Annotated in this window: 49 protein-coding genes (2 of these 49 only partly in view); 22 read left to right on the top strand and 27 right to left on the bottom strand. The window is 64.0% G+C overall.

Annotated elements, in window-relative coordinates:
* A protein-coding gene (locus ACOVRJ_RS22275) for a LysR family transcriptional regulator (protein WP_422046009.1) crosses the window boundary here: on the top strand, window positions 1–678 show its 3' portion. The gene continues 246 nt to the left of window position 1, outside the view; only the last 678 of its 924 coding nucleotides appear in the window; its start codon lies off the left edge, out of view; it ends in the stop codon at window positions 676–678.
* Between the two features lie 21 nt (window positions 679–699).
* Here the strand turns inward: ACOVRJ_RS22275 and ACOVRJ_RS22280 are convergent, their stop codons facing one another.
* The 4 genes from ACOVRJ_RS22280 to ACOVRJ_RS22295 all read right to left on the bottom strand — a co-directional run bounded on the left by ACOVRJ_RS22280 (window position 700) and on the right by ACOVRJ_RS22295 (window position 8139).
* Complete coding sequence (locus ACOVRJ_RS22280; protein ID WP_422046010.1) at window positions 700–2997, bottom strand: putative bifunctional diguanylate cyclase/phosphodiesterase; 2298 nt, start codon at window positions 2995–2997, stop codon at window positions 700–702.
* 12 nt (window positions 2998–3009) lie between these two features.
* The gene (locus ACOVRJ_RS22285; RefSeq protein WP_422046011.1) at window positions 3010–6129 is read right to left on the bottom strand and encodes a chemotaxis protein CheB; all 3120 of its coding nucleotides are present in this window, start codon (window positions 6127–6129) and stop codon (window positions 3010–3012) included.
* A 162-nt stretch (window positions 6130–6291) separates the two neighbouring features.
* Window positions 6292–6675: a hypothetical protein gene (locus tag ACOVRJ_RS22290; protein WP_422046012.1), complete on the bottom strand. Its 384-nt coding sequence runs from the start codon at window positions 6673–6675 to the stop codon at window positions 6292–6294.
* Window positions 6676–6777: 102 nt separating this feature from the next.
* Window positions 6778–8139, bottom strand: coding sequence for a protein kinase domain-containing protein (locus ACOVRJ_RS22295; RefSeq protein ID WP_422046013.1), 1362 nt, complete (start codon window positions 8137–8139; stop codon window positions 6778–6780).
* 50 nt (window positions 8140–8189) lie between these two features.
* Here ACOVRJ_RS22295 and argS point away from each other — a divergent pair, with 50 nt between their 5' ends.
* From argS to ACOVRJ_RS22340, 9 genes are all read left to right on the top strand, one after another.
* A complete protein-coding gene (gene argS, locus ACOVRJ_RS22300; RefSeq protein ID WP_422046014.1) occupies window positions 8190–9908 on the top strand; it encodes an arginine--tRNA ligase in 1719 nt (572 codons plus the stop codon).
* Window positions 9905–10645, top strand: a complete 741-nt coding sequence (locus ACOVRJ_RS22305; protein WP_422046015.1) for an SPOR domain-containing protein — start codon at window positions 9905–9907, stop codon at window positions 10643–10645. Before argS ends, ACOVRJ_RS22305 begins: the two co-directional genes overlap by 4 nt.
* Before the next feature lie 84 nt (window positions 10646–10729).
* The gene (locus ACOVRJ_RS22310; protein ID WP_422046016.1) at window positions 10730–11416 is read left to right on the top strand and encodes a thiol:disulfide interchange protein DsbA/DsbL; all 687 of its coding nucleotides are present in this window, start codon (window positions 10730–10732) and stop codon (window positions 11414–11416) included.
* Window positions 11417–11453: 37 nt separating this feature from the next.
* Window positions 11454–12113 (top strand): thiol:disulfide interchange protein DsbA/DsbL, encoded by a 660-nt coding sequence (locus ACOVRJ_RS22315; protein ID WP_422046017.1) that lies wholly within the window; start codon window positions 11454–11456, stop codon window positions 12111–12113.
* 77 nt (window positions 12114–12190) lie between these two features.
* On the top strand, window positions 12191–12832 hold the full coding sequence (lptA, locus tag ACOVRJ_RS22320; RefSeq protein WP_422046018.1) for a lipopolysaccharide transport periplasmic protein LptA: 642 nt from the start codon (window positions 12191–12193) through the stop codon (window positions 12830–12832).
* Window positions 12829–13620: an LPS export ABC transporter ATP-binding protein gene (gene lptB, locus ACOVRJ_RS22325; protein WP_422046019.1), complete on the top strand. Its 792-nt coding sequence runs from the start codon at window positions 12829–12831 to the stop codon at window positions 13618–13620. The genes lptA and lptB overlap by 4 nt, the downstream gene beginning before the upstream one ends.
* Before the next feature lie 170 nt (window positions 13621–13790).
* On the top strand, window positions 13791–15305 hold the full coding sequence (locus ACOVRJ_RS22330; protein WP_422046020.1) for an RNA polymerase factor sigma-54: 1515 nt from the start codon (window positions 13791–13793) through the stop codon (window positions 15303–15305).
* A 62-nt stretch (window positions 15306–15367) separates the two neighbouring features.
* Complete coding sequence (locus tag ACOVRJ_RS22335) at window positions 15368–15874, top strand: hypothetical protein (protein WP_422046021.1); 507 nt, start codon at window positions 15368–15370, stop codon at window positions 15872–15874.
* A gap of 42 nt (window positions 15875–15916) precedes the next feature.
* On the top strand, window positions 15917–17215 hold the full coding sequence (locus ACOVRJ_RS22340) for a THUMP domain-containing class I SAM-dependent RNA methyltransferase (protein WP_422046022.1): 1299 nt from the start codon (window positions 15917–15919) through the stop codon (window positions 17213–17215).
* Between the two features lie 18 nt (window positions 17216–17233).
* On the opposite strand, the gene ACOVRJ_RS22345 is transcribed toward ACOVRJ_RS22340, so the two are convergent.
* The 5 genes from ACOVRJ_RS22345 to ACOVRJ_RS22365 all read right to left on the bottom strand — a co-directional run bounded on the left by ACOVRJ_RS22345 (window position 17234) and on the right by ACOVRJ_RS22365 (window position 22907).
* Window positions 17234–17983, bottom strand: a complete 750-nt coding sequence (locus ACOVRJ_RS22345; protein ID WP_422046023.1) for a 16S rRNA (uracil(1498)-N(3))-methyltransferase — start codon at window positions 17981–17983, stop codon at window positions 17234–17236.
* A gap of 246 nt (window positions 17984–18229) precedes the next feature.
* Window positions 18230–19903: a long-chain-fatty-acid--CoA ligase gene (locus ACOVRJ_RS22350; protein WP_422046024.1), complete on the bottom strand. Its 1674-nt coding sequence runs from the start codon at window positions 19901–19903 to the stop codon at window positions 18230–18232.
* A gap of 139 nt (window positions 19904–20042) precedes the next feature.
* On the bottom strand, window positions 20043–21470 hold the full coding sequence (locus ACOVRJ_RS22355) for an NAD(P)(+) transhydrogenase (Re/Si-specific) subunit beta (protein ID WP_422046025.1): 1428 nt from the start codon (window positions 21468–21470) through the stop codon (window positions 20043–20045).
* On the bottom strand, window positions 21467–21784 hold the full coding sequence (locus ACOVRJ_RS22360) for an NAD(P) transhydrogenase subunit alpha (protein WP_422046026.1): 318 nt from the start codon (window positions 21782–21784) through the stop codon (window positions 21467–21469). The genes ACOVRJ_RS22355 and ACOVRJ_RS22360 overlap by 4 nt, the downstream gene beginning before the upstream one ends.
* A 4-nt stretch (window positions 21785–21788) precedes the next feature.
* Entirely contained in the window at window positions 21789–22907 is a 1119-nt protein-coding gene (locus ACOVRJ_RS22365) for a Re/Si-specific NAD(P)(+) transhydrogenase subunit alpha (protein ID WP_422046027.1), read from the bottom strand.
* A 150-nt stretch (window positions 22908–23057) separates the two neighbouring features.
* On the opposite strand from ACOVRJ_RS22365, the gene ACOVRJ_RS22370 reads away from it, so the two are divergent.
* Window positions 23058–23561: an NUDIX hydrolase gene (locus tag ACOVRJ_RS22370; RefSeq protein WP_422046028.1), complete on the top strand. Its 504-nt coding sequence runs from the start codon at window positions 23058–23060 to the stop codon at window positions 23559–23561.
* Here the strand turns inward: ACOVRJ_RS22370 and ACOVRJ_RS22375 are convergent.
* Window positions 23548–24468 (bottom strand): DUF535 family protein, encoded by a 921-nt coding sequence (locus ACOVRJ_RS22375; protein WP_422046029.1) that lies wholly within the window; start codon window positions 24466–24468, stop codon window positions 23548–23550. The genes ACOVRJ_RS22370 and ACOVRJ_RS22375 overlap by 14 nt on opposite strands.
* 110 nt (window positions 24469–24578) lie before the next feature.
* Here ACOVRJ_RS22375 and mnmA point away from each other — a divergent pair, with 110 nt between their 5' ends.
* The 3 genes from mnmA (at window position 24579) to ACOVRJ_RS22390 (ending at window position 27719) form a co-directional block, all read left to right on the top strand.
* On the top strand, window positions 24579–25721 hold the full coding sequence (gene mnmA / locus ACOVRJ_RS22380) for a tRNA 2-thiouridine(34) synthase MnmA (protein ID WP_422046030.1): 1143 nt from the start codon (window positions 24579–24581) through the stop codon (window positions 25719–25721).
* A gap of 76 nt (window positions 25722–25797) precedes the next feature.
* Window positions 25798–27057, top strand: a complete 1260-nt coding sequence (locus ACOVRJ_RS22385; protein ID WP_422046031.1) for a sensor histidine kinase — start codon at window positions 25798–25800, stop codon at window positions 27055–27057.
* Window positions 27054–27719: a response regulator gene (locus ACOVRJ_RS22390; RefSeq protein ID WP_422046032.1), complete on the top strand. Its 666-nt coding sequence runs from the start codon at window positions 27054–27056 to the stop codon at window positions 27717–27719. The genes ACOVRJ_RS22385 and ACOVRJ_RS22390 overlap by 4 nt, the downstream gene beginning before the upstream one ends.
* An 83-nt stretch (window positions 27720–27802) precedes the next feature.
* On the opposite strand, the gene ACOVRJ_RS22395 is transcribed toward ACOVRJ_RS22390, so the two are convergent.
* Window positions 27803–28375 carry a CAP domain-containing protein gene (locus ACOVRJ_RS22395; protein WP_422046033.1) on the bottom strand — a complete coding sequence of 191 codons (573 nt, stop codon included), beginning with the start codon at window positions 28373–28375 and terminating at the stop codon, window positions 27803–27805.
* Between the two features lie 120 nt (window positions 28376–28495).
* On the opposite strand from ACOVRJ_RS22395, the gene ACOVRJ_RS22400 reads away from it, so the two are divergent.
* From ACOVRJ_RS22400 to ACOVRJ_RS22420, 5 genes are read left to right on the top strand one after another with little or no spacing between them, the layout of a single operon-like run.
* Complete coding sequence (locus ACOVRJ_RS22400) at window positions 28496–29761, top strand: efflux RND transporter periplasmic adaptor subunit (RefSeq protein WP_422046034.1); 1266 nt, start codon at window positions 28496–28498, stop codon at window positions 29759–29761.
* Between the two features lie 4 nt (window positions 29762–29765).
* The gene (locus ACOVRJ_RS22405) at window positions 29766–30467 is read left to right on the top strand and encodes an ABC transporter ATP-binding protein (RefSeq protein ID WP_422046035.1); all 702 of its coding nucleotides are present in this window, start codon (window positions 29766–29768) and stop codon (window positions 30465–30467) included.
* A gap of 25 nt (window positions 30468–30492) precedes the next feature.
* Window positions 30493–31650, top strand: coding sequence for an ABC transporter permease (locus ACOVRJ_RS22410; RefSeq protein WP_422046036.1), 1158 nt, complete (start codon window positions 30493–30495; stop codon window positions 31648–31650).
* Window positions 31647–32816, top strand: a complete 1170-nt coding sequence (locus ACOVRJ_RS22415; protein WP_422046037.1) for an ABC transporter permease — start codon at window positions 31647–31649, stop codon at window positions 32814–32816. Before ACOVRJ_RS22410 ends, ACOVRJ_RS22415 begins: the two co-directional genes overlap by 4 nt.
* 8 nt (window positions 32817–32824) lie before the next feature.
* The gene (locus ACOVRJ_RS22420; RefSeq protein WP_422046038.1) at window positions 32825–33361 is read left to right on the top strand and encodes a hypothetical protein; all 537 of its coding nucleotides are present in this window, start codon (window positions 32825–32827) and stop codon (window positions 33359–33361) included.
* Window positions 33362–33477: 116 nt separating this feature from the next.
* Here the strand turns inward: ACOVRJ_RS22420 and ACOVRJ_RS22425 are convergent, their stop codons facing one another.
* From ACOVRJ_RS22425 to gspG, 12 genes are all read right to left on the bottom strand, one after another.
* Window positions 33478–36654, bottom strand: a complete 3177-nt coding sequence (locus ACOVRJ_RS22425; RefSeq protein WP_422046039.1) for a S8 family serine peptidase — start codon at window positions 36652–36654, stop codon at window positions 33478–33480.
* Between the two features lie 66 nt (window positions 36655–36720).
* A complete protein-coding gene (locus ACOVRJ_RS22430) occupies window positions 36721–37383 on the bottom strand; it encodes an NF038120 family PEP-CTERM protein (protein WP_422046040.1) in 663 nt (220 codons plus the stop codon).
* 455 nt (window positions 37384–37838) lie between these two features.
* A complete protein-coding gene (locus ACOVRJ_RS22435) occupies window positions 37839–38411 on the bottom strand; it encodes a type II secretion system protein (RefSeq protein ID WP_422046041.1) in 573 nt (190 codons plus the stop codon).
* Window positions 38412–38416: 5 nt separating this feature from the next.
* Complete coding sequence (locus ACOVRJ_RS22440) at window positions 38417–38902, bottom strand: type II secretion system protein (RefSeq protein ID WP_422046042.1); 486 nt, start codon at window positions 38900–38902, stop codon at window positions 38417–38419.
* Window positions 38844–39338 carry a type II secretion system protein gene (locus ACOVRJ_RS22445; RefSeq protein WP_422046043.1) on the bottom strand — a complete coding sequence of 165 codons (495 nt, stop codon included), beginning with the start codon at window positions 39336–39338 and terminating at the stop codon, window positions 38844–38846. Before ACOVRJ_RS22445 ends, ACOVRJ_RS22440 begins: the two co-directional genes overlap by 59 nt.
* 14 nt (window positions 39339–39352) lie before the next feature.
* Window positions 39353–41608: a secretin N-terminal domain-containing protein gene (locus ACOVRJ_RS22450; RefSeq protein WP_422046044.1), complete on the bottom strand. Its 2256-nt coding sequence runs from the start codon at window positions 41606–41608 to the stop codon at window positions 39353–39355.
* Window positions 41605–42183: a hypothetical protein gene (locus ACOVRJ_RS22455; RefSeq protein WP_422046045.1), complete on the bottom strand. Its 579-nt coding sequence runs from the start codon at window positions 42181–42183 to the stop codon at window positions 41605–41607. The genes ACOVRJ_RS22450 and ACOVRJ_RS22455 overlap by 4 nt, the downstream gene beginning before the upstream one ends.
* Window positions 42180–42749: a GspMb/PilO family protein gene (locus ACOVRJ_RS22460; RefSeq protein WP_422046046.1), complete on the bottom strand. Its 570-nt coding sequence runs from the start codon at window positions 42747–42749 to the stop codon at window positions 42180–42182. Before ACOVRJ_RS22460 ends, ACOVRJ_RS22455 begins: the two co-directional genes overlap by 4 nt.
* Window positions 42746–44170, bottom strand: a complete 1425-nt coding sequence (locus tag ACOVRJ_RS22465) for a hypothetical protein (protein ID WP_422046047.1) — start codon at window positions 44168–44170, stop codon at window positions 42746–42748. Before ACOVRJ_RS22465 ends, ACOVRJ_RS22460 begins: the two co-directional genes overlap by 4 nt.
* Before the next feature lie 10 nt (window positions 44171–44180).
* Complete coding sequence (locus ACOVRJ_RS22470; RefSeq protein WP_422046048.1) at window positions 44181–45716, bottom strand: GspE/PulE family protein; 1536 nt, start codon at window positions 45714–45716, stop codon at window positions 44181–44183.
* Between the two features lie 2 nt (window positions 45717–45718).
* Window positions 45719–46966: a type II secretion system F family protein gene (locus ACOVRJ_RS22475; protein ID WP_422046049.1), complete on the bottom strand. Its 1248-nt coding sequence runs from the start codon at window positions 46964–46966 to the stop codon at window positions 45719–45721.
* Window positions 46967–47011: 45 nt separating this feature from the next.
* Window positions 47012–47461, bottom strand: a complete 450-nt coding sequence (gspG, locus tag ACOVRJ_RS22480) for a type II secretion system major pseudopilin GspG (RefSeq protein ID WP_422046060.1) — start codon at window positions 47459–47461, stop codon at window positions 47012–47014.
* Window positions 47462–47858: 397 nt separating this feature from the next.
* On the opposite strand from gspG, the gene ACOVRJ_RS22485 reads away from it, so the two are divergent.
* Window positions 47859–48167: a 2TM domain-containing protein gene (locus ACOVRJ_RS22485; RefSeq protein ID WP_422046050.1), complete on the top strand. Its 309-nt coding sequence runs from the start codon at window positions 47859–47861 to the stop codon at window positions 48165–48167.
* A gap of 47 nt (window positions 48168–48214) precedes the next feature.
* Here the strand turns inward: ACOVRJ_RS22485 and ACOVRJ_RS22490 are convergent, their stop codons facing one another.
* A complete protein-coding gene (locus ACOVRJ_RS22490) occupies window positions 48215–49915 on the bottom strand; it encodes an AMP-binding protein (RefSeq protein WP_422046051.1) in 1701 nt (566 codons plus the stop codon).
* A 122-nt stretch (window positions 49916–50037) separates the two neighbouring features.
* Entirely contained in the window at window positions 50038–51357 is a 1320-nt protein-coding gene (locus tag ACOVRJ_RS22495; protein ID WP_422046052.1) for a tryptophan--tRNA ligase, read from the bottom strand.
* Window positions 51358–51507: 150 nt separating this feature from the next.
* On the opposite strand from ACOVRJ_RS22495, the gene ACOVRJ_RS22500 reads away from it, so the two are divergent.
* Window positions 51508–53835: a putative bifunctional diguanylate cyclase/phosphodiesterase gene (locus tag ACOVRJ_RS22500; RefSeq protein WP_422046053.1), complete on the top strand. Its 2328-nt coding sequence runs from the start codon at window positions 51508–51510 to the stop codon at window positions 53833–53835.
* 26 nt (window positions 53836–53861) lie between these two features.
* Here the strand turns inward: ACOVRJ_RS22500 and asd are convergent, their stop codons facing one another.
* Together asd and ACOVRJ_RS22510 are read right to left on the bottom strand one after the other, a co-directional pair.
* Window positions 53862–54722 (bottom strand): archaetidylserine decarboxylase, encoded by an 861-nt coding sequence (gene asd / locus ACOVRJ_RS22505; RefSeq protein WP_422046054.1) that lies wholly within the window; start codon window positions 54720–54722, stop codon window positions 53862–53864.
* A gap of 77 nt (window positions 54723–54799) precedes the next feature.
* Window positions 54800–55432 (bottom strand): DUF2087 domain-containing protein, encoded by a 633-nt coding sequence (locus ACOVRJ_RS22510; RefSeq protein ID WP_422046055.1) that lies wholly within the window; start codon window positions 55430–55432, stop codon window positions 54800–54802.
* Between the two features lie 312 nt (window positions 55433–55744).
* Here ACOVRJ_RS22510 and ACOVRJ_RS22515 point away from each other — a divergent pair, with 312 nt between their 5' ends.
* Window positions 55745–56587: the 5' end (the start) of an aminotransferase class V-fold PLP-dependent enzyme gene (locus tag ACOVRJ_RS22515; protein WP_422046056.1), read on the top strand. 1203 nt of this gene lie beyond the right edge of the window; only the first 843 of its 2046 coding nucleotides appear in the window; the start codon lies at window positions 55745–55747; its stop codon lies beyond the right edge, outside the window.

Below are 56587 nucleotides of genomic sequence, written 5' to 3' on the forward strand. Positions count from 1 at the left end.
GTCAGCGCTGGCGGCATCAAGGCCAGCGGTCATCTGCGCATCACCGCACCGGCCGGCTTTGGCCGCCGCCATGTGGCGCCGCTGCTGCCGGAGTTTTTGGCCTTGCACCCGGAGGTCAGCGTGTCGCTGAATCTGAGCGACCGGGTGGTGGACATTGCCGGCGAAGGCTTTGACTGCGCGGTGCGGGTGGGCGACCTGCCCGACTCCAGCCTGGTCAGCATGCGCCTGGCCGACAACCGCCGCCTGTGCGTGGGCGCGCCCAGCTACCTGAAGCGCGCCGGCCTGCCGCAGCACCCCAGCGACTTGGCCCGGCATTCCTGCCTAACGCTGAGCTCCGACGCCAGCCAAACGCGCGGCTGGGCCTTCTTGATCGATGAGCAAGTGGTGTTCTCGCGCCCGACCGGCCGACTCGACTGCAGCGACGGCCAGGTGCTGCACGACTGGTGCCTGGCCGGCCTGGGCCTGGCTTGGCGCAGCACTTGGGAGGTCGAGGGTGACATCCAGGCCGGCCGCCTACAAACCGTGCTGGACGCTTTTGCCGCGCCGCCCAACGGCATCTACGCCCTGGTGCCGCAACGCAAGCATCTGCCGCTGCGGGTGCGGCTGTGGATCGACTTTCTCAAGCACCATTACGCCCGGCCCGATTACTGGATCAGCGCCGCCCGGCCGCCGGCTTGAAGCAGGCGTGCGGCCAGGGCCTCAGCAGGGCGGCGAGCCCACCCAAGCCGATTGCGGCCGCCACTGACGCACCCAAGCGGGCAACAGCGACGCCGGCATCGGCCGCGCAATGCCATAGCCCTGCGCCAGCCTGCAACCCAGGCTGAGCAGCAAGGCGCCATGCTCGGTCGTCTCCACACCCTCGGCGACCACCTCGCAACCAAAGGCCTGCGCCATGCCGATGACGCTCTTGAGAATGGCGATATCGACCGGGTTGTCCAACATATCGCGCACAAAGCTTTGGTCGATCTTCAGCTGCGTGACCGGTAACCGCTTCAGATAGGTCAGCGAGGAGTAGCCGGTGCCAAAGTCATCCAGCGCAAAGTAGACGCCGAAGGCCTTGCACTCATTGACCACTTGCACCACATGAGCCATGTCCTCCAGCGCGGTGGTTTCCAGCACCTCCAGCGCCAGCCCGGCCGGGTTCACCTCCGGGTGCGCGGCCAGCAAAAACCGCAGCCGCTCGACAAAATTGCTCTGCTGCAACTGCCGCGCGCCCACATTGACGCTGACCGACAGCTCCAAGCCCTGGGCCTGCCACAACGCCATCTGCTGTAGCGCCGTATCGATCACCCATTCGCCCACCGACACGGCCAGCGGGTGATCCTCGATCGCCGGCAAGAATTCGGCCGGCGCCAGCAGCCCGCGCTGCGGATGCTGCCAGCGGATCAAGGCCTCGACGCCCACCACCCGACCGGCCCGCATATCGACCTTGGGTTGGTAGTACAGGACAAATTCTTTGTCTTCGAGCGCCTGTCGGATGCGGTGCAGGCTCTCATGATGGCCGCGCACACTGCGGTCCTGCTCGGCGTCGAAGACGTGATAACGGTTCTTGCCCGCCAGCTTGGCTTGATACATGGCCTGGTCGGCCTGACGCAGCAACTGGTCGGCATCAATGTCGACGCCCTGGGGATAAAAGGTGACGCCCAGGCTGCCGGACACCTGCAGAGTCTTGCCCGCCACTTGCAAGGGCTGGGCCGCCGCGGCCAGCAGCCGGGTCAGCATCGGCAGGCTGGCCGCCACATCGGCCAGATCCACCAACACCGCCACAAACTCGTCGCCCCCCAGACGCGCCAGCGTATCGCCCTCGCGCAGCGTCTTTTTCATGTGCTCGGCCAAGGCCACCAACAACTGATCGCCAACCTCATGGCCATGGGCGTCATTGATGCCCTTGAAGCCATCCAAATCCAAAAACGCCACCGCCAGCTGATCGCCGTGGCGCTGCGCCTGCATCATGGCCTGCTGCAGCCGGTCGGCCAGCAGCAAGCGATTCGGCAGATGAGTCAGCGGATCAAAATGCGCCAGATGACGCAGCTTGTTCTCCTGCTCGCGCTGCAGCGTCACATCGGAAAACAGCGACACATAGTTGAGGGTAGCTCCCTCCGCATCGCGCACCGCAATGATGGTCTGCATCGAGGCAAACAACTCCCCGCTCTTGCGCCGGTTCCAGATGTCGACCTGCACATGGCCCAGGCTCCGCAGCTCGGCAAACATGCCGCGGTAAAAAGCCGTGTTCTGCCGCCCGCTGGCAAGCACGCGTGGGTTGCGCCCAATGATCTCGCTCGGTGCATAGCCGGTGATGCGGCTGAAGGCCTCGTTGACCGTCAGGATGGTGCCGTCGGGCGCGGTGATCATCATGCCCTCGCGGGCATGGGTGAAGACCTTGGCCGCCAAGGCATTGGCCTGCTCGGCCCGCTTGCGCGCCTCCACGTCCATGACCGCCAGATGCATCAAGGTCTCGCTGCCCTCGCCCTGCGCGATCGAGGCTTGGATCTGCACCCAACGCATCCCGCCATTGGGGTCGCGCAATCGCAGCTCAAAAGACTGCGGCTCCGCGCTGCGCCGCAGCAGCAGGCGGTGGCGGTAAAAAATGTCTTGGTCGTCCGGGCAGATATGGGTCGAGAAGCGGTGGCGCAGCAGTTGGCTGCGCGGCAGCCCGAGCATCGTACCCAAGGCCAGATTGATACGCTCGATCATGCCCGCCTCGCTCAGGCTGCAATAGCCGACCGGGGCCAGGTCATAGAGATCAAAGTAGCGCGAGCGCGAGGCCTCCAGCGCCAGCTGCGCATCGCGCAACTCCTGGTTCTGCATCTCCAACTCGATCTGGTGCACCTGCAACTCATGCAGCACCGATTGCGGCACCTGCACCAGCGCCGCGCCCAGCGCATCCATGGGTGACCCGAGTTTCAGCGGGTCGAGAACCCGCGCTTCGGCGCGCTCACGCAGGCTCGGCAGCGCAGCGGTCGAAGCGGTCGAAGCGGAAGCATCATCAACACTCATCGGTGTGGCAACTCAGCTTTGGGCGGTCAGTGCCCGTTCGGTGGTCGACACAGCATAGGGCCGACCCGCGCTGTCGCACAAGGGTGAAGACACCACCAGCACTGCCAGCGTCCGGCCGTCCTTGCTGAGGCGCAGGGTCTGCAGCGGCTGCAGCAGATCGGCCGAGGCCAACTCATCCAGCGCCTGCTCGCGCAAGTCGGCCGGCACCCGGTCGCGCACATTCATGGCCAACGCCTCGGCCTCGCTCCAGCCATACAAGCGCGTGGCGGCGGGGTTCCAGGCCAAAGTGCGGCCGCTCAGGTCTTGCACAGTGATCGCGTCGGAGGCATCGCGCACCACCACGGCCAGGCGCAGCAACTCGTTGGCATCGTGCAGCTGCTGGCGCGCCCGCACCATATCGGTGATGTCCACAAAGGAGATGACCGCACCCTCGATCACGTTGTCGAGCGTGCGATAGGGCTGGATGCGCATCGTGCACCACTTGCCCTCGCTGGTCTCGACCTCAATGGACTTGGACACCAGGCTGTCAAGCACCGCCTGCACATCGGGCACCAGGCGGTCATAGCCGACCAGCTTGGACACCAGATGACCGACCGGCCGGCCGGTGTCGCTCTGGATCAGGTTGATGAACTGGGTGGCCGCCGGCGTGAAGCGCAGGATGCGCAGCTGATGATCGACAAACACGGTGCCGATGCCGGTGCCGGCCAGCAGATTGTTCATGTCGTTGTTGGCACGCGAGAGGTCCACCACCTTGGTGCTCAGCTCGGTGTTGACGGTGGCCAACTCCTCGTTGACCGACTGCAACTCCTCCTTGGAGGTTTCCAGCTCCTCATTGGCCGACTGCAACTCCTCGTTGACCGACTGCATTTCCTCGTTGGCCGATTTCAGTTCCTCGTTGGCGCTCTCCAGCTCCTCCTGGGTGCTCTGCAGATATTCGTCCTTGGCGCGCAGCTCGCGTTCCAGTTGCTCGACCCGCAAGCGCAACAGGGCCAAGTCGGCCGCTGCGGCGGCCACGGCGCTGGCCGCCGACCCCTCGCCCAAGCCCTCGGTAGCGGCGATGGCCGACTCCGCCTCACCGGCCAGGCCCGGGGTGAGCGCTGCCGGGGCCAGGTCGGCCGCCCCCAACTCTTCCAAGATGACCAGGAACAGCGGCACCTGCCCCGCTGGCAGCGCGCCCGGCTGCACCGGCCGCACCGTCAGGTCGACCCGGCTGAAATGGCCATTCGTGCGCACCCGCAAACCGGCCACTTGCACCGTGTCCTTCAACACAGCCGCCTTGTGCAAGGCCATGCTCAGCTCATGCTGCAAGCCTTCGCGCGCCATCTTCAGGATGTTGTTGACGCCGGCCTCGCCCGGCGCCAGCTCCAGGAACATGCCGGTGCGCCCGTGCAGATACAGGATGTCGCCCTGCCCATTGACCAGGGCTCCGGCCGGCACCACTTGCAAGAGCAAGGCTTGCTCGGTAATTTCTCGCAATGAGGATGACTTCATGAGACTCGCTGACTGAGGGCCGCCACGCAGCGGCCCGGCACTGAAACTTGCCCCCTGCGCCCCGGGCACTGCCGGACGCTGCGCCGACAACTGCGGCAAGGAGGCCTGGATGCGGCCGCTGCCGGCGCGCGGCTGGCCCGGCACATCGGGCCGGCGCCGGTACAGCTTGGCCTTGCGGTCGACCGCGCCAAACAAGAGGTCAAACTCGCCGACGCCCTCGCTGGAGCCCAAAAACAGGCTACCGCCCGGCTTCAGCGCATAGTGAAACAAAGGGATCACCTGCTTTTGCAACTCGGCGCCGAGGTAGATCAGCAGATTGCGGCAGCTGATCAGGTCAAGCTTGGAAAACGGAGGGTCTTTGATCAGATTGTGCTCGGAGAACACCAGATGATCGCGCAGGCTTTTGCGCACGCGGTAGGCCGTGCCATCGGCCTCGGCGACGAAGAAGCGCGCCAAGCGCTCGGCCGACACATCGGTCGCGATGCTGCTGGGGTAGCGGCCCTCGCGTGCGACGGCGATCGCCCGGCTGTCGATGTCGGAGGCAAACACCTGCAGGCGGTAGCCGCTGGGCAAGCTGTCCATATGCTCGAGCAAGAGCATTGCGATCGAATAAGCCTCTTCACCGGTGCTGCAGCCGGCCACCCAGACGCGGATGGTCGCATCGGCCGGCTTGCCCTCAAACAAGCTCGGGATGCCCTGCTGCGCCAGCACATGAAAGGCCTCCGGATCCCGGAAGAAATTGGTCACGCCGATCAGCAGGTCGCGGAACAGCGCTTCCACCTCGGCCGGCGACTGCTGCAGATAGCGCGCATAGGCATCGACCGCGTCGATCTGATGCACCGCCATGCGCCTGTCGATGCGGCGGCAAATGGTGGTCGGTTTGTAATTGGAAAAGTCATGGCCGGTCTGCGCCCGCAGCTGTGCGTAGATCTTGCGCAGCTGCGAGTCGCTTTTATTGTTCCCTTCGGCCGGCTGCATGGTGGTGGCGCCGCGTCCGGCATAGATCAGCAGCTTGGCGCCCATCTCAGCCGCGTCCAACTCAAAGTCGACCAGGCCGGTGGCAAGGGCGGCGCGCGGCATGCCGTCGAACTCGGCCGACTCGGGTGCCTGCACCAGGATCAGGCCGCCATGCGCCTTGATATCCCGCAGACCCTGGCTGCCGTCGCTGCCGGTGCCCGACAGCAGCACCGCCACCGCCCGCTCGCCCTGATCCTCGGCCAAGGAGCGGAAGAACAGATCGATCGGCAAGCGATGGCCGCGCTTGGCGCTCGGCTCCAGCAACTGCAGCAGGCCGTTCAGACAGGCCATGTCGCGATTCGGCGGCAGCACATAGACATGGTTGGCACGCAGCGGCATGCCGTCTTCGGCCTCCTGCACCGGCAGCGTGGTGTAGCGCTGCACCAGATCGCCGAGGATGCTGTTGTAGTCGGGGGACAGGTGTTGCAGCAGCACAAAGGCCATGCCGGGTTCGACATCGCTCGGCAAGCCGGCAAAAAAAGCTTCAAAAGCCGCCAAGCCGCCGGCCGAGGCCCCGATCGCCACGATAGGGAAGGCGCGCAGCTCCGGCGCGCTTGGGTCTGATGCCGCGGGGGGCGGCGAGTTCACCGGCACTGGGGCCGCGGGCGCGATACCGTCGTTCATGCATTCCTTTATTGGACGGACATCTTGGCCTTGTCACGGCCTCAAGCGTTGTAACCCGAATTTGACGATAAAAACCAAGCTCAAGTACGCAGCATCACAAGCCAAAACACCGAAGCCCTCTGAGCGAGGGCTTCGGTGCCTTCACTTCTGAACTGTGGACGCTTACTTGGCCGCGTCAGCCACGCATTTCTTCTCGAAGGCGGTCTTGGCAGCGCCATGCAGCTTCTTCTCTGCCGACTTGGCTGCGCAACTGGTCGCTGCATCATTGGCCGGTGCAGAGGCTGCGCTGGGGCCGCCATCGGCCACGCACTTCTTGACGAAGCTGGTCTTGGCCGCGCCATGCAACTTCTTCTCGGCGGCTTGGGCTTCGCAGGCGGGGTTGCCGGCGGCCGGATGATCGGCATTGCACTTCTTCAAAAAGCTGGTCTTGGCGGCACCGGCCAGCTTTTTCTCGGCCGCCTGGGCATCACAAGTCGCCTCAGCCGCATGGGCGGCACCGCCGAAAGCAAGAGCGAGCACGGTCACAAAACCAAACAGCTTTTTCATAAATGAATCCTTTGGATTGAAGGGAAAGAGTAGCCGCGCAGGGAGTTCGGATTGAACGTTAGCGACATTCAAGCATGACAACGCGACAGACTCAAGACGGGTTTACATGATTCTGCGCGGATGCGCCAAAGCCTCGTGCGCGGCATGCAGGCGCCGCACCAGCACCTGAATGAAGCCACGGTCAAAACGGTGCTGGCATTCGGGGCTCAACTGGCCCAGCGATTCGGGCGTGAAGGAGATCGTGGTGCAAATTTCACTGACCCGCACATCGGTGCTGTGCCGGCGCAAATCGGGGTTAGGCGCCAGATAGGCCATTTCGCCAACCGAGGTACCCTGCCCCAGCGTGGCCACCTTGTTGCCGTCGCGGAAGACCTCCACCGCGCCTTGGGCAATGATGTGAAAGGTGTTGCCCTCCTGCCCTTTTTTATAGAGCGCATGGTCCAAGGGAAAGCGCCGCCAGCGCGCCCGGTGCACCACCTCCCAGAGCTCCACATCGCCAAAGTCGGCAAAAAACTCCAGCTCGCGCAACATATTGAAGCGCTCGGAATCCTTCACCTCATAGAGCCGAGCCAGCGGCACCAGTTGCTTGGCGACGAGTTCCGACAGCGCCCGAGCAAAAGACTCCCAATCGGGGTAACGCTCCTGAGGATGCTTGGACAAGGCCTTCAGAATCACCGCATCCAGTTCGGCCGTGACACCGCCCCGCAGCCCCACCAGCGTCGGCGCCGCCTGGTGGTAGATCTGGTGCATCAAGGCCATCTGGCTGGGCGCATCAAAAGGCGGCCGGCCGGCGATCAGGTGATAAAGCACGGCGCCCAGCGCATAGATGTCGGCGCGGCAGTCGACATCGCCGCCCTCGATCTGCTCCGGCGGCATGTAGGCGAGGGAACCGACACGGTGCACCTGGGTCGAATCGGAATGCAAATTCAAGGCGCTGCCGAAGTCGCTGACCTTGACATCGGTGACCTGTCCCTGCGCATCCAGCACGGCCAGCAAATTGGCCGGCTTCACATCACGGTGGATCAAACCCTGCCTGAAGACATAGGACAAGGCCATGGCGCACTTGAAACCCAGCTCGACGATTTGATCCAGCGGCAAGAGCCGATCGCTGCGGCAAAAATGCTTCAGCGTGACCCCGGGGACAAACTCCATCACCAAGAAGGGCGCATCTTGATCCGGCACCGCATCCAGAATCTGCACCACATTGGGATGCTGCAAACGGCCCGCCAAAGCCGCCTCGGCGGCATAAAAGCGCGAGCCAAAGTCACTTTGCTGGCCGCTGCGGCTGTGCGTGGCCCAAGACCGCATGCGTTTGATCGCCACCTCGGTCTGGCGAAACGCATCCGCCGCCAAGAACACATCGCTGGTCGCGCCCTCACCCAGGCGCCGCAGGACCTTGTACTTGCCGATATAGGCGGGCAAGTCGGGGCTGGCTTCGAGGGGGAGGTCGAGGTCCGAGGACATGCCGAACATCATACGCAAGCGGCAGCGGTAGGCACCCGTAGAATTGCTGCATGATCCAAGCCAAGCACGACCTGCTCGCCGCCCTGGGCGAAGCCATCCAGGAAAACAGCCCCGGCGCCACGCTGGCGGCCGCCTTTGAATCGCCCAAGCAGGCCAGCCACGGCGACTTCGCCTGCACGGCCGCCATGCAGCTGGCGAAACCGCTGAAAAAGAACCCCCGAGAGCTGGCTCAGGCGCTGATTGATGCGCTGAATGCCAAGCCCGCCTTCCAAACCTGGGTGGCGGCGCTGGAAATTGCCGGCCCCGGCTTTATCAATATCCGTCTGAAGGACGCCGCCAAGCAGGCCGTGGTCAGCGAAGTGTTGGGCGCCGCCGAGGCCTTCGGCCAGCAGCCGGCCAATGATCGCCATGTGATGGTGGAATTTGTCTCCGCCAACCCGACCGGGCCGCTGCATGTGGGCCACGCCCGCCAAGCCGCGCTGGGCGATGCGCTGTGCAGCTTGTTCAAGACCCAGGGCTCGGACGTCACCCGCGAGTTCTATTACAACGACGCCGGCGTGCAGATCGCCACCCTGGCCAATTCCACCCAGTGCCGCCTGAAGGGCATCAAGCCCGGCGACGCCGGATGGCCCGAGAGCGCCTACAACGGCGACTACATCCAGGACATCGCCGACGCCTTCCTGGCCAAGAAGACGGTGGTGGCCGATGACCGCCAGTTCACCGCCTCCGGCGATATCGAAGACCTGGACAGCATCCGCCAGTTCGCCGTGGCCTATCTGCGCCACGAGCAAGACCTGGACCTGCAGGCCTTCGGCCTCAAGTTCGATAGCTATTTCCTGGAAAGCGGCCTCTACAGCAGCGGCCGGGTCGAAGACACCGTCGCCAAGCTGATCGCCAATGGCAAGACCTATGAAGAAGGCGGCGCGCTGTGGCTGCGCACCACCGACTACGGCGATGACAAAGACCGCGTGATGCGTAAAAGCGAGGGCGGCTACACCTACTTTGTGCCCGATGTGGCCTATCACATCGACAAGTTCCAGCGCGGCTACAGCAAGTGCATCAATGTGCAGGGCAGCGACCACCACGGCACGATTGCCCGGGTGCGCGGCGGCTTGCAGGCGGCCGAGGTGGGCATCCCGCAAGGCTTCCCCGACTACATCTTGCACAAGATGGTCACGGTGATGAAGGGCGGCGAGGAGGTCAAGATCTCCAAGCGCGCCGGCTCTTACGTGACGCTGCGCGACCTGATCGACTGGACCAGCCGCGATGCGGTGCGTTTCTTCCTGATCGGGCGCAAGGCCGACACCGAGTTCATCTTCGACGTCGACCTGGCGCTGAAGCAAAACGACGAGAACCCGGTGTTCTATGTGCAGTATGCGCACGCCCGCATCTGCTCGGTGATCCGCAACTGGGTGGCACGCGGCGGCGATGAGTCGACGCTGAAGAGCGCCGACCTGAGCCTGCTGAGCGCGCCGACCGAGGCCGCGCTGATGCTGAAGCTGGCCGACTACCCGCGCATGCTCAGCAGCGCCGCCGAGTCGCTGGCCCCGCACGATGTGGCCTTTTACCTGCGCGACCTGGCCGGCTGCTATCACAGCTACTATGCGGCCGAGCGCGTGCTGGACCAGGCGCCCGAGCTGAGCCAGGCCCGGGTCGCCCTGCTGGCCGCCACCCGCCAGGTGCTGCGCAATGCACTGACGGTGTTGGGCGTTAGCGCGCCCGAGGTGATGTCGCGCGAAGTCGCCAACGAGTCCACGGAGAACGCATGAGTCAACAGGGCGCAAAGCCACAACAAAAGACCGCAGCCAAAGGTCAGGCCAAGAGTCAACGCGGGGGTTTTGTTCTGGGCATGATCGTCGGCCTGCTGCTGGGTCTGGCCGTTGCCCTGGGCGTGGCGCTCTACATCACCAAGGTGCCGGTGCCCTTCATCAACAAGGTGCCGCAACGTACCGCCGAGAACGACGCCGAAGAAGCCGCCCGCAACAAGAACTGGGACCCCAACGCGCCCTTGGCCGGCAAGGCCGGCGCCAAGATCTCCAGCGGCGTGGTCGGTGGCGTGGCCCCGGCCCCCAATGGCGCCGCTTCGGCTGCCGTGATGCCGGCAGCGACAACAGCCACAACGGCGGCCACACCGGCAGCCTCCAGCGCAGCAGCGACGGCCAGCGCAAAGCCGGCCGAAAAGCCGGTCGAGAAACCCATCGACAAGGCCGCCGAGAAGCCCGCAGAGAAGAAGACCGATGCCAAGACGGCAGCCGCCGCTGCGGCCGACCCCTTCATCTACTTTGTGCAAGCCGGGGCTTTCGTGAAAGCGGAAGACGCCGAGCAGCAACGCGCCAAGCTGGCCATGCTGGGCTTCAGCGCCAAGGTGATGGAGCGCGAACAATCGGGCCGCACCGTGCTACGGGTGCGCTTGGGCCCGATGGATGTGCGCGATGAGGCCGAAGAATTGCAAAAGAAGGTCGAGGCCGCTGGCATCGAAGCCAATCTGGTCCGCGTGCAGCGTTGAAGCCCGGCGGCGCTCCTTGCAGGCGCCCTGAGTACCCCCCCTGATTTCACAGCTGAATTCCACTGTCCGCCCTAGGATTTGAAGATGATCAAGCGACGCGATTTTTCCGCCACACTGGGCTCATTGGGTCTAGGGACCCTGGCCATCGCTGCGGCCCTGCCCGGCGTGGCGCAGGCCCAAGGCGGCCCGGTCGAAGGCAAGCAGTTCCTTCGCCTGGCCAAGCCCCTGCCGCTGGCACAACCGGGCAAGGTCGAGGTGATCGAGTTCTTCTGGTACGGTTGCCCGCATTGCTTCGCCTTTGATCCCACACTCAATGCCTGGGTCAAGCAGTTGCCGGCGGACGTGAGCTTCCGCCGCGTCCACGTCTCCTGGAACGCCTACAACAAGCTGCATCAGCGCCTGTTTTTCGCCCTGGAAGCCCTGGGCAAAGAGGCCGAGTTGCATGAGCGGGTGTTCCACGCCTTCCAAGTCGAGCGCCTGCCGCTGGACAGCGAAAAGTCCATCACCGAACTGGCCGTCAAGCTGGGTTTGGACGGCGCCAAGTTCTCGGCCGCCTTCAACAACTTCGGCATGAACGCCAAGTGCGAGCAAGCCAACAAGCTGTCCGAGGCTTACCAGATCGATGGTGTGCCGGCCCTGGGTATCGGCGGCATGTTCCTGACCTCGCCATCGAAAGCCGGCGTTCGCGGACAGTCCGAACAATTGCAAGGCAAGCAAGCGATTGCCGTTGCTGACCACCTGATCAATCTGGCGCGCCAGCGCAAGGGCTAAAACCGCCCGGCTCGCAACTCACAAGGAAACACAGTCGATGATGAAGATTCCACGCCGCCGTTTCAACGCCAGCCTGCTCGGCTCCGCCGCGCTGACCGCCGCTGGGCTGCCCCAGCTGAGTTGGGCCCAAGGCGGCACGCCGATCGAAGGCACGCACTACCAACGCCTGGCCCAAGCATTGCCAGCCAGCGCAAGCAACAAGATCGAGGTGTTCGAGTTCTTTCTCTACACCTGCCCGCACTGCTATGCCCTGGACCCGCTGCTGAGCACCTGGAGCAAGCAATTGCCAGCGGATGTGGTGGTCCGCCGCATCCATGTGGGCGTTGGCGCCATGCACAAACTGCACCAGCGCATGTTCTACACGCTGGAAGCGATGGGCCGCTTGGGCGATCTGCATGAAGCGGTGTTCAAGGCCATCCACGTGGGGCAAGAAAGCTTGAGCGATGAAAAGGCCATCACCGCCTTGATGGCCAGGCTGGGTGTCGATACCGCCAAATTCAGCGCCACCTTCAACTCTTTTGGCGCCCAAACCCGAATCGGCCAAATGGCCAAGCTGGCCAACGACTACAAGGTTGAAGGCGTGCCCGCGATGGGCGTGGGCGGCCGTTTCCTGACGGCGCCCAGCATGGCCAAGGGCAATGCACAGGCCTTGGCCGTGACCGATCACCTGATCAAGCTGGTACGCGGCAAGGCTTGAGTCATTCGGACAGCGGCGCTCGGGCTAGAATGAACTGCAAGAATTGTGCCGCCATGCAAAACCCTGAGCTCCGCCCCATGAACCCCGCCACCGAACGCCTGAGCCAACAGGCCTTGGGCTTGGTTGTGGCCGCCTTGCTGAGCCTGGGAACAGGGACGGCGTCGGCCGAAAAAGCGGACCGCCTCAAGCCGCTGAACATCGCCTCCGAAAGAGGCGGCCGCATTGATGTCGCCAATCAGCGCACCGAATTCCTCGGCGATGTGGTGATGAGCAAGGGCAGCATCTTGCTGCGCGCCGAACGCGTCGACTTGCGCGAAACCGGCGATGGCTATTACCAAGCCTATGCCAGCGGACAGACCGGCAAGCAGGTCAGCTTCCGCCAGGCTCGCGATGTGCCGGGCGAGGCCATCGAAGGCTTTGCCGACCAGATCGAATACGACACCCGCAGCGACGCCGTGCGCTTCATCGGCAATGCGGTCGTGCGGCGCACCGTCGGGACGGCGGTCGGAGACGAAGTCACCGGCGCGGTGATCGTGTACGACAACCGGACCGAGGTGTTCACCGTCGAAGGGGGCCAAAGTTCGCCCCACCCCACTGGACGAGTACGCGTGGTGATGATGCCTCGCGGTGCCGCAGCCACTGGGGGCGCGGAGGCCAGTGCGCCTGCCTTGCCGCTGAAACCCAGCACCGAGTTGCAGCCGCCCCGCAAGCCCTCATGAACAGCGCCGCCGTCTCGCATCCGCCGGCCGCCTTGGAATCCGGCCCGCGCAGCCGCCTTGAAGCCGAAGGCCTGGCCAAAAGCTATGGCGTGCGCCGCGTGGTCAAGAATGTGCATCTGAGCGTCGGCAGCGGCGAAGTGATCGGGCTCCTGGGCCCCAACGGCGCCGGCAAGACCACCAGTTTTTACATGATCGTCGGCCTGGTGCGCGCCGATGCTGGCCAGATCCGCATTGACGGCCAGGCCGTCGAACATCTGCCCATCCACCAACGCGCCCGTTTGGGCCTGAGCTATCTGCCTCAGGAAGCCTCGATTTTTCGCAAGCTGACGACCGAGCAAAACATCCGCGCGGTGCTGGAGTTGCAAGTCGGGCCGGATGGCCGCTCGCTGCCGCCCAAGCGCATCAATGAATTGCTGGAAGGCCTGCTGCACGACCTCAGCATCGAATCGCTGCGCGACAGCCCGGCGCCCGCCTTGTCGGGCGGAGAACGCCGGCGGGTTGAGATCGCCCGCGCTCTAGCTACCCAGCCGCGCTTCATCCTCTTGGACGAGCCCTTTGCCGGGGTGGACCCGATCGCGGTGCTGGAGATCCAGCGCATCATCGGCTTCCTGAAGGCGCGCGGCATCGGCGTGCTGATCACCGACCACAATGTGCGCGAGACGCTGGGCATCTGCGACCGCGCCTACATCATCAGCGAGGGTTCGGTGCTGGCCGAAGGCACACCGGACGAGATTGTCGACAACGCCGACGTGCGCAAGGTCTACCTCGGCGAAAACTTCCGCATGTGAATGATGGAGCCCCCACACTCACTCCGTTCATTGCCAAGCGGCATGCAGGCCGCATGGCGCTCGCCAGCCAAGGACAAGCGCGCAGGCGCTTGTCCTGCGCGGGCTCTCCCCCCCGAGGGGGCGCAGGCCTGCCTTGGGGCGGCCCGGCGCCAGGCCTGACGGGCTGACAAATGAAGCCCTCACTACAGGTTCGGCTGAGCCAGCATCTTTCATTGACGCCGCAATTGCAGCAGTCAATTCGGCTCTTGCAGCTATCGACCCTGGAGCTGAACCAAGAAGTCGACCAGATGCTGGCGCAAAACCCGCTGCTGGAGACCGAAGAGGACTACAGCGTGGCCGCGCCCGAGTTGGCCGAAATGCGCGGCAGCATCAGTGAAGCCACCGCCGCCGAAGACAGCGGCGCCGATCTGGAAGTGGGCGGTGGCAGCGAAGGCCCGGCCGAGATTCAGGCCGAAGACTTTGGCAGCACCGAGCGCGAAGACTGGGAGAACGGCACCGAGCGTGACGACTTCGACGGCATCCGCGAACAACCCGCCAACAGCAGCGGCAGCGGCGGCGATGAAGACGGCGAGCGCCAAGACCAATCGAGCGGCGAGATCAGCTTGCAAGAACATCTGGTGCAGCAAATGGCGGGCATGGGCTTGTCGGATGCCGACCGCATGGCCTTGCATGTCTTGATCGAATCGCTCAACGACGACGGCTATCTGGAAGACGGCCTGGACGAGATCGCCGCCTCACTCAGCGAAGACGCTGAGGAACGCGAGGATCTGCTCGACCATCTGCGCATTGCGCTGAAATGGCTGCAACACATGACGCCCAGCGGCGTTGGCGCCAAGGACTTGTCCGAGTGCCTGGAGTTGCAACTGCGCGCCCTGCCGCGCAGCCAAGCGCAGATGATTGCCATCATCATCTGCAAGCGCCATCTGGAACTGCTGGCCCGGCGCGACCACAAAAAGCTGATGGCGCTGACCGGCGCCGATGACGCCTTGCTGCGCGAAGCGCAGGCCTTGATCGTCTCGCTGGAGCCCAAGCCGGGCCGGGCCTTTGCACGCAGCACGGCGGCGGCGGTGATCCCCGATGTGATCGTGCGCAAGGTGGGACGCGAACTGCGCGTCATCATCAACCCCGAGGTGGCACCCAAGCTGCGCATCAACGAGATGTACGCCAATGCCCTGCGCCAAACGCGCGGCGGCATCACCAACAGCGCGCTCGGCGGCCAGTTGCAAGAAGCGCGCTGGTTCATCAAAAACATTCAACAGCGCTTCGACACCATTTTGCGGGTCTCGCAAGCCATTGTGGAGCGGCAAAAAGCCTTCTTCACCCATGGCGCTTTGGCGATGAAGCCCCTGGTGCTGCGCGAGATTGCCGATGAGCTGGGCCTGCATGAGTCCACCATCTCGCGCGTCACCACCGCCAAGTACATGGACACGCTGTTCGGCACTTTTGAGCTGAAGTACTTCTTCGGCTCGGGCCTGAGCACCGAGGCCGGCGGCGAAGCCTCCAGCACCGCAGTGCGGGCGCTGATCAAGCAGTTCATCGAAGCGGAAAACCCGGCCAAGCCGCTGTCCGACAGCGCCATCGCCGGCATGCTGGAAGAACAAGGCATCCAAGTCGCGCGCCGCACCGTCGCCAAGTACCGCGAAGGCATGAAGATCGGCACCACCACCATGCGCCGGGTCAGCTGAATTCAAGGGGACGGGGCAAGGCACGCCATGCTCATGACGACCCAACTCGACGGACACAAGCCATGACACGCCCACTGAAATCGCTTTTCTTGCTGGCCTTTGTGCTCATGAGCTTGATGGGCTGCGCAAGTCTGGAACCTGCGCGCGGCCTGACGCCGGGCCTGCCGGCGAGCGAAGTGGTGGCGCGGATGGGCCAAGCGGTGCGCGTTTGGACAGATGCCGACGGCGGGCGCACCTTGGAGTACTCGCAGCAACCGATGGGGCAGCACTGCTTCATGATCAAGATCGGGCCGGATGAGCGACTCATCCGCATCGAAGACACCTTACAGCTCTCCGGCCGTAACCGCATTCAGCCCGGCATGACACCCGAACAAGTCAGCCGTGTGCTGGGCAAGGAGCGCAGCCGCATGTACTTCAAGCTCAGCGGCGAGGACGTTTGGGACTGGACCATTCCCAGCGAGCCCGATGGCAAGCGTCAGCGTTTCAATGTGCATTTCAAAGACGGCGTGGTGCTGCGCACCACTTACAGCATGATCTTTGACGATGATCGCTTGATGCCCTTTCGCTGAGCCAAACTGGCGGCCCGCGAGCTTCCTGGGACAATAGCGCCCATGGCCGCCAAAGAATCCCCCAAGAACCTGCACTATCTCTTCGTCTCCTGCCCCTCGGGCGTGGAGCGTTTGCTCGACGAAGAAGTGCGGGCCATCCTGCCCAAGACCCATATCGAGGTGCTGCGCGGCGGCATCGCGCTGAAGAGCGATCTCGAGGGCGTGATGAAGCTCAACCTCGAGTGCCGACTGGCGCAGCGCGTGCTGATCGAGCTGATCTCGGGCGGCTATCGCCATGAGGACGATATCTACGCTCTGGCGCGCCGCATCGACTGGACGCAGTGGATCACACCGGCGGAGACGATTCGGGTCGACACCACCGCCCGCCACTCGCCGCTGCAAAGCCTGAACTTCGCCAATCTGCGCGTCAAAGATGCGATCTGCGATGTGCTGCGCGACGCCACCGGCGAGCGCCCCAGCGTGGACACGCGCTTCCCGGATCTGCCAGTGATGATGCACCTGAGCGAGACCGATGCCACGCTCTATATCGACACCTCGGGCGAGCCGCTGTTCAAGCGCGGCTGGCGCGAAGACAAGGGCGACGCGCCGCTGAAGGAAACCCTGGCCGCTGCCATGCTGGCCGCCGCCGGCTGGAAAGGCACGCCCGAGACCGGCGGCGCCTTGCACGACCCCTGCTGCGGCTCCGGCACCATCGCCGTTGAGGCGGCGCAGATCGCTTGCGGCATGGCCGCCGGCATGCAACGCCGCTTCGCCTTTGAAAAGCAACTCCCCTTCGTGCCGCTGCGCGGTCGCTGGCAAGCCATCAAGCAAGCCGCCAAGGATCGCGAGCATGCGCCAGCGGTGCCGATCTTCTGCAGCGATGTGTCCTTCCGCATGGTGGACTTCGCGCGCCGCAATGCCGAGCGCGCCGGCGTGGCCCAGTACATCCAATTCAATGGTGGCGATGCCTTGGAGCGGCCGGCGCCCGAGCTGCCCGAGGGCATGCCCGGCGTCATCATGATGAACCCGCCCTATGGCGAGCGTATCGAGGTGCGCGGCAAGGCCGGCAATGTGCAGATGAGCCGCGATGCCTATGGCTCTGAGGCCCGCGATGGCGGTGACGACTTCTTCCCCCGCCTGGCCTCGCACTGGAAGCGTGCCTACACGCTGAACCCAGCCGGCTGGACCGCCTGGTTGCTCTGCCCCGACATGAAGCTGCCCAGCAAGATGCGCCTGAAGGAATCTCGCAAGTTCCCGATGTGGAACGGCCCGATCGAATGCCGCTTGTTCCGTTTCGACCTGATCAAGGGTTCGGCGCGCAAAGACAAGGCCAGCACAGACGAGGGCAGTGCCCCCGCCTAAGTCACGCTAGCCTGCGTATCAGGCTTCCGACAACGCCAGCCAGCCCAGCACCGCCAGCGGCGCCGTGTCGGCACGCAGGATGCGTGGGCCGAGTTGCACGGCGACAAAGCCTTGCGCGCGCGCGGCCTCTTCCTCGGCCGGGCTCAGGCCACCTTCCGGGCCGCTGAGCACCAAGGTGCGGGTGGCCTCGGCCTGAGCTGCGGCCAGGGTTTGCAGGGGTTGAGCCGCCGTCGGGCTGAGCAGCCAGCGGCGTTGCCCCTCCGGCTGCGGGCCCAAGCCGGCCAGCCATGAGCCCAAGGACTGCACCGCGCCGATCTCGGGGATGCGGGTGCGGCCGCATTGCTCGGCAGCAGCGACCGCTACGCCGCGCCAATGGGCTTGTTTCTTCTCGGCCCGCTCGCCGCTCAGGCGCAGCACCGAGCGTTCGCTCATCAAAGGCTGAATGCCGCCAGCGCCCAATTCAGTGGCCTTCTCGACGACGCCGTCCATCCGGTCATTGGCCGGCATGGCCAGGGCCAGGGTAATGTGTTGGCGCAGTTCGCGCTGCACCAGTTGGCGGGCTTGCAGATGCACACGCACCTCGCTGCGGCCCATGGCGGCGACTTCGGCCTGCCATTCAAAACCGGAGCCATCGAACAAGGTGATCGGGCTGCCCGGCTGCAAGCGCAAAACCTGCACATGGCGCGCCGCGGCCGGCGGCAAGCTCAGATCCGAGGTGTCAACGGACAACTGAGGCAGCGGGGTGTCGACAAAAAAACGCGGCGGCATGGTGAACTCGACTCAGGGCAGACAGACAAGCTCGCAGTGTGCCAGCAAGTTCAACGCGTTTTGGTCAGCCTTGCGCGGCATCCTTGATCGACGCAGCGCTTCACCGCCTAGTTCATGCGGCAACCCTTCATCAGCCCCCGGTACCGCTAGGCCTGCCGGGCCAGGAAACCACAGAGACGCTGCCATTCCAAGGGGCTGATATCGGCTTCGGTCCCGGCTTTGGCATTGCTGGAAGGCGCTGCCGGCTCAGCTTTTGTCTCTGAGTTCGCGGCGCAGGATTTTGCCGACCGGGGTCTTGGGCAACTCATCGCGGAACTCGACGACCTTGGGTCGCTTATAGCCGGTCAGATTGGCTTCGCAATAGGCGCGCACATCGGCTTCGGTGATGGCCGGGTTCTTGCGAACAATCACCACCTTGACCGCCTCACCGGCCTTGGCATCGGGGATACCGACCGAGGCGCACTCCAAGACGCCGTCCATCTGCGTCAGCACATCTTCCACCTCGTTCGGGTAGACGTTGAAGCCGCTGACCAGAATCATGTCCTTCTTGCGGTCCACGATGCGGAAGAAGCCGCGCTCATCCATGGTGCCGATATCGCCGGTGCGGAAGAAGCCGTCGGCCGTCATGACCTGCGCGGTTTCATCGGGGCGCTGCCAGTAGCCGGCCATCACCTGCGGGCCACGAATCGCGATCTCACCGCGCTCGCCCGGCGCCACCGGCTGGCCGGCGTCGTCCAGCAAGCACAGCTCGGTGCTGGGCATGGGCAGGCCGATGGAGCCGGTGTAAGCCGTGCTGTCCGTCGGGTTGCAGCTGGCCACCGGCGAGGTCTCGCTCAGGCCATAGCCCTCGCAGATGGGGCAGCCGGTCTTCTCCAGCCACAGCTTGGCGGTGGCTTGCTGCACCGCCATGCCGCCGCCCACCGCGATCACCAAACCGCGCCAATCGACGGTATTGAAGTCCGCATGATTGGCCATAGCCATGAACAAGGTGTTGACCGCCGGCAGGCTGTGGAAGCGATGCTTGGCCAGTTCCTTGAAAGTGCCAGGAATATCGCGCGGGTTCGGGATCAAGACATTGCAGCCGCCCACGTGCATGGACAACATCATGTTCGTGGTGAAACCGAAAATGTGATACAGCGGCAAGGCGCAGACACTGACCAATTGCTCACCGGCCGGGATCTTCTTCAGTGCGGGCTGATACCAGGCCGCAGCCTGCATCACATTGGCGACCAGGTTGCGATGCAGCAGCACCGCGCCCTTGGACACACCGGTGGTACCGCCGGTGTACTGCAGCACCGCGATGTCATTGGGCCCGACGTTAGGCACCTTGTAGCTCAGCTGGCGACCGCGCGAGACGGCATCGTTGAAGGCCACGGCGCCCGGCAGCTCGAAAGCCGGCACCAGCTTCTTGACCTTGCGCACTACGTAATTGACGATCAAGCCTTTGGGGAAGCCCAACATATCGCCCATTGAGGCCAGGATGACATGCTTGGTCGGAGTTTGCTGGATCACCTGCTGCAAGGTGGTCGCAAAGTTCTCAAGGATGACGATGGCCTTGGCGCCGGCGTCTTTGAGCTGATGCTCCAACTCGCGCGGGGTGTACAGCGGGTTGACGTTGACCACCACATAACCAGCACGCAGCACGGCAGCCACCGCCACCGGGTACTGCATCACATTGGGCATCATCAACGCGACGCGGTCGCCCTTCTCCAGCCCCAGGCTTTGCAAATAGGCGGCCAAGGCCCGTGAGGCCTCGTCCAGCTGCGCGAAAGTGATCTGCCGGCCCATCATCTTGTAGGCCGCTTGGCTCGGGTACTTCTTGAACGCCGAGTCCATCATATTCACCAGCGATGGGTACTCTTCGGCGTGGATCTCGGCAGGAACTCCTTCAGGGTAGTTCTTGAGCCAGGTCTTCTGCATGGGTCTTGTCTCCGATCGTTTGGGACGGATTCTCTCCGATGCCAGGCCGCGAATGGCTCAGGGGATTCGATAGCGCAACTAGGGAGCGCACCTTAAAAGTGCATGAGCTGCCCCTGTATCGGGGATCATGCACAGGCACTCACTCCACCGCCTTCACCAAATCCTCCACCACCTTCTTCGCATCGCCAAAGACCATCATGGTCTTGTCCATGTAGAAGAGTTCGTTGTCCAGACCCGCGTAACCCGAGGCCATGGAGCGCTTGTTGACGATGATGGTTTTGGCTTTGTAGGCCTCAAGAATCGGCATGCCGTAGATGGGGCTGCCTTTGACGTGGGCGGCGGGGTTCACCACATCGTTGGCGCCGAGGATGATGGCCACGTCGGCTTGCGCGAATTCGGCGTTGATGTCTTCCATCTCGAACACCTGCTCATACGGCACCTCGGCCTCGGCCAGCAGCACATTCATATGGCCGGGCATGCGGCCCGCCACCGGGTGGATGGCGTATTTGACGGTCACGCCCTTCTCGGTCAGCTTGTGCGCCAGTTCTTTCACCGCATGCTGGGCGCGCGCCACGGCCAGGCCGTAGCCGGGCACGATGATCACGGTTTCGGCATTGCCCAAGATGAAAGCCGCATCGTCGGCGCTGCCGCTCTTGACCGAGCGCTGCACCGCCCCGCCCGCCGAGGCTTCTGCGGCGTCGCCTCCAAAGCCACCCAGGATCACATTGAAGAAACTGCGGTTCATGGCTTTGCACATGATGTAGCTGAGGATAGCACCCGAGCTGCCCACCAAGGACCCAGCAATGATCAGCATGGCGTTGTTCAGCGAGAAGCCGATGCCGGCCGCCGCCCAACCCGAATAGCTGTTCAGCATTGAGACCACCACCGGCATATCGGCACCGCCGATGGGGATGATCAGCAAGACGCCCAGCGCGAAGCCCAGCACAAGAATGGTGATGAAGGCGGCCCAGGATTGGGTTTCCCAGAAGCCGTAGCAACTGATCAGCGCTGCCAAGCCCAGCGCAAGATTGAGCTTGTGCTGGCCGGCAAAGGACACCGGTGCCCCCTGAAAGAGGCGGAACTTGTACTTGCCCGAGAGCTTGCCAAAGGCGATCACCGAGCCGCTGAAAGTGACGGCGCCAATGAAGGCACCCAGCGCCAGCTCGATTCGGTTGCCACCGGGGATGCGCATGCTGCCCGCTGAAGTAATGCCAAAGGCCGCCGGTTCCAACACCGCAGTCGCCGCGATGAAAACCGCCGCCAGGCCGATCATGCTGTGCATAAAGGCGACCAACTCGGGCATCTTGGTCATCTCGACTTTTTGCGCCATATAGGCACCCAAGCCGCCCCCAAGCACCAAGCCGGCCAGCACATAAGTCAAGCCAAAAGCGCTGCCATGGGCCAACTTGACGATCAGCGCGGCCGTGGTCACGGCGGCAATCGCCATGCCGGCCATGCCAAAGAGATTGCCGCGAATCGAGGTGGTCGGATGCGACAAGCCCTTCAAGGCCTGGATGAAGAAGACGCTGGCGACCAGGTACAGCAGGGTGACAAGATTCATGCTCATGGCTTGGCCTCCTCGGACTTCTTCTTGTCCTTCTTCTTGAACATCTCCAGCATGCGGCGCGTCACCAAGAAGCCGCCGAAGACATTCACCGCCGCCAGCGCCACCGCCAGCGTGCCCATGAGCTTGCCCAAATCGGTGACGGTCAAGGCGGCGGCCAACATGGCACCGACGATGACAATGGCCGAGATCGCATTGGTCACAGCCATCAAGGGCGTATGCAAAGCAGGGGTTACCGTCCAGACCACGTGGTAGCCCACATAGATAGCCAGCACGAAGATGATCAGATTGGTGATGGTGGGATCGACAAATTCCATGGCGTCAGGCCTTTCGAGTCACTTCACCGGCCTGGGTCACCAAGCAGGCTGCAACGATGTCGTCATCCATGGGCACTTGGAAAGTGCCCTCCTTGCTGATGACCAGTTTCAAAAAGTCGAGGATGTTGCGGGCATAAAGCGCCGAAGCATCGGCCGCCACCAGGGCCGGCAGATTGGTCTCGCCGACCAAGGTCACGCCATGCTTGACCACTGTGGTGCCGGCCTCGGTCAGCGGGCAGTTGCCGCCGTTCGGCGCGGCCAAGTCCACAATCACCGAGCCGGGCTTCATGCTCTTGACCATGTCTTCGCTGACCAGCACCGGCGCGGCGCGGCCGGGGATCAAGGCGGTGGTGATGACCACATCGGCCTGCGCCACACGCTTGGCCACTTCGACTTTTTGACGGTCCAGCCAGCTCTGCGGCATCGGCCGGGCATAACCGCCCACACCGACGGCGGCTTCTTTCTCCTCATCGGTCTCATAAGCCACATCGATGAACTTGGCGCCCAAGGATTCGACCTGTTCCTTGACCGAGGGCCGCACATCCGAGGCCTCGATCACCGCGCCGAGACGCTTGGCGGTTGCAATCGCCTGCAAGCCGGCCACGCCCACGCCCAAAATGACCACCCGCGCGGCCTTGACCGTGCCGGCCGCCGTCATCAGCATGGGGAAAAAGCGCTGGTATTTGTCAGCGGCAATCATCACCGCCTTGTAGCCGGCGATATTGGCCTGGCTGGACAAGACATCCATGCTCTGCGCCCGCGATGTACGCGGCGCTGCTTCCAGGGCAAAAGAGGTCAACCCTGCCGAAGCCATGGCTTGCAAGCCATCTCGGTCAAAGGGATTGAGCATGCCCACCAAGGCCGTGCCGGTTTTGATCAGGGCCAACTCTTCGGCGTTGGGGCTTTTGACCTTGAGCAGCAAGTCGGCCGCAAAGGCCTGGGCACGATCGACAATCTCGGCGCCGACGGCGGTGTAAGCCTCGTCGGTCACGCTGGCGCCCAAACCGGCGCCGCGCTCGATGCGCAAGACATGACCCTGGGCCTTCAGCTTCTTGACCGTTTCCGGCGTGGCAGCCACGCGCGTCTCTCCGGCCGCACTTTCGCGCGGAACTCCTATCAGCATGGACGTTTCCCTCCTGCGCAGCAATGGCGCCGAACTGTCTTGCAACAAAGGATCATCAAAAGGCGATGCCGCCCCGGATGCTTGCAACGAGCTTACACAATAGAGCCGCTATGTGACACCCGGGCATCCCTGGGGAACAAGGAGTCGTGAATGTCAAACAACAGCGAACGCTGGAAGCCAGCGGTCACCGTCGCCGCGGTGATTGAAGACCGTGGGCGCTTTCTGTTAGTAGAAGAAGAAACCCCCGAGGGCCTGCAGCTGAACAACCCGGCAGGCCATCTGGACCCGGGGGAATCGCCCATGCAAGCGGTGGTGCGCGAAGCCTTGGAAGAGACCGCCCGACACTTCCTGCCCGAGGCTTTGCTGGGCATTTATATGGCCCGCTTCGTGCGCCCGGCACGATTAGAGGATGTCACCTATGTGCGTCTGGCCTTCACCGGAACGGTGGGTGAGGCCATTGCCGGCCAGGCCTTGGACCGCGGCATTGTGCGCACGGTGTGGATGACAGCCGAAGAATTGCGCGCCAGCGCCCCTCGGCATCGCAGCCCTTTGGTCTTGCGCTGTGTAGAAGACCATCTGAGCGGGCGCCGCCTGCCGCTGGAGGCGATTCAGGTCGATGCCTCGCTGTATGCGCCCTTGATCAAGTCGAACTAGCGGCGGCCGGGCCTGCTTGCAAGCCCTCAAGTCGCTGGGCCAAGCCGGCATACATCTCATCAAAGAGCGCAAACTTGCGCTTCACCTCGGCGCGCTTCTTCGAGGCCACCTCGGCCAAATCAGGCGCCGGCACCTCGGCGCAGCGCAGCTCGAACTGGCGCGAATCGCCTTGGGTGGCCCCCAACTCGGTCCACATCGTGTCGTAGTCAGACGTGATCTTGCGGCGACGCCAAGGGTTCAGCGCGATGCGCTCGCGGTTGCTGATCAAGAGCAGCTTCTCGCAGCCCATCAAGAGCCCGATTTGACGCACCGCCTGCACCAAGACGGCCGAAGGCCGCGCACCGTAAAAGTCGCGCGTGGCCTTCTTCACCGCCTCGCGCGCACCGTCGGAATTGCCGCCTTGCAAACGGCCAATGGCCACACAAGGACGTCCCTGGCGCTGCAAAAACAAGAAGGAGGCGTTGAACACCATCTCGGTGCCCAGCATCAGGCGCAAACACAGCTCGCCTTCGCGGTGGCCTTCGTGCACGGCGGACAGCTCCAGCTGAAACTTCTCGCCCGATTTGCCCTCGAACTCACACAGGGTCTGGTTCTGCAAAGCCGAGGCGGCCAAGAGATCGGACCAGCCATGATTGATCAAAAAGCTGTAATGCTCGATCAACAGATCCACCCGGCTGGCGCAGCCCAGCTGGGTCGAGAAATAGGGTCGGTAGATCTTGGTCAGCAGCTTGGGGTGCACGCTCAAGGCGCCGCCCAGCATTGGGTGTTGATCCACAAAGGCCAGCCAGCGGCGGGTGGACTCCGGGTGCAGCAGCGCGCCGGCGTAGATCTTGGCCTTGTCCTTGAAGCCAATGCGCTCCCCCAGCGCGGAGATTCGCGAGGCTATCTTTAAGGGGCGCTGGGTCATGGGGCTGGGCTCGGTGGCTGGGCGCAAAAGACGCGCCTAAGGAAAGTGGCGCGATTGTAGAAGCAGGGGTCACGGCGCAAAGGCGCAGCCCATGCGGGACAATTCAGGCCATGAACCACAAGCAACGCATCGTCGTCGGGCTCTCCGGCGGCGTGGACTCCGCCGTCACCGCCTACCTCTTGAAAAAACAGGGCCATGAGGTGGTCGGCATTTTCATGAAGAACTGGGAAGACGACGACAGCGATGACGAGAACGGCAAGTACTGCTCGTCCAATATCGACTTCGTTGATGCGGCCGCCGTGGCCGATGTGATCGGGATCGAGATCGAGCATGTCAACTTCGCCGCCGACTACAAAGACCGGGTCTTTGCCGCATTTCTGAGCGAATACCAGGCCGGGCGCACCCCCAACCCCGACATCCTGTGCAATGCCGAGATCAAGTTCAAAGCTTTTCTCGACCATGCGATGCGCTTGGGCGCCGACAAGATCGCCACCGGCCACTATGCGCGCGTCCGCGAGTTCGAAGGTCAAACCCAGTTGTTGAAAGGCGTGGACAACAGCAAGGACCAAAGCTACTTCTTGCACCGCCTGAACCAGGCTCAGCTGGCCAAGACCTTGTTCCCGGTGGGCGAGCTGCACAAGACCGAGGTGCGCCGCATTGCCGAAGAAATCGGTCTGCCGAATGCGAAGAAGAAAGACTCCACCGGCATTTGCTTCATCGGCGAGCGGCCATTCCGGGAGTTTTTGAACCGCTATCTGGCCCACAAGCCCGGCCCCATCAAAGACGAACGCGGCCGCAAGCTGGGCGAGCATCTGGGCCTGTCCTTCTACACCTTGGGCCAGCGTCAGGGCCTGGGCATTGGCGGGGTCAAAGAAAAAGGCGCGGCGCGCGGCGGCGGCGATCACTCGCCCTGGTTTGTGGCGCGCAAAGACATGGCGAACAACACGCTCTATGTGGTGCAAGGCCATGAGCACCCCTGGCTGCTGAGCCAAAGCCTGATCGCCGATGACATCGCTTGGACCAGCGCGCCGCCCAAGTTCGGCGGTTTCGGCGCCAAGAGCCGCTATCGCCAAGCCGATGCGGCCTGCGCCTTCTCGCCCGACACCCCGGTGCCCGGGCAGTTCCGGCTTGACTTTGCCCAAGCGCAGTGGGCCGTCACGCCGGGCCAAAGCGCGGTGCTGTATGACGGCGAGGTTTGTTTGGGCGGCGGCGTGATCGCTCAGGCCATACCCTTAGACAAGGGGTCAGCATGACCAAGGGCACGGGTCAGCAGCCACGGGCTGTGGCACCCTTGCCGACCCTTTCAGCCTAGCCGCCCCGCTCCCTCTTTTGAACACGCTCGATCGCCAGCTTGACCGCATCGCCCAACCCGGCGTGGTGCTGCGCATTGCCGTGTTGGCCGTCTGCCTGCTGGAGCTGACGGCCACGGTGGCCAGCCTGCTGGGCTATCGCAGCGATGCCTATGACGGTGCGGTGGCCGCGATCTATCTGCGCCTGGGCGGAGCCAGCAATGACCCGCAGCTGTTGATCGGCTGCTTCGCGCTGGTGCTCTTGTTCGCCTGGGCTTACTGGCGGCTGGCTGTCATCGGCAGCGCCGATCAGCCGCCCCGCCATGCCTTGACGCGCCTCGTCTTGATTGATGTGCTGGCGATCTGCGTGACCCCGGGCCTTCCTTTCTTGGTCACCGCGCTGGCCGCCGTGGTCTTGCCCTCGCGCGCGGCCTTCCTCTTCGGACTGGCGCAGATCGGCGTCAGCCTACTCTTGAACGCCCTGTTGCCGCTGGCCGAGCCGGTGGCCGCCAGCGGACCCTCGGCGATTCCGGCCTGGCTGGATGGACTGGGCCTGGTGATGGCCATGGTGGCCCTGCATGGCATGGCTTTTGGCCTGGGCCGCATGGCCGCCGCCGAGGCCGAGAAGCGCCGCTGGCTGCAGGTAATGCTGGCCGAACGCATGAGTGCCGAGCAATTGCAGGCCGAGCAGCTGCGCTACAGCGAACGCACCCTGATGGCGCGCGAGCTGCACGATGTGGTGGGCCACCATCTGACCGCGCTCAATCTGCAGCTGCAGCTGGGCGGCGCCCTTTTGCACCGAGGCAAGACCGAGGGCGCCGGCCAGGCGGTGGAAAAGGCGCGCGAGTGCGCAGCCCAGCTGCTGGCCGATGTGCGCGAAGCGGTGTCGCAACAACGTGGCTCCCAGCGCATTGACCTCAGCGCCGCGCTGCAAGCCCTGGCCGAAGGCATTGCGCTGATCCGCATCGAACTCGACATCGCCCCCGCCGCGCGCGACCTCAGCCCGCGCGTCGCTCATGCGCTCTTGCGCTGCGTGCAAGAGGCGGTCACCAATAGCGTGCGGCATGCGCAAGCGTCCCGGGTTCACATCGGCTTGAGCGTGCAAACGCGACCGGACGGCAACGCTGCCGAAGAGATCCGCGTCAGCATCGACGATGATGGCAAAGGCGCCCCCCGCCTGACCCCGGGCAATGGCTTGCAAGGCATGGCCGAACGGATGGCCGAGTTGGGCGGCAGCATGCAAGTGCTGCGCAACCAGCCCGGCTTCAAAATTGAACTGCGCTGCCCAAGGACTGTATGAAAACCACTGAAATCAAACTGCTGCTGGTGGAAGACCAGCAACTGGTGCGCGAAGCCTTGAAGGGCTTGCTGGCCCTCAGCGATGAAATCCGCATCGTCGGCGAGGCCTGCGACGGCGCCGAAGCCTTGGAGCAAATCACCTCCTTGGGCCTGGAGCAAATGCCCGATGTGATCCTCTCGGACATGCGCATGCCGCGGCTCGACGGCCTGGGCCTGATCCGCGCCCTGGCGGCGCGCGCGCTGAATGTGCCGGTGGTGCTGCTGACCACGTTTGACGACTCCAGCGCCTTTGACGAAGCGGTGCGCTCCGGTGCACGCGGCTTCTTGCTCAAGGCCATCAGCCCCGACACCTTGCTGCAAGCGCTGCGCGACGTGGCCGATGGCGGCACCGCGCTGCGCCCCTCGCTGACCACCCGCATGGAGCGCCCGGTCAAAGAAGGCGAGCGCGCCTTTGTGGCGACCGAGCAGCCCGATCCGCTCTCGCCCAAAGAGCTGCAGGTCTTGCGCCTGGTGGCCAGCGGCCGCAGCAATACCGAGATTGCCGCCTTGCTGGGCAATAGCGAAGGCGTGATCAAGAACCACTGCTCGGCCATCTTCTCCAAGATGGGCGTGCGCGACCGCACCCAGGCGGTGCTGCGCGCGATTGACCTCGGCTGGATTTGAAGGACGCAGGCTGTTCGCGCGGCGGCCGATTGACTTGCCGACCGCAAGCTACAAAACCTGAATATTTTCGGGCCTCAGGCGATTCAACGCGGCGGCTGCCAAGCCTCTTCCGCCACTCGCCCCAGATTCATCACCCAATAGCGCTGAAAGCGCCCGGGGCCGAGCACACAGGCCATGCCCACCTCGGTGAACTCGACCTGCATCAAATTGTCGCAATGCTTGGCACTGGTGGCCCAGGTTTGCAAGACCTCCTCCAGACTCTCTTGTCCGGCTGCCAGGTTCTCGCCGGCGCGCTGAGCCGCGTAGCCATTGCGCCGCAGGCGCTCCCGCAATCCTGTGCCCTGCGGGCTCAGGTGGCGGAGTTCATCACCTTGCGACAGATCCGCCGCATGCCGGCGCGCCGAACTGGCCAGACGCGCATCCCAGCGCAAAGGACCACCGGCCGCACGCATGGCGCCGCCACAGGTCCGCGTTTGGGCGCGCAAAGCATTCAGCGTTTCGAGCACCCGCTGCGGCACGACCTGAGCGTCGCAGCCGGCAGCCGCTTCTTGGCCCATTTCCGAGGCACCCGAGGCGCCCGAGGCGCTCAAAGGCGATCCGCCAACAGCCATCAGCAAGGGCAAGACACACCGCAGAGAAAAAATTCTGAACACCATCAATAGCGCTTGAACAACCGACGAGCATCCTACCCGCAAGGCTGAAACACCCGGTGCAGAACACCCGAGCAAAACTGTGCACAATCCGCCTAACCTCGAATTCAAGGCAACGCTGACACCATGGCAGACGCAAACCCCTCCTCGCTGGGCCAATTGAAGATCGACCGCCAGACGACCGGCTTGAAACGCCGTCGCAAGACTTGGCCGCTTTGGTTGGGCGGGGCCCTGGGGCTGGCCGTGGCCGCGATGGTGTTGAAGCCCTCCAAGCCCGAAGTGCAGGCCAGCACCGTGCTGCAAAGCTACCCCTCGCAGCAATACCTGCAGCTCACCGCCTCCGGCTATGTGGTGGCCCAGCGTCGCGCTGCCGTGGCCTCCAAGGGCAGCGGTCGCTTGGTCGAGTTGTATGTGCGCGAGGGCAGCCTGCTGAAGAAGGGCGACCTCATCGCCAAGCTCGACGCCAGCGATGTGCAAGCCGCCATCGGCACCGCCCTGGCCGGGGTGCGCCAGGCCGAGGCTGGCCAGCGTCAAGCCGAGGCTCAGGCGCGCCAAGCCCAAGTCGAGTTTGCCAATGCCGAGGCCGAGATGCAGCGCAGCAAGAGTCTGCAAGCGCAAGGCTTTGTCTCGGCCCAGGCCTTGGACGCCAACCAGCGCCGGCTCGACAGCGCCCGCGCCGCCCAGGCCGCCGCCCAGGCCAGCATTGCGCAAGCGCAGGCCTCGCTGGCCCAGGCGCAGGCAGTGCTGAACGTGCAAAACGTCAACCGCGACTACACCGAGATCCGGGCGCCCTTTGACGGCGTGGTGCTGAACAAAAACGCCAATGTCGGCGACATGATCACGCCCTTCTCCAATGCCAACGGCTCCCAAGGTGCGGTGGTCACCATGGCCGATCTGAGCACGCTGGAGGTCGAGGCCGATGTCTCGGAGGGCAGCTTGGCCAAAGCGACCAAGGGCCAACCGGTCGAGATCACGCTGGACGCCCTGCCCGAGATGCGCTTCACTGGCCAGGTGGCCGGCATCGTGCCCACGGTGGACCGCGCCAAGGCCACCGTCATGACCAAGGTGCGCTTTGACAAGCTGGACCATCGCATCTTGCCGGAAATGAGCGCCAAGGTGAGCTTCTTGTCTCAAGCCGCCAGCGCCGCCGATCAAAAGCCGGTCCTTGCCGTCAACCCCAAGGCCTTGCTCGAGAAAGACGGCAAGCAGTGGCTCTTCCGTATTCAGCGCGAGGGCGAAAAAGAAGTGGTCGAGGCGGTGGAAGTCAAGGCCGGACGCAAGCTGGGCGATGTGCTTGAAGTGAGCGGCGCCGTCAAATCGGGCGAACGCATTGTCTTGGCGCCCTCTGACAAACTGAAGTCTGGTCAGCAAGTCAGCTTGGCGACCAAGTAAGCCCATGAGTGACGCCCTGATCAAGATCCGCGATCTGTCCAAGGCCTATCAGCGCGGCGGCCAGGACATCCCGGTGCTGCTGGACATTCAGCTCGATGTACCGGCCGGCGACTTTGTGGCGCTGATGGGCCCCAGCGGCTCGGGCAAGAGCACCTTGCTGAACCTGATCGCCGGTATCGACCAGCCCAGCAGCGGCCGCATCGAGATTGGCGGCATCGACATCGCCACCTTGAGCGAAAGTCAGTTGGCCGATTGGCGCGCCCACAATGTTGGTTTCATCTTTCAGTTCTACAACCTGCTGCCAGTATTGACAGCGCTGGAGAACGTGGAGCTACCGCTGCTGCTGACCGGCTTGTCGGCACGCCAACGACGCGCGCACGCCGAGGCCGCGCTGGAGATGGTCAAGCTCACCGATCGAATGGATCATTACCCGAACGAACTCTCCGGCGGCCAGCAGCAGCGGGTGGCGATCGCACGCGCCCTGGTCAGCGACCCGATGCTGATCGTCGCCGACGAGCCCACCGGCGACCTGGATCGCACGACCGGCGGCGAAGTGCTGGACCTGCTCGATGAGCTGAACCGCAATCTCGGCAAGACCATCGTCATGGTCACCCACGACCCGAAGGCCGCTGCTCGCGCCCGCCGCATGGTGCATTTGGAAAAAGGCGTGCTGGTCAGCGAAGAAGAACTGGCCCGCCAAGGCTGAAGAAGTCCTCACGAGCGCCGCACCGATGTTCCTCTTCAAGCTGCTGCTGAAAAACGCCTTTCGCCACAAGCTGCGCACCCTGCTGACGCTGGTGGGTCTGGTGGTGGCCATCTGCGCTTTTGGCCTGCTGCGCACCATCATCGACGCTTGGTACGCCGGCGTGGAAGGCTCCAGCAGCACCCGCTTGGTGACCCGCAGCGCCATCTCGCTGACCTTCCCCTTGCCGATGAACTACGGCCAGCGGCTCAAGGGCATCGAAGGCGTCAACAGCATCAGTTGGTCCAACTGGTTTGGCGGGGTCTACATCTCCGAGCGCAATTTCTTCCCGCAGTTTGCCGTCGACCCGGTCAGTTATCTGGCGCTCTACCCCGAGTACCGTTTGAAAGACGAAGAACGGCTGGCCTTTTTGCGCGACCGCCAAGGCGCCATCGTCGGCCGCAAGCTGGCCGACAAATTCGGTTGGCAGGTGGGCGACCAAATCCCGATTCGCGGCACCATCTACCCCGGTACCTGGACCTTCACCCTGCGCGGCATCTGGGACGGCGCCGAGGCCAAGACCGATGAAAGCCAGCTGCTGTTTCACTGGAGCTTTTTGAACGAGTCGATTCGCAAGCGCGCACCCGGCCGGGCTGACTTTGTCGGGGTCTACATCCTCGGCATCAATGAGCCGCAAAACGCCGCGCTGGTGTCGCAGCGGGTCGACGCGAACTTCAAGAACTCACTGGCCGAAACCCTGACCGAAACCGAGTCCGCTTTTCAGCTCAGCTTTGTCTCCATGAGCGAGGCCATCCTGATCGCGATCGAAGCGGTCAGCTACATCATCGTCGTCATCATCATGGCGGTGATGGCCAACACCATGACCATGACCGCCCGAGAGCGGCTGGCCGAGTACGCCACGCTCAAGGCGCTGGGCTTTGCACCCGGTTTTGTGGTGAAGCTCTTGTTTGGCGAAAGTTTGCTGATTGCCTTGCTGGGCGGCCTGGCCGGCTTGGCGCTGACGCTGCCACTGGCAGCCGGCTTCGCCAAGGCAGTGGGCACGCTGTTCCCGGTGTTCCAGGTGTCATCGCTGACCATGAGTTTGCAGATCCTGGCGGCGCTGATTGTGGGCGCGGTGGCCGCTGCCTGGCCTGCGTGGAAGATGAGTCGCATCGACATTGTTCAGGGCCTGAGGCACGTGGCATGAAGGCAATTCCGCTGTCCTACATCGCCCGCAACCTCTGGGTGCGCCGCGTCACCACCTTGCTGACCGCCGGCGGCATGGCCTTGGTGGTCTATGTGTTTGCCACCGTCTTGATGATGAGCGAGGGCATTCGCGCCACCCTGGTCGCCACCGGGCAAGGCGACAATGTGATCGCACTGCGCAAGGGCGCAGGCGCTGAGATCAACAGCGCCATTGAGCGTGGCCAAGCGGCCATCTTGGAAGGCCTGCCCGGCATCGCCACCGATGCCAGCGGCCAGCCCCTCGTCACCAAAGAACCCGTGGTGCTCAACAACCTGCCCAAGCGCGGCAGCGGCAAACCCAGCAATGTGACGGTACGCGGCACCAGCGAACGCGGCCTGCAACTGCGCCCCCAGGTGCAATTGGTCGAGGGCCGCATGTTCCGCCCCGGCACCTCGGAGATCATCACCGGCCGCGCCATTGCCAAAGGCTTTGTCGGCGCCGGCCTGGGCGAAACGCTGCGATTTGCTGGGCGCGACTGGACGGTGGTGGGCGTGTTTGACGCCGGCCGCACCGGCTTTGACTCCGAGATCTGGGGCGATGCCGAGCAAATGCTGCAAGCCTTTCGCCGCAATGCCTTTTCCAGTGTGGTGTTCCGTTTGGCCGACGCAAGCCAGCTGGAAGCCATCAAGACCAAGTTGGCGGACGACCCGCGCATCACCGTCGAATTGAAGCGTGAAACCGTTTTCTACGCCGAGCAAAGCGAGGCGTTGGCCAAGTTCATCAGCATCCTGGGCACCTCGCTCTCGGTGATCTTCTCGATCGGCGCCATCGTCGGCGCCATGATCACCATGTTCGCCGCCGTGGCCTCGCGCATCGGCGAAATCGGCACGCTGCGCGCCCTGGGCTTTCAGCGCAGCGCGGTGCTCTTGGCCTTCATGGGTGAGTCCCTGCTGCTATCGCTGGTGGGCGGCATCATCGGGCTGGGCTTTGCTTCGCTGATGCAAACGGTCAACATCAGCACCACCAATTTCCAGACCTTCTCGGAACTGGCGTTTCAGTTCAAGCTGACGCCGGCCATCGTCTGGCAGACGCTGCTGTTCTCGCTGTTCATGGGTTTTGTCGGCGGTTTCATCCCAGCCTGGCGTGCAGCAAGGTTGAAGATCGTCGATTGCTTGCGGGCCGCTTGAGCCTTGCCATGGCAGCACCGCTTGCCAAGCCGAGCGGTCTGAGCCAGCATGTCGACATGCACCACCCCACACTCACCCCACTTCGAAGCCCGCTTCAACGCACCTTGCACCGATTGCTGGGCGTTGGCGGCCTGTGCCTTTTGTTCGCAGCCACGGCTTGCGCGGAGGATCCGATGAAGACTAGCAAACCCCAGGTCTCCAAGGAGAAGAGCGCGGCGCCCGCCAGCGCTGCCCAGCTGTGGGCGCAGATTCAGGCGGAAGTGGGCGACGCCGCCTGTGACGGCCCGCAGCAATGCCACAGCATCGCCGTCGGCGCCAAGGCCTGCGGCGGGCCCGATGCTTATCTGGCCTGGTCCAGCAAGCGCAGCAACGAGAAAAAACTCAGGTCGCTGGTGGAGCAGCATGCGGCGGCGCGCAAGGCGGAAAACGAGGCCAGCGGCATGATGTCCGATTGCAGACTGGTGACCGACCCCGGCGCCAGCTGTCAAGCCGGACGCTGCACGCTGCTGCCGGCCTCGGCGCTGGGCTCGTCGCTCGCCAAGTAAGGACTGGCCTGCCCCTCCTGGCAGCGATCAAATAAAAAAAGGGCTGCGGCATTTGCCGCAGCCCTTTCTTAACTCAGCCCTCGCTCACGCGCTGGCCGAATCAAGCTCCATCGTGATCAGTCAACCAGGACCGGTGCAGGACGCGAGCTGGTCGCGACCGGCAGCGGATCATTGGTGTTGACTTCCAACAAGGTCGTGGCTTGCACCGTGCCGCCGGACACATAGCTCAGAGCACCCAAGTGACGCTTGCCAGCGGCCAAACCGGACCAGCTCATGGCCACCGAAGCGGTACCACCGGTGAAGACGCGGCTTGGCAACACGGTCTTGAAGTTGCCGGCCACTTCCTCGGTGCCCACCACCCAGCTGGACATGGTGTAGTTCACGCGGCTCAGGCCGTTATCGCTGCCGTAGCCCGCGACGCAGACCTTGTAGGTGCCCGCCACCGGATTGGTGATGGTGACCATTTCGTTAGAGCCGGCCCGCAAGCTGGACCACAGACGAGTGTTGGCACCGTTGATGACCACGATGTCCAGATCGTTACCGCCGCCTTGGGTGGTCTCGGCATCGTAGGTGGCGAAACGTGCCACCATCGTGCCAGCCGGCACCACCACATCGTGGCGCGTCACACCCGGATTGTTGCCAGCCAAGCAAGCGTTAGCAATCTGAATGTTGGTTTCGATCGTGCCATTGCTGCCCACGATGTTCACCGCGCCGTTCGTGCCGGTGGCCGCCTTGAGGCCACCCTTCACGCCCTGCAGAGCGCCAGCAAAGCCGGTGCCGATGGTGAACAACTTGCTGCCGGTTGTGGCCTCGCTGTAAACCGAGCCGATGGCGGCGATCCGGCTGCCACGCACCGTCAAGGGGCTACGCACCTTGCGAACACCATCTTCCCAGGTCAAGGAACCGTAAGCCCAGGTGTCCACCGGCGCGGTCGTGCGGGTCAGCCTGACCGTGTAGGTCTGCTTGGCGCCGGGTTCGATGGTGAAGCTGGCGGGTGTGACCACCACATCGAAACCAGTAGGGGCCACAACCTTGGCGGTGTAGGTCGCGCTGGCGCCGCCGACATTGGTGACGGTACGCGTCAGGGTCTGGGTGCCCAACACATTGCCGGCCGTCAGAGAAGCCAGGTTCAGGTTCTGAGGCGCGATCATGCCCACGGCTTGGCAAGTCGAGGCAGGGTACACGCCCGCATTGATGCCGCACAGGAAGCGTGCGTAGTCGACCTCACCCGCGTCATAAACCAGACCTGGGTCGGTGGCCTTGTTCGGGTCCACATGACCAGCACCCTGGCCCCAAGGCAGGCGGCCGGAAGTCCGGGCGCTGCTGTCCCAAGCCATGGTGCCATTCAAGCCATCGGAGAAGGTGTCGTAGGCCGTGGTCATCAAGGCCGACTTGATCATCGCCGGGGTCCAGTCGGGGTGCTGCTGCTTGAGCACCGCAGCCAAGCCGGCCACATGAGGGCTGGACATGGAGGTGCCGGTGTACAGCGCCCAAGCCTGGGTGGCGGTGATGCCGCTGGCGGCCAGCGCATCGCGTTCCGCTGCGGTCAAATTGGGCGACACGGTGGCCAGAATGTCGGTTCCTGGAGCCGTCAGATCGGGCTTCAGGATGTTGGCATTGGCCACATTCGGTCCGCGTGACGAGGAACCGTTCATCACCGGCGCGTTGACATTCGGGTCAACGATGATGCGAGTGTTGCCCAGGCCAGCGGTACCCGAGGCGTTCGCGGCAAGATAGTTCTTGACCGTTTGGCCGTCCGCCTGGCTCAGGTGCACGGTCGACAACGAATGAGGCGCGTTGATGACACTCTGATTACCGCCGGTCATATTAACGATGATCACACCGGCCGCACCGGCCGTTTTGCCATTGGCGCTCTTGTTGACCAAGGCGTTGCCGCCACGGTCGCACACGAGCACCTTGCCTGCGACCTTGGCCGGATCCAACAAGGGGGATGCGCCGTCCGCAGCACCAAAGCAAAGCGCCAGGTTGGCAGCATTGGCGCCCGACAGGCCAGCGTCCTTGGCCAAGATCAGCTGAGCAGGCGCGGTGCTGGCGTTGCTGGAAGCGCCTTGCAGCTTGGTGTCGTTGCCCAGGGTCACATCGCCGGCAAACAGACGGTTGTGGGTGGAGTTGCCGACGCTGGCATGCCAGGGACCCAGATTGGCGGTGGGCGCAGGCGTGTTTGCCGTTGGGCCCGAGTTGCCGGCCGAGGCCGACACGAAGATACCCGCGTTCGACGCACCCAGGAAGGCCAAAGTCGAGGCGTCGGTGAAGCTGCCGCCGCCGGCCGTGGGGCCGATCGAGTAGTTCAGGACATGAACGCCGTCCTTGATAGCAGCATCAACCGCGGCAATGGTGCTGGAACTGGCGCAACCCTGGCCACCCCAGCACACCTTGTAGCTGGCCATGCGGGCACGGGGCGCCATGCCGGACACATTGCCCAGGGAGATACCTTGCTGAACCACCGGCACGCCGCCATTGCCACCTGCGGTCGAGGCGGTGTGGGAGCCGTGGCCGCCGCGGCCGATCTCGGTGGCATCGCGACCGGAGCGGAACTCGCCGGCGATCAGCGTTTGATCCGGCGTTTGCAGGAAGTGGCGGATACCGATCAGCTTGTTGTTGCAAGCATCGGCGTTGAGGCCTTCGCCCACCACGCACTCACCCTTCCAGCCTTCTGGCGGCGCGTCATACACCAGGGTGCCGCTCTTGTCATGCGTAGGACGGCCTTCGGCATCCACGCGGTCAGCAAAGCTGGGGCTTTCGGGCCAGATGCCGCTGTCCAGCATGCCGATGATGATGCCTTCGCCGGCCTTGCTCTGGCCGCCGGACTTGGCCCACAGGCCCACGCCGGGCTTGTCGATACCCAAGAAAGTCGGGGTGAAGCTGGTGTCGAGCTGATGGATTTCATCGGCCGAGACATTGGCCACACCGCTGTTCTTCTTCAGCGCACGGGCTTCGTCATCGGTCAACATGGCCGCGAAGCCGTTGAATGCCAACTGGTACTTGTGCGAGATATTGGCGGGGTTGACCGATGCCAAGACATTCGCTTGCTGGGTTTCCAGATAGCTGATGTAGGCCTGCACATCGGAGGCGTTCACATCCAGGCGCTGCCCGGCCGCGGGCTTGGTGGCCTGCAGTCCGGCCACACCGCCTGTGTAGGAGGCAACGGGTGGCGCCACCAGTTGCACGATGTAAGAGCGACGGACCTCTTGAGCCTGGCTGGACAGGGCCAAGCTGCTCATCAAGGCCAACACGGCCAGCGATGCGGGGCGGAGTTTTCTCGAAATGCTCATTGTGTGATTCCTAGTCTTGTTCAGTTCAAATTGCTTGTGGCAATACAAGGGAACGAAAAACCAACCTCAAACGGACTTGCGACGACGGCCGGCAAAGAACATGCCGCCCAAGCTGGCCGCGACCAGCGCCAAGCTGGCAGGCTCAGGGATGTCATAGCTGATGTTGTCGATCGCAAACTGGGCTTGGCCCATGGTCAGATCACTGACCGACGAGCAATCACCTTGTTCGGTGTACAGGCAAGCCTTGAATGTGAAGGAAGAGTAGTGGTTGTTTGAAAACGCACCCAGGTTCCAGTTGCTGAATTCGTATTTGCCGTTGGCGTTTTGCAGACCAAAGTCTTGGGAGACGGTGGTGCCATCATCGGCAATCACCATCAACTGACCGACCGAGAATCCGACCAGGCCGTCGACCGGCAGCACAAAGCCGAAATCCAGGCTGCGCAGGTAGGCACGGCGTTCCGTCTGCAGGGTCAGCGAGCCATCGTTCAGGCCCACGTAATAGTTGCTGGCGTTGCCGACCGGGCAAGCAGTAATGGTGCATGAGAATGGATCGCTGCCATTGACGATGACACCGCCCTCGCCCACGGTCAAGCGCTGTTGGCCAAGGTTGAAGCTTTCGCCATTGCCATAGACGTTGGTATTGCCCTCAAACGTCACCACACCGGCCGAAGCCATCGAGCAGGCGGCCGCGGCCGCAATTGCCAAACTCAGTTGAACAAACTTCTTCATGTCTTGCCCTCTTTACCAATGGTTTTGGTGTTGCACACCGCGGTTTGGACCTTGAACCGACTTGGTGGTTACCAGAAGTCTTGGGTCCGGTGAATCAAGCCATGACGGGATGATGAATCCATGCCTTGGCGCGAGTGACCCATTCTCTGGATGTAAAGAACTCACACCATCCCAACTTGCCCGGCCCCCAGGTCGGGGGGGTCTAGGGAATCCCCGGAGCCGGGCGTCACGTTCAGCATCAACGAATGAGTTAGCCCATCGGTGGATTTTTGGGGCTGAGGGCCGGAAATCGGTGATTCTTTGCCCTCGACGGAACGGGCCCGACCTGTGTTCTTGCCCGGTGAAGCTTGATTCCCCGAATCAAGAAGCACGCCCACACAGAGGCGACCGACTCCGCCGATCTGGGCGGTCGACCTCGCCCAAGTCGGCGAAGGGCTGCGCAGCCCCACCCCCGACTAAGGGAGTGGCGCGGAGGCCGCACTGGCGGCGGGGCTGGCTTTTTCGGCGGCAAGTTCCGCATCGGCCCGACTCTGTGCGGTGGCGGCGGCGAAGATCCAGTCTTGCGCCAAGCGCACCGAGCTGCCATCGGGCTGCGATTGGCGCAACAAAGGTGTCTCTGAGCGGCTGTGCACCGCATTGAAGGCGCGCGGGTTGGCCGTGTCGGCCACCAGGGCCCAGTCGGGCTTGCCGGTGAAAGGGTCGGCGTACAGGCGCCGCAGGTGGTGGCGGGTTTTGGCGCCACGCCGGTCTTCCAAGAGGTCTTGCAGACTCAGCGGATATTGCTCGCCCGGGGTGGCAGAAACCTTGGAGTAGCTCAGGATCGCCCGCGCGATTTCACCGCCACGGAACTCCAGCTCACGCTCGCGTTCACGCTGTGCGGCCAAGCTCCAGCTCTGACCCAAGGCGGCCAAGGCCGCCGCGGTGAGGGCAACAAAAAACAGCACAAAGAGATAGCTGAAGCCGGCCTGCCGGGCGCTCATGGCGGCCTGCGGCGAAGCCAAGGTCGCACTCAACTTCTCACCCCGCATCATGCTTACCAATCGGCAAACAAGCGCCCGTCGCTGGCACGACCCGCGGCGCCGCTGCGAACGTCGTAGACCTGGCCGGTGGCCAACGCATCAGGCGGTGGCGCCAGCAGCACCCAGGCCTCACGGTTGCCGGTCAGCGGGTCCTCGGGAATCTCTCGGATGTATCGCGCGCTGACCAGCTCTTCCAAGGAGTCGGGATAACGCCCTTTGTCGGCGGCATATTGATCCAGCGCGTCGCGCATCACCGTCAGTGAGGTCCGCAAGGTGGTTTCGCGCGATTTCTGCAAGCTATTGAAGTAACGCGGTGCCGCGATGGAGGCCAACAAGGCGACGATGGCCATCACCACGATCAGCTCAATCAAGGTGAATCCTGCGGCACGACGCCAAGCGCCGGTTTTTTCGTTCAGGTTTTGCTTCAACATCAAGCCAGCCTCACCAATCGCGGTAGCGCGTACCGTCAAGCGCTCGGCCCTCGGAACGCGAGTAGACATCAAACACATCTTTGCCGGCGCGCGGTTCATCCGGCGGGCTGTCGGCGGCGCGCAGCCCCCAGGTCTCGGCGGGCTCCAGCGTCGCATTGGCAAAGGGATCGCGCGGCAGGCGTCGCAAGAAGTACTGCTTCTTGCCGTCCGCGGTTTTGGCATCGACCACGCCGCTCACCAAGACTTGCAAATTGGGCGGGTAGCCGCTTTCGTCCGCCGCGACCTTCACATGCCCCGCCTCCGCCGCTTTTTTGTAGGCATCGATGGCGCCGCGCAGCGTGCGCAAGCTCATGCGCAGCTCATGCTCCTTGGCTCGCTTGACCGACATCTCCAGCATCGGGCGCGCCGCGCCCGCCAGCATGGCCATGATGGCCAGCACCACCAGCATCTCGATCAGGGTAAAACCGGCCCGCCGGTTCTTGAACCCGTGTGGACGCATTTGCATCAATCGTCCTGCGTTCAGCGGGGAGCATCCACGGTGAACAGGCCCGAGCCTTCGGCGCGCACCGTGACCGACTCACCATTCAAGCCGCTGCCCGACAAAGCCCCCAGACCGATGCTGAGCACCTGCCCATTCGCAGCAGGCAGGGCTCGCAGCACGACCGAGCGTTCGCCGCGCGCCAGCAGTTCCACCGACAGGCGACCATTGGAGGCCGAAAGCCCGGGGGAGGCCGGCTGCAGTTTGCTGGCGTCAAACTCCAGTTCACCCTTGACGCTGAAGCCACTGTCATTGCGCAGGCTGATGGACACCGTGCCGCCGGCCTGAACCTTGGGGCTGACATCCATATAGATCACTGCTTCGCTGGGGGCTGCCGGCGCAGCCGACGCATCGCTCGATCCCGGCGCGGTCATCGCGTTGGATGCCGCTGGGCCAGGGACGGCCAGGCGCGCACCGGGATTGCCAGAAGGCCCAACGCCCGCCTTCGCATTCGGCTTGAGCAGGCTGCTGAAAGCGCCCGGCGAAGCATCGGTGCCGCCGGCCAAACGGGTCAGCCCGGCATCCGGCAGGGCCAGATTGCGCACGATGCGCGGCGTGATCAAGAGCACCACCTCGGTCTTCTTGCGGTCATCGGTGCGCACGCCGAACAAGCTGCCCAAGACCGGAATCTCCGACAGGCCGGGCACGCCCGAGGCTGAGCGACGGTCTTCATCATTGATCAAGCCGGCCAAGACCTGGGTTTCGCCGTCGTTCAGGCGCAGCGTGGTGCCGGTCTGGCGGGTGCCGATCTCATAGGCGGTGGTGCCGCCAGGGCCTTGCACCTGGCGGATCAGATTGCTGACCTCCAGGCCGACCTTGATGACCACATCGTTGTCGAGCTGGATGGTCGGCTCCACATCCAGCTTCAGACCCACATCCAGATAGCTGACCGAGGCCGCCACCGAGGTGCTGCCGGTGAAGTTGGTGGTGGTGGTGAAGACCGGCACCTTCTGGCCGATGTGCACCTTGGCCTTGTCGCGATTGCGCACCCGGATCTTCGGATTGGCCAGGATATTGCTATTGCCGGAGTTGCCGCGAATCGTCGCCACCACCGCCGGATTCGCCACCATGCCGCGGAAGTTGTTGTGCTGGCCCAGTTGCACCAAGCCGGAGGCCAGGCCGCCATTGAAACCGGGCAGGCCGTAGCTGATCTGGTCCGCGAACTTCAGGCCCAGATCATTGACGCGGTCACTGGTCAGCTCCATCACCTCCACTTCCAGCATCACCTCGGGCTCGGGCAGGTCCACCGAAGCGATCAGCTTCTCCACCAGGCGCACCACCTCGGGCGTGTCGCGCACCACCATCAGGTTCAGGCGCTCGTCGATGTGGATGTCGCGCACCTTGGTGATGGTGCGCACCATGGCCTGCACCTGTTTGACATCGGCGTTGGTCAAGTACAGGGTGCGGGTGATCAGCTCCTGGTGTTCACGCTGCTTGGCGGCGGTGTTAGGGAAAATCAGCACCGAGCTGTCGTTCAGCAGCTTGCGATCCAGCCCCTGGGTGGACAAGAGCACGCGCATCGCTTCATCGAGCGAGACATTGCGCAAGAAGATGCTGACCTTGGCGTCGGAACGCACATCTTTGTCGAACACGAAATTGATGCTGGAGCTGCGCGCCAGGGCCTCAAAGACCTGACGCATCGGCGCCTCGCGGAACTCCAGCGTCACCGGTTTTTGAAAGGCCGGGGCCATCTCGCTGCTAGCCGCTTCGAGCGGACGCGCCTGCGCCGACTGGCTCATCAAGAGTCGTGCGCCCACATGGTTGGGCGACTCGGCCAAGATCTCGCGGGCCAGCGCATCGGCGCGGTCCAACCGGCCTTCACGCAAGGCCTGGCGGGCCGCGACCAACTTGCCTTCTTGCAGGCGGCCGCGCGCCAACTCGGCCTCATACCAGGCCAGCCGCGGGTGTTTGGGATCGACCTCGCGCAGGCGCTGCAAGGCCTCATTCGCATCTTCCCAGCGGCCGGCCAGGCGCATGCCCTCGATCTGCGCCAGCAACCGTGTGGTCATCTGCGTCGCGATGCGGAGCTGCGCGGCTCGCAAGTTCTGGTCTTGGGGGTCGAGCTTGCGGGCCTGCTCCAGCGTCTCATAGGCCTGCGGCAATTGGTTGGCTCGCACCATCTCATCCGCCTGACGCAAGGCCGGGTTGGCACAGGCGGCCAGCAAGAACGCCGCCAGCAGGGTCAGCGCCGGGCCGGCCGGGCGGGCGAGCAAGGAGTGAAGAGGTTTCAGCTTCATGAGGATGAGGATCGGAAAACGAGTGTTTGGGGCAGCTTGGCGGGCAACCAGGTCAGGTTGAGGCCACGCTCATGGACTTGATCGACACGCCATTGGCCGTCCACCACATCGCCGGCCTTGACGGCCAGACTGCGGTTCGGGCCTGACAGCAAGGCCTGCGCCTGATCACCTTCGACCAGTCGGCCCAGCAACTGATAGGGGAAGACCGGTGCCATCGGCGGCGCAGGCGGGGCCGGGGGCGCGGCCACCATCTTCGGTGGGGGTGGCGGCGGGGGCGGAGCCCAGGCGGCCAACTGCTTGTCATTCGCCGCCTGCCAAGCCTCACGTTCGCCAAAGGACCAGTTCGTCATCGGGGCCGGTTCAGCGGCGGCGGCAGCGGCGGCGTTCGCTGGCGGTGCAGACTTGCGATCGGCGATGGCTGGCGCCGCGTCACGACGCTGACCGGCCACCGGGCGGGCCAAGCTCTCGTCCTCGGCCTGATCCTGCACATACATCCAGGCGCTGGCGGCCAAGGTCAGCACCAAGGCGACGATCAAGCCCGGCTGTCGTTTTGGGCGAGTTGCGGCGGCCGTCATGGCTTGGCTCCTTGAGCAAGGTCACTGCGGCCATGCAAAGACCAGGTCAAATCGGCCTCCACCTCGGCCGCTTGTGGGGACGCACGACGCAGCTTCAAGGCATCCAAGCTCAGCGCCGGATCATGCAGCAGGGCGGCCTCGATGAAGCTGCGCAATTGCGCATAGCCGCCGCTGACCGGCATGCTGACGCGCAGGCGCTCCAGACCGCTGGCGGCGTCGACGCTCAAGCGATGCTCGGTGCGGCTGCTCACCAAACCCTGGCGCAGCGCAATCTCCAACAAATCGGCCAAGCGCTGCTGGCGCACAGCGGCAGGGGGCAAAGCGGCCTGCCACTGGGACTGGGTCGCAGGCGCCTGTGCCGACTCTTGCACACCCGCCGCGCGCTGAGCCCGCAAGCGCTGGCTGATCTGGTCGGCCTCCGCCTGAAAGCGGGCGCTGCGCGTGTCCCAGTGATGGCTGAGCATGGCCAAGGCGGCCGCCAGCAGCAGCGCCGCCACACCCACGCTGCCTGGCAGGCCCAGCGTCTGCACACCCGCACTCAAACGGTTCTTCAGGCTTGTGCTCATGGTTTGGGTGCCTCCGCGGCCTCTGGCGCCGGCAGCTCCAGGCGCAAAGCCGCCGGCCGCAGCTTGGCGCTCAATTCAAAACGCTGACCGACCAGGCCTTGCTCGCCGGTCTGAAACCGGCTGAGCATCACGCCCTGCCAACCCGGCGAGGCGGACAGCCGGTCCACCATCAACAAGGCGGGCAATTTGTCGTTCGCCACCCCTTCCAAGCGCAGATCTTGGCGCCCGGCGTTGTAATCCAGCGCCAACCAGTGGATGGCGGCAGGCTCGCCGCCCGCCCCGGCCTGCTCCACATTGGCCAAGACGGCTTGCCAGGGATGCAAAAGCAAGGCTTGCACCTCCGCCGCGCTGCGCAGCGCCTCCAGTTCAGCCGACTTGGCCTGAGCGCTGCGGCCAGCCGCCGCGAGCGCTTTGGGCGGCGCGACCGGGGCACGCAACTGCGCGGCCTCAGCGCGCAGGGTTTGATAACGCTGATTCGCTTGGTCCAAGCCTTGATAGCTCTGCACACTCAAACCCAGGCAAGCCAGCAGCGCCAGCCCGCCCAGTCCCGCCAAGGGCCAGGCCAAGGGCGAACGCGGCAAGCGCAGGCCGAGGAAGTCCGGGCGCGGCAACAGACTCTTGGCCGATGCCGCACGCTCTTCAAAACAAGCCGGCTCGGGCGCCTTGCCTTCCAGGCGGCCCAGCACCCGCACACCAGGCCAAGTCAGCGCGGAAGCGCCGGCGTCCAAACCATAGCCACAGACCAGCACGGACTTCAGCGCCGTGGCCACCGGGCCGACGCACAGCTCGGCCAGGGTCTCGCCGAGCGCCGCTTGCGTCGGCGCGGCCAGACGCAGCTGGCGCAGGCTCTGCAAAGCACCGTCTTGCAGCTGCAACCAGGTCAAGACCTGACCCTCCACCCAGGCCAAGCCGGCCGAGGATGCCCCCGCCCACTCCGGCTGCTCCGCCGCCAAGCGCCGCAACACCGGCGCCCAGGCCGGCTGCACCCGCACCAGATGGACTTGATGCATGTCGGCCAGCTCTTGCAAAGACGCAGCGGCCGCGCCGTGCAAAGCCACCGCACCACATTGCTCCGCCCGCGCCTCGCTCGCCGCCACCCGCCAGGTCGCCAGCGGCCAACTCTTGGCTGGCGCGCCAAAGTAGTGGCCAAACAGCTGGCGTGCATAGGCTTGCAACTGCGCCTCATCGCCCAAGGGCAGGCCGGCTTCACACACCAGCTCATGCAGCAGCTTGGCGGAGACCGTGATGTCGGCGGCCTGACCGCCATGGCTGCGGCACCAGTCGGCAAAAGCCTGCGGCTTGTCGCCATAAGCCTGCACCCCCTCGGGGCCTAGAAAAAGGGGCTGCGGGCGGGCCAGCCGAGCGGCCAACCGACCTTGCCAACGCGCCAGCAGCGAGACGGATTCGGAAGTGGAGTTCAAGGGACTGCGACTACTCATCGAGGGTGACACGTTCCAACTCCTCGAATGTGGTTTCACCGCGGCACACGGCCTGCAAGGCCATGGCGCGCAGCGGTTTCATGCCGCGCGCACGCGCGGCGTCTTTGATCTGCGACATCGGGGCGCGCGCGGCGATCAGGTCGCGCAAGCCATCATCGAGCTTGAGCAGCTCGGCCACCGCGCGCCGGCCCTTGTAGCCGGTGCCACGGCAATGGCCGCAGCCCTCGCCCTTCAGGAACTGGTGCTCACCGGCCTTCAGACCATAACGTGCCAGCGTGGCGGCATCGGGTTCAATAGGCCGCGCGCAATGCTTGCAAGTCAGGCGCACCAGGCGTTGCGCCAACACGGCGTTGAGCGCCGAGACCACGTTGTACAGGTCCAGCCCCATGTGCATGAAGCGGCCAATCACATCGAAGGCGTTGTTGGCGTGCACGGTGGAGAAGACCAAGTGGCCGGTCAGCGCCGCCTGCACCGCGATCTGTGCGGTTTCGGAGTCACGAATTTCGCCGACCATCACCCGGTCCGGGTCATGCCGCAAGATGGAACGCAAACCGCGCGAGAAAGTCAGGCCTTTTTTCTCATTGACCGGGATCTGCACCACACCGGCCAGTTGGTACTCGACCGGGTCTTCGATGGTGATGATCTTGTCGTCGCCGGTGTGGATCTCGGCCAGCGTGGCGTAGAGCGTGGTGGTCTTGCCGCTGCCGGTTGGGCCGGTAACCAGCAGCATGCCATGCGGCTGACGCGCTTGGTGGCGGATGGCGGCGCGCTCTTCGGCGTCGAAGCCGAGTGAATCCAGCGTCAACGTGCCGCCGGTCTCCTCGATGCGGGCGCGGTCCAAGACCCGCACCACCGCGTCTTCGCCGAAGACGCTGGGCATGATGGAGAGACGGAAGTCCACCTCACGGCCCTGCACCTTGAGCTTGAAGCGACCGTCTTGCGGCAGGCGGCGCTCGCCGATGTCCAGCTCCGACATCACCTTCAGGCGCGAGACCAGTTGTTCGGCGGTGGCCGCGCCGTCGACGCTGCGCACCATGGCCATCACACCATCAACGCGGAAGCGGATCACCGCACCGCGCGCGGTGCATTCGATGTGCACATCGCTGGCGCCGTCTTGCAAGGCGTCGTACAGCGTGGCATTGAGCAGGCGCACCACCGGGCTGGCCTGTTCGGACATGACCAGGGCGCTGAGCTCTTCGGCCTCACCGCTCAGCTGCCCTTCGATGACCGACTCTTCCACATCCGACAAGGCACGGAAGTCGGCCTCGCCAGCACCCAGCCAGTGGGTGACGGCCGCCGGCTCACAGCGCAACCAGCGCACCGGCGCTTGCAGCCGCGCCTCCACGCTTTGAAGCAGTAGCGCGTCTTGCTCGCGCTCGCCCAAAAGCATCTTGCGACCACCCGCCCCCACGGCCAGCACCGCGCGCCAGCGCTGCGCCTGGGCCTGCGGCCAATGCTCGAAGTCGAGCTGCCAAGGGCCGTGCTCGGCCGGCAGATAGTCTGCCAAGGAATGTGTGGCTGACGCCATGTTCACTGGACTTGCTCCACCAATTGAAAGATCGGCAAGTACATCAAGACGATGATGCCGCCGATCAAAACACCCATGACCAACATCAGCGCCGGATTGATGGCGCGGGTCAGCAACTCGGTCAGGCGCTGCGCTTCTTCATCATGGAAGGCCGCGGCCCGATCCAACATGGCGGCGACCTCGCCGCTGCGCTCGCCCACACGCACCATGCGGCGCGCCACCGGCGTGGCCAGGTCTTGCGCTTCCAGCGCTTCAGACAGGCGCTCACCCCGCTCAATTTGCGCGGCAGCAGCCGCCACCGCCGGCCGCCAAGGCGCGGCGATCACATCCTGAACAATGCGCAGCGAAGCCAGCACCGGCACGCCCGAGGCCAGCAACATGGCGAGACTGCGATAGAGCCGCGCCAAAGCCAGCACGCGCAGGCGCGGGCCCAGGCCGGGCAGCGTCCACACGGCCGCCTGCAGCCTTTGACGCAGACCCGCATGACGCCACAGCCCAAGGCCGGCCACGGCCAGCAGGGCCAGTCCGCCCAAAACCATCAAGGGGTGAGCCCCGGCGGTCTGACCAAACTGGATCAAGACCCGCGAGGCCCAGGGCAGCTCGTTGCCCAACCCATCCAGAATGCCGGCAAAGCGCGGCAGGACAAAGAGCAACAAAAACAGGATCACCGCCGAGCCCACGCCCAGCAACATGACCGGATAGACGCAGGCGGCCAACAACTTGGCCCGCAAGCCATCCACCCAGGCCAGGTAACGGCTGTGTTGAGCCAACGCGGCGCTGAGCTGGCCGGTGCGCTCGTTCGCGGCCACGATGGCGCAAACCAGCTCATCAAAGGCTTGCGGCTGCTGACGCATGGCGGCCGACAAGGGTTGGCCCTGCTCCACCGACTGAATCACACCGTCGAGCGCCTGGCGAACCGCCTCATTGGACTCTTTCTCGCGCAAGGTGTTCAAGGCTTCCAGCAGGGCGATGCCGGCATCCAGCAAGACCGCCAACTCCTGGCTGAAGAGCTGCAATGGGAAACGTTTGCCGCCGCCGGAGAAAAGGCGTCGGGCGCCACGAGCCCTGAACCCTGCCGACCCGGTGAGCCCCGACGCACCGAGTTCACTGACCTCCAGCACATGCTGCGGCAAGACCCCGAGAGCAGCCGCCACCGACTGCGCATCCGGCGCATCGACGCGCTGGGTGCGCACACCGTCGGCGGTGTGGATGCGGGTCAGATAACTGGGCATGGCAGCAGCGCGGCGCAAGGCCAGACATTCATACAGGCAGCCATCGTCTCAAGAGTCGGTCGATCACCAGCTGACCAGATCGGCATCTTCGCCTTCGCCGCCGGGGCGGCCATCGCGACCGAAGGAGAACAGGTCGTACTCCCCGTGCTCGCCGGGCGAGCGGTATTGATAGTCTTTGTTCCAGGGATCCTTGGGCAGGGCCTTGCTCAGATAGGGGCCGGCCCAGCGCGGCTCGTCGGCCGGCTTGCTGACCAGCACCGCCAGACCTTGTTCGGTGGAGGGATAACGACCCACATCCAGTCGGTACTGATCGAGCGACTTTTGCAGCCCGTCGATCTGCGCCCGCGCGGCCTTGACCTCGGACTTGCCGATCTGGCCAAAGAACTTGGGCCCCACATAGCCGGCCAGCAGGCCGATGATGACCATCACCACCAGCAGTTCCAGCAGCGTGAAGCCGCCCGCCTTTGTCTTTCTATTCCATGCACGCATATACAAACAACCCGGCTCCAACATTGACCGCACGCTGAGCGCGGCGACGACATCGCCCCGCACTTCAGTCTCCCCCTCCGCCCTTTTCGCTTCGTGGCCCAAATGGACTATTCCAGCGAGTGCAACACGCCGCAATTGGGACTTGACCCCCCCTCCAACTGAGGGTCGGCCAGGGGCGTCACACTGTAACGGTGCTAGATGACAGTTCGCCACGAAGCCGTCTGAGAGGGAGGGGGGCTGATACTGGATGCACCGGACGGGCACGGGCGTACGAACAGCGCGCGCCTGCAGCGCCAGCGTCAGCGGTTCATCGCGGCAGATGTCGGTTGGCGAACAAAGCCAGCCATTCGTCGCAAGCGCCTGGGGCAAGCGCGCTTCAAAAGGCAAAGTTCAAACATCGCAACACTGATTGGAGATGACCATGAACCAGGCGCAAAACACCCAAGTCGACGACGAACTGATGCAGCAAGCCAAGAAGCGCGTCGACATCAAGATCGGTTTCTTGACGCATCTGCTGGTGTTCTGCTGCGTCAACCTGGGCTTTTATCTGCTGGGGAGCTTGAGCGGACGCGAGTGGCATTTTGGCCACGCCCCCTTCCCCATCTGGGGCTGGGCGCTCGGCTTGCTGATCCACGGGGTGGTCAGCTGGGCCTCTTTGCAAGGCCAGGACCTGCGCAGCCGCTTGATGAGCCACGAACTCGAACAACTGCGCCAGCGCCAACAATCCTGAAACAAGCGCCGAGGCGGACTTCCAGCCGCCTCGGCCTGAACTGCGCCTCAGTCGGCGAAGATCACCTTCTTGCGTTCGGCCACCCAGGCCTCCAGTTGCGGGCCATAGACCTCGTCAACGCGGTTGCGCTTGACCTTGAAGGTCGGGGTGATGAAGCCGTTGTCCACCGTCCAGGGCGTCTTGATGACGGCCAGGCAATCGAGTTGCTCATGCGGATCCAGGCGGGCATTGATCTCGGCCAAGTGCGAGCTCAGTTGGGCACTCAACTCGGCGCGCTGCTCAGCGGTCTTCAGGTGGTCCGCCGCCTGAGGCGACAACATCACCACCCCCACCGGCTGACCCATATTGGCGCCGGTGACCACGCAGGCCTCCACCGCCGGATGCTGGCCCAGGCGATCCTCGATCGGCGCCGGCGCCACATACTTGCCCTTGCTGGTCTTGAACAAGTCCTTCACCCGCCCGGTGATGTGCAAGAGCCCATTGCCGTCGATGCGGCCCTTATCGCCGGTGCGCAGCCAGCCGTCCGCGGTCAGCACCTCCTGGGTCATGCCGGGCTCTTTGTAATAACCCAACATCAGGGCCGGGCTGCGCATCAGCAATTCGCTGCTGGCGGGGTCAAGTTTTGCCTCCACCCCTTCATAAGCCGGGCCGACGCTGCCGATCTGATCCTGCCCCGGGACGGTGATATGCGAGACCGCCAGGTTCTCGGTCATGCCGTAGCCCTCGTTGATTTCCAGACCCAGCTTGCGATACCAGTGCAACAAGGCCACCGGCATCGGCGCTGCACCACCGGCCGCCACACGGCATTGATCCAGCCCCAAGGCCTTCAAAATCTTGCGGCGCACCAGGCCACCGATCAAGGGCAACGAGAGCAGCAGATCCAGCTTCTTCTGCGGCATCTTGGCCTGCACGCCCTGCTGGAACTTCACCCACAGACGCGGCACCGAGAAAAAGATGGTCGGACGGGCGCGCTGCAAGTCCGCCGCAAAGGTGTCCAGGCTTTCCGCAAAGTAGATCGAACAGCCGGTACGCAGCCAGCCGTGCTCGACCAAGACCCGCTCGACCACATGGGCCAGCGGCAGGTAGGACAGCATGCGATCTTCCTGGCTCATGGCAATGCGCTTGAGCGCGGCGCTGAAAGCCCAGGCAAAAGCGCCAAAGGTATGCATCACGCCCTTGGGCGCGCCGGTGGTGCCGGAGGTGTAGATCAGCGTCGCCAACTCATCCGCCTGGCGCAGCGGCTCGCCGCTGATCGGCGTGCTCCGGGCGCAGAGCTCATCCCAGCCGCTGTAGCTGGCCTGGGCATCGGCCGGCGACACCGGGTAGCTGATGCAAGGCAGGCCCTCGGGCACGCCGGGCTTCATGCCTTCCCAACCATCGAGCTTGCCGACGAAGCAAGCCTTGGCTTCACTGTGATCCAGGATTTGGCGAATGGTGTCAGGCGCCAAGGTCGGGTAGAGCGGCACCGAAACATAACCCGCCATCCAGATGGCCAAGTCGCTCATCAACCACCAGGCACAGTTCTTCGACAGGATCGCCACTTTGGCGCCGGGCTCCCAGCCCTGCGCCTGCCCAAGTGCCTGCAGATGGGCCGCCATGCGCCGCACCTGATCGCCCAGCTCGGTCCAGGTGAACTCTTTCAGCGCGCCGCCGCCGATCGGCTGAGTCAAGGCAACGCGAGAGGCCAGCGTGCGTTCCCAGTGATAAAAGCGCTGCAGGGCCAAGCTGTCGGCAGGAATGGTGGGCATGAACAGTCTCCGGATTTATAGGTATGCGAGAGTCAAGGCTAGCCAAGACCGAGCGGCCAGCCTAGCGGGTTTTTGCGGGTGCGGCGCAAATCAGAGTCTTGACTCTAAGTTTCAGCGGCCCATCAGTTCGATTCGGCTTCTTGCAAGGTTTGCAAGGCTTGCGCTACCGTCTGAGCCTCCACTCCGGCGGCCAACTGAACCGGCGCATCACCTAGGGCCGCCGCGCCCTCCAGCTTCAGACGCGCCACCCATTGCCCGGCGTCGCGGCCTCCCGCAAAGCCCGAGCTTTGCAACAACAGACTGCCGTCCGCGGCATTGAGCTTGAAGTAGAACTGCCCGTCGGCCTCGCGGTACTGCTTGAACACCGGCAGCGCCACCTTGGCACTCTTGGCCTGCACCGGCGCCACGGCGGGCGCCACAAAACTGCGCAAGCCCACGGCATGGCGCAAGGTCGCCAAGAAAGGCGCAGCGACCGCGCGCGCCTTGGCCGCACCTTCCAACAAAGTGGCTTCGATCCGCTCGGGGTGAGCCATCAAGGCCTCATAACGCTGCCGCAGCGGTGCAATTTCCGCATCGATCAATTCAAACAATTGCTGCTTGGCTTCACCCCAGGCCAAACCGGCCCGCAAATCGGCGCGGAACTGCTGACGCTGCGCCTCGGTGGCAAAAGCGTCATAGATGGTCACCAGCGCCTGGCCTTCGGGCTCTTTGGGCTCGCCCGGCAGCTTGGAGTCGGTGACGATGCGGGCAATCGCTTCCTTCAAGCCTTTGGCGCCGCCTTCGAACAGCGGGATGCTGTTGTCATAGCTCTTGCTCATCTTGCGGCCATCAAGCCCCGGCAACAAGGCCACGTCTTCCTCGACATTGGCCTCGGGCAGCACAAAAAACTCTTGGCCACGGCCAAACAAATGGTTGAAGCGCTGCGCCACATCGCGCGCCATCTCGATGTGCTGGACCTGGTCCTTGCCCACCGGCACGCGGTGGGCGTTGAACATCAGGATGTCGGCGGCCATCAGGATGGGGTAGCTGTACAAGCCCATGGTGATGCCTGCATCCAGGTCCTCACCGGCGGCCGCATTGGCATCGGTCGCGCCCTTGTAAGCATGCGCCCGGTTCATCTGTCCTTTGGAGGTGACGCAGGTCAGCAACCAGGTCAGCTCGGGAATCTCGGGGATATCGCTCTGCCGATAGAAGGTCACCCGCGAGGTGTCCAAGCCGGCCGCCAACCAGACGGCGGCAATCTCCAGGCGGGAGCGATTGATGCGCTCCGGGTCATCGCACTTGATCAGTGCGTGATAGTCGGCCATGAAGAAGAAGCTCTCCACCCCCGCCTCCCGGCTGGCCGCAATGGCCGGACGGATCGCGCCGACGTAGTTGCCAAGATGAAGGGTGCCGGTGGTGGTGATGCCGGTCAAAACACGTTGGAGCGGGCGTTGGGTCATGGTGAACAGTAAGCAAACAGAGGTGCCGGGCTGCGTCGCCCTGAAGGATCAAGGCAAAGAAGCCGCAAAAAGCCTATTGTCACAGCAAGGTGACGCTACTATTTGCCCACAACAACCAGCGCTACTCGACCGGGTCGCGATTGCCATGTCATGACTTCATTGATACTCATCAGTGCGGGACTGAATGCCATGCTGGGGGCTGCGCTCCTGATGCTCTGGCAACAAGACAAGCGATACGCCTATGTGCGCGACTGGGGCTGGAGCTGGATCCTGCTCTCCATGGGTTTGTCGGTGGGCGTGGGCCTGGTTCCCGATCAGCAAAGCGGCTGGCGCTACGATTTGCAAGCTTTGGTGGCATCGGTCTGCATCATGGGGTCCATGTCACAACAAGTGGCGGGTGCCCGCAACTACCGAAACCTGCCCTGGCGCCTGCACCAATGGCTGCCCTTGTTCCTGGGCATGATGATTTGCATCATCGTGATGGCCGGGCTGGATCAACGTTACGCCGTCATCACCGCCGCGAGCTTTTTGCTGATGGGCTGCTGGCTCTGCGCCTGGTGGATGGGCCGCGGCGGACATGCCGGCGAACGCTTTGTCGCCGCATGCTTTGTGGTTGCCGGTCTGGCACACGCCAGCGGCCCCCTCTTGGATGCGCACAGCCGATCCCCCATCACGCACACCGTGGGCCTCTTTGTCCAGGCCACCTTGTCATTGGGATTGATTTTGCTGTCCGCCGCCCGCGCCCATGCCGAGACCCGCCGCCATAGCGAGCGCTTCACCAAGCTGGCAGAGTATTCGCTGCAGGGCTTGGTGGTGCTGCAAAGCCACCGGGTCGTTTATGCCAACCCGGCGGCGAAAGCCCTTTTTGGCTTCACCGACCCAAAGCCGCAACAGCCCCAAGACTTGGTCGAGGCCCTGGTGCCTTTTGAGCTGCGCGAGGCGGCGAGAGAGCGACACCAGCGCGTGCTGGACTCGCCCGAGGCGCACATCGAGTGGGAGGCCGCCCGCCTGACGGCCGACGGACGCACCATCCACGTGCGCGGCCTGTCCAGTCATCTGGAATGGGACGAAGCGCCTGCCGAGTTGATGGTGATGGTGGATGACACCTCGCGTCATCGCGCCGTGGAAGCCCTGCGGCGCCAGGCGCTGCATGACGAACTGACCGACCTGCCCAACCGCAACTTTGCGCTGGAGCGCCTGAGCGAGTTGACCTATCTGGGCGCGCCGGCCTTTGCCTTGATCTCGGCCGACCTGGATCGCTTCCAGTTGGTCAATGAAAGCCTGGGCCACGCCGTCGGTGATGCCCTCTTGCAGGCGGTGGCACGCCGACTGGCTCAAGAACTGCCCCCGCCAGCCACCCTGACCCGGCTGGGGGAGGATCAGTTCCTGGTCTTGCTGGAAGGCGAACCCGCACCCAACGCCGTACGCGCCGTGGCCGAGCAGATGCATCAGCTGCTGACCAAGCCCTTCGTCCTGGAGGGTGCCGAGCTCTATGTTCATATGTCTTTGGGCGCGGCCCTGTTTCCGCAAGATGGACGCGACGGTGCCAGCCTGCTGCGGGCCGCCGATTCGGCCATGCACAAGGCCAAAGGCACGGCGGGCACCTCCTTCTTGTTCTTTGACCCCTCCATGAACGGCGCCGCGCGGGCGCGCCTGGAGGCGGAGCAGTCCCTGGGCAAGGCCATTGCCGAACACGAGTTTTTGCTGGAGTACCAGCCCAAGTTCAGCGCAGGCAGCCGCCGCTTGTGCGGCTTTGAGGCGCTGGTGCGTTGGGAGCGGCCCGGCAAGGGGCGCGTCAGCCCAATCGACTTTGTGCCGGCTGCCGAACGCACCGGACAGATCAAGGCCTTGGGCGAACTGATTCTGCAAATGGCCTGCCAGCAATTGCGGGACTGGCAAGCCCGCTGGGGCCAAGTCTTGCCGGTTGCGGTGAACGTCTCGCCGCTGCAGTTTGACGATGCCGGCTTCGCCTCGCGTGTGCTGGCCGCACTGAGCGAACAAGGCTTGCCGCAGCACGCGCTTGAAATTGAGATCACCGAAACCGCAGCCATTGCTCACCTCGACCGCGTGCTGCCGCAACTGCACGCCTTGCGCCGCGAAGGCGTGCTGTGCTCACTCGACGACTTCGGCACCGGACAGTCCTCGCTGACCATGCTGCGCCAACTGCCCATCAGCACGATGAAGCTGGATCGCAGCATGATCGCGCCCTTGCCGGAAGCACAGGCCAGCGCGGTGGTCAAGGCAACCTGCGCCTTGGGCCAGTCTTTGCAGTTAGAGATCGTGGCGGAAGGCGTAGAGACCGAGGCGCAAGCCAAGGCGGCTGAAACCTTGGGATGCACACAGTTGCAGGGTTATCACCTGGGCCGCCCACTCCCAGCGGCCGCCGCAGGGGCTCTGCTGGAGCAAGCACTGGCGCAACACGAGCCGGTACATCAGCACTTGAGTCATTCAAGGCCGCAGCCAACGCCTCCGATGTAAGGCCCGAGAGCAGGCTGCGTTTTTCTTCAGCGCGTGGCCATGGCCTCGCCGAGTTGCACCGCGCTGCCGGGGCGGCCCAGGTCTTCACCCATCCACGCCGGATTGAAGGCCCAGGGACCCTTGGGGAAGAGCATCACCACGGTGGAGCCGAGCAAGAAGCGGCCCATTTCCTCGCCCTTCTTCAGCTTCACCGCATCACCCTCATAACGCCACTCGCGCACGGTGCCCGGGCGCGGCGGGTTCACCACGCCGTGCCAGGCGGTGGACATGCTGCCGACGATGGTGGCGCCGACCAAGACCAGCACCCAAGGGCCATGAACGCCCTCGAACACGCAGACCACCCGCTCATTGCGGGCGAACAAGCCCGGCACGCCGCGCGCCGTCACCGGGTTGACCGAGAACAGATCGCCGGGCACATGGATCATGCGCGTCAAGCGTCCCGCCGCCGGCATATGGATGCGGTGATAGTCGCGCGGGCTCAGGTAGATATTGGCGAACACGCCGTCCTTGAACTGCGCGGCCAACTCGGCGTCGCCGCCCACCAAGGCTGTGGTGCTGAAGCTGTGGCCCTTGGCCTGAAAAATCTGCTCGCCTTGGATGGCGCCAAACTGGCTGATGCGGCCGTCCACCGGGCAAATCAGCTCCGCATCGGCCAGCGGCCGCGCGCCAGGCTTTAAGGCGCGGGTGAAGAATTCATTGAAGGTCGGATAGGCGGTGATGTCCGAATTGGCCGCCTCGGCCATGTTGACGTCATAACGTGCCACAAAGCGGCGAATGATGCCGGTGGTGATGCCGCCCATGCGTGCCGATGCCACAAGGCCCGCAAACCGCGTTAACGCTTGTTTTGGAGCCAGGTATTGCAAGAGCACGGCAAGGCGATCAGACACGACGAAATCCTTTGTTGAGCCCTGAGATCAGGGGCCGCGATTGTAGCGAGCGGCCTCCCCACCCCTTCATCAGCCCCTCAGGCCGCACCCGAGCGAGCGCGCAGCTCCCGCAAGAGCGGCAAGAGGTCTTCGTCCGGCCGCGCCGCCAGCTTGCGGTACTCGCGGCCACCGTCGCTGCGGCCCAGCAGCTTCATATTGACCAACTCGCGGCGCAAGGTGCAATGGTCACCAAAGCCGTGGTGGGCATTCAGGATCTCATTGACCTCGGGCTCGGTGTAAGGGCGCCGGCTGTCGAAGTGAATCCACAAGCCCCACAAGGCATAGCGCTGCACCTGATGGCGGCTGGGCCAGCGGGCCAGGCGACCTTGGGCATCGAACTGGCGCAGCGCTCGGTCGGCGAGTTCGCTCATCTCGGGATGGCGTGGGCCGCGCGCGGGCGGCGCATGCTTGGGGCTGAGCTTGCTGGGCGCGGGCGATTCAATCGGCGCCTGCGTCTCGGCGGCCGCCTTCAAGGCCTGAAAGTTGCGGTGGCCAGCGGCGCGGGCCAGCATGTTCAAGAGGCTCAGATGGCTGGGCACCTGAATGGGCACTTCGGCGCGGGCATCCGGCTTTTCGTCACTCTCTTCGAACGAGGACTGCAGCTGGCTGCGCAGGGCTTTGGCAAAGGTCGAGAGGTCTTCGACCTTCAAGGGGATCAATTCACGAGGCATGGTTGAGCGTTCTCCACATCGCACGTGTGCCCTTCAACCCACTGAGCGAAACAAGTGGGTGCTGGTGCTTGCCGACTTCCAGCTGGGCACGCGCACAAAGCGGGCTCAGCCTGATGATGAAAAAAACCTCATCATCTTCAAAACGGAAAGATCGATTGCCTGGCAGGTTTAGCTCGCGACTCGCGCCGCGCGGCAAGGCCTGGGTGTTCTGCCGACCCTGGGCCCTCAGTATAGGGGTTCAAAATCGGCGCGCAGTTACGATTGCGCCTGTACACGCTCTCATCGCCAGGCCCACAAGGCCCGCCCCCTGCCATGGAAATTTATCTCGACGCCAACGCGACCACACCGGTGCTGCCCCAAGCCAAGGCAGCCGCCATTCAGGCCATGGTGGAGGACTATGGCAACCCCAGCAGCGTGCACAGCACCGGCCTGAAAGCCAAGGCCTTGATCGATGGCGCGCGCGCGCGCGCTCAAAGACTGCTGGACACCGGCGACGGCGCTTTGCTCTTCACCAGCGGCGCGACTGAGGGCATCCAAACCGCGGTCTTGTCGGCGCTCAGCGCCCTGCGCGGCAATTTGAATGCCGACTATTTGCTCTACGGCGCCACCGAACACAAGGCCGTGCCTGAGGCCTTGAAACACTGGAACGCAGTGCTGGGCCTGGGCTTGCAGATTCTGGCGATTCCGGTCGACGCCCAAGGCCGCCATGACCTGGAGTTTTTGCGCCGCCATGCGCCGCGCGCCGGCCTGGTCTGCACCATGGCCGCCAATAACGAAACCGGCATCGTCAGCGATCTGGCCGGCATTGAAGCAGCCCTGGGCGACAGCCCCTGCTACTGGCTGGTGGACGGCGTGCAGGCCCTGGGCAAGCTGTCTTTGAAGCTGCGCAGCAGCCGCATCGATTACGCGCCCTTCTCCGGCCACAAGCTTTATGCGCCCAAAGGCATCGGTCTGCTTTATGTGCGCGCCGGCGCGCCCTTCACGCCGCTGATGGCCGGCGGCGGGCAAGAAGGCGCGCTGCGCTCGGGCACCGAAAACATGTCGGGGATTGCCGCGCTGGGCGCCGTCTTGGCCGCCTTGGAAGATGGGCAAACGCTGCGCGACTCGGCCACGCTGCAGGGCTTTCGCCAGCGCTTGGCGGACGCTTTGTGCGAA

The organism is Roseateles sp., assembly GCF_049240545.1.
Taxonomy (GTDB): Bacteria; Pseudomonadota; Gammaproteobacteria; order Burkholderiales; family Burkholderiaceae_C; genus Paucibacter_A.

What these genes read in the sequence shown, in the direction of transcription:
- ACOVRJ_RS22280 (WP_422046010.1), bottom strand. Translation starts at nt 2,997, where the DNA reads ATGAGTGTTGATGATGCTTCCGCTTCGACCGCTTCGACCGCTGCGCTG.
- ACOVRJ_RS22285 (WP_422046011.1), bottom strand. Translation starts at nt 6,129, where the DNA reads ATGAACGACGGTATCGCGCCCGCGGCCCCAGTGCCGGTGAACTCGCCG.
- ACOVRJ_RS22290 (WP_422046012.1), bottom strand. Translation starts at nt 6,675, where the DNA reads ATGAAAAAGCTGTTTGGTTTTGTGACCGTGCTCGCTCTTGCTTTCGGC.
- ACOVRJ_RS22295 (WP_422046013.1), bottom strand. Translation starts at nt 8,139, where the DNA reads ATGTCCTCGGACCTCGACCTCCCCCTCGAAGCCAGCCCCGACTTGCCC.
- argS (WP_422046014.1), top strand. Translation starts at nt 8,190, where the DNA reads ATGATCCAAGCCAAGCACGACCTGCTCGCCGCCCTGGGCGAAGCCATC.
- ACOVRJ_RS22305 (WP_422046015.1), top strand. Translation starts at nt 9,905, where the DNA reads ATGAGTCAACAGGGCGCAAAGCCACAACAAAAGACCGCAGCCAAAGGT.
- ACOVRJ_RS22310 (WP_422046016.1), top strand. Translation starts at nt 10,730, where the DNA reads ATGATCAAGCGACGCGATTTTTCCGCCACACTGGGCTCATTGGGTCTA.
- ACOVRJ_RS22315 (WP_422046017.1), top strand. Translation starts at nt 11,454, where the DNA reads ATGATGAAGATTCCACGCCGCCGTTTCAACGCCAGCCTGCTCGGCTCC.
- lptA (WP_422046018.1), top strand. Translation starts at nt 12,191, where the DNA reads ATGAACCCCGCCACCGAACGCCTGAGCCAACAGGCCTTGGGCTTGGTT.
- lptB (WP_422046019.1), top strand. Translation starts at nt 12,829, where the DNA reads ATGAACAGCGCCGCCGTCTCGCATCCGCCGGCCGCCTTGGAATCCGGC.
- ACOVRJ_RS22330 (WP_422046020.1), top strand. Translation starts at nt 13,791, where the DNA reads ATGAAGCCCTCACTACAGGTTCGGCTGAGCCAGCATCTTTCATTGACG.
- ACOVRJ_RS22335 (WP_422046021.1), top strand. Translation starts at nt 15,368, where the DNA reads ATGACACGCCCACTGAAATCGCTTTTCTTGCTGGCCTTTGTGCTCATG.
- ACOVRJ_RS22340 (WP_422046022.1), top strand. Translation starts at nt 15,917, where the DNA reads ATGGCCGCCAAAGAATCCCCCAAGAACCTGCACTATCTCTTCGTCTCC.
- ACOVRJ_RS22345 (WP_422046023.1), bottom strand. Translation starts at nt 17,983, where the DNA reads ATGCCGCCGCGTTTTTTTGTCGACACCCCGCTGCCTCAGTTGTCCGTT.
- ACOVRJ_RS22350 (WP_422046024.1), bottom strand. Translation starts at nt 19,903, where the DNA reads ATGCAGAAGACCTGGCTCAAGAACTACCCTGAAGGAGTTCCTGCCGAG.
- ACOVRJ_RS22355 (WP_422046025.1), bottom strand. Translation starts at nt 21,470, where the DNA reads ATGAGCATGAATCTTGTCACCCTGCTGTACCTGGTCGCCAGCGTCTTC.
- ACOVRJ_RS22360 (WP_422046026.1), bottom strand. Translation starts at nt 21,784, where the DNA reads ATGGAATTTGTCGATCCCACCATCACCAATCTGATCATCTTCGTGCTG.
- ACOVRJ_RS22365 (WP_422046027.1), bottom strand. Translation starts at nt 22,907, where the DNA reads ATGCTGATAGGAGTTCCGCGCGAAAGTGCGGCCGGAGAGACGCGCGTG.
- ACOVRJ_RS22370 (WP_422046028.1), top strand. Translation starts at nt 23,058, where the DNA reads ATGTCAAACAACAGCGAACGCTGGAAGCCAGCGGTCACCGTCGCCGCG.
- ACOVRJ_RS22375 (WP_422046029.1), bottom strand. Translation starts at nt 24,468, where the DNA reads ATGACCCAGCGCCCCTTAAAGATAGCCTCGCGAATCTCCGCGCTGGGG.
- mnmA (WP_422046030.1), top strand. Translation starts at nt 24,579, where the DNA reads ATGAACCACAAGCAACGCATCGTCGTCGGGCTCTCCGGCGGCGTGGAC.
- ACOVRJ_RS22390 (WP_422046032.1), top strand. Translation starts at nt 27,054, where the DNA reads ATGAAAACCACTGAAATCAAACTGCTGCTGGTGGAAGACCAGCAACTG.
- ACOVRJ_RS22395 (WP_422046033.1), bottom strand. Translation starts at nt 28,375, where the DNA reads ATGGTGTTCAGAATTTTTTCTCTGCGGTGTGTCTTGCCCTTGCTGATG.
- ACOVRJ_RS22400 (WP_422046034.1), top strand. Translation starts at nt 28,496, where the DNA reads ATGGCAGACGCAAACCCCTCCTCGCTGGGCCAATTGAAGATCGACCGC.
- ACOVRJ_RS22405 (WP_422046035.1), top strand. Translation starts at nt 29,766, where the DNA reads ATGAGTGACGCCCTGATCAAGATCCGCGATCTGTCCAAGGCCTATCAG.
- ACOVRJ_RS22410 (WP_422046036.1), top strand. Translation starts at nt 30,493, where the DNA reads ATGTTCCTCTTCAAGCTGCTGCTGAAAAACGCCTTTCGCCACAAGCTG.
- ACOVRJ_RS22415 (WP_422046037.1), top strand. Translation starts at nt 31,647, where the DNA reads ATGAAGGCAATTCCGCTGTCCTACATCGCCCGCAACCTCTGGGTGCGC.
- ACOVRJ_RS22420 (WP_422046038.1), top strand. Translation starts at nt 32,825, where the DNA reads ATGGCAGCACCGCTTGCCAAGCCGAGCGGTCTGAGCCAGCATGTCGAC.
- ACOVRJ_RS22425 (WP_422046039.1), bottom strand. Translation starts at nt 36,654, where the DNA reads ATGAGCATTTCGAGAAAACTCCGCCCCGCATCGCTGGCCGTGTTGGCC.
- ACOVRJ_RS22430 (WP_422046040.1), bottom strand. Translation starts at nt 37,383, where the DNA reads ATGAAGAAGTTTGTTCAACTGAGTTTGGCAATTGCGGCCGCGGCCGCC.
- ACOVRJ_RS22435 (WP_422046041.1), bottom strand. Translation starts at nt 38,411, where the DNA reads ATGCGGGGTGAGAAGTTGAGTGCGACCTTGGCTTCGCCGCAGGCCGCC.
- ACOVRJ_RS22440 (WP_422046042.1), bottom strand. Translation starts at nt 38,902, where the DNA reads ATGTCTACTCGCGTTCCGAGGGCCGAGCGCTTGACGGTACGCGCTACC.
- ACOVRJ_RS22445 (WP_422046043.1), bottom strand. Translation starts at nt 39,338, where the DNA reads ATGCAAATGCGTCCACACGGGTTCAAGAACCGGCGGGCCGGTTTTACC.
- ACOVRJ_RS22450 (WP_422046044.1), bottom strand. Translation starts at nt 41,608, where the DNA reads ATGAAGCTGAAACCTCTTCACTCCTTGCTCGCCCGCCCGGCCGGCCCG.
- ACOVRJ_RS22455 (WP_422046045.1), bottom strand. Translation starts at nt 42,183, where the DNA reads ATGACGGCCGCCGCAACTCGCCCAAAACGACAGCCGGGCTTGATCGTC.
- ACOVRJ_RS22460 (WP_422046046.1), bottom strand. Translation starts at nt 42,749, where the DNA reads ATGAGCACAAGCCTGAAGAACCGTTTGAGTGCGGGTGTGCAGACGCTG.
- ACOVRJ_RS22470 (WP_422046048.1), bottom strand. Translation starts at nt 45,716, where the DNA reads ATGGCGTCAGCCACACATTCCTTGGCAGACTATCTGCCGGCCGAGCAC.
- gspG (WP_422046060.1), bottom strand. Translation starts at nt 47,461, where the DNA reads ATGTTGGAGCCGGGTTGTTTGTATATGCGTGCATGGAATAGAAAGACA.
- ACOVRJ_RS22485 (WP_422046050.1), top strand. Translation starts at nt 47,859, where the DNA reads ATGAACCAGGCGCAAAACACCCAAGTCGACGACGAACTGATGCAGCAA.
- ACOVRJ_RS22490 (WP_422046051.1), bottom strand. Translation starts at nt 49,915, where the DNA reads ATGCCCACCATTCCTGCCGACAGCTTGGCCCTGCAGCGCTTTTATCAC.
- ACOVRJ_RS22495 (WP_422046052.1), bottom strand. Translation starts at nt 51,357, where the DNA reads ATGACCCAACGCCCGCTCCAACGTGTTTTGACCGGCATCACCACCACC.
- ACOVRJ_RS22500 (WP_422046053.1), top strand. Translation starts at nt 51,508, where the DNA reads ATGACTTCATTGATACTCATCAGTGCGGGACTGAATGCCATGCTGGGG.
- ACOVRJ_RS22510 (WP_422046055.1), bottom strand. Translation starts at nt 55,432, where the DNA reads ATGCCTCGTGAATTGATCCCCTTGAAGGTCGAAGACCTCTCGACCTTT.